Origin of the sequence: Priestia sp. TRN 1309, from assembly GCF_050846875.1 — a bacterium.
GTDB lineage: Bacteria > Bacillota > Bacilli > Bacillales > Bacillaceae_H > Priestia > Priestia zanthoxyli.
The window spans coordinates 749,727-807,397 of the sequence record NZ_JBOZGM010000003.1; the positions used below are offsets into that span (position 1 = coordinate 749,727).

The following is a 57,671-nucleotide window of genomic DNA, read 5'->3' on the forward strand; positions in this document are numbered from 1 at the left end:
CATTTCGTCTTTCAAACGACCGGGTAAAACCGCAAGCCCCATTACTTCAATTAAACCTATGTTCTCTTTTTTGATATGATGAACTTCTGCATGCGGATGATAAATGCCATCTGGATGCTTGCTGTTTGTTCGATTGTTTCGCAGTACTAAATCTAATTCGTACAAATCCCCTCTTTTCCTAGCAATAGGCGTGACCGTATTGTGAGGAGTTTGATCTGTAAAAGCTAAAATACCAGCACTTTGATCACTATATGATTTCCATTTCTTCAAAATGAAATCCGCTGCTTCCACTAATGGTGCAAGGTGCGAACTTTGAAGACGAACGACCGACATTGGCCAATGAACAATTCCAGCTTTCACGTTTGGATGCGCTTCAAGAGAGAACAATTTATTTATTCTTGCTTTAGCCATAGGAAACTCATGATAGCCTCCTTGAAAGTGATCATGCGTTAAAATAGATCCTCCTACGATGGGTAAATCTGCATTTGACCCTAAAAAATAATGTGGGAATTGTTCAACGAAGGCAAGCAGCCGCTTAAACGTTTGCTTTGAAATATGCATAGGTGTATGCTCACTCGCAAAAACAATGGCATGTTCATTATAATAAACGTAAGGTGAAAACTGCATGTACCACAGCTCTTCCTGCAATTCCACAGGGATAATCCGGTGATTTTGGCGAGCTGGGTGGTTAATGCGGCCTGCATAGCCAGCATTTTCTTTACAGAGCAGGCATAGCGGGTAGTTGCTTTCTTTCAGTGATTTGCTTGCTGCAATTGCTTTTGGATCTTTTTCCGGCTTAGATAAGTTGATAGTAATTTCAAGTTCTCCAAAGTCAGTGTTTGTTACCCATCTTTCGTTTTTAGCAATTCGATCTCTGCGAATATAGTGAATGTCTTTTGACAGCTTATAATAATAGCTTGTGGCTTTTTGAGGGTTTTGCTGATAGTGATCGTAAAAGGTTCGATTAACCTCTGAAGGCATGCTTGCAAAGCATCCCATTATTTTGGTATCGAATAAATCTCTATATGTGATAGAATTATCGGCGATTCGATTGTTTTCGGCAGCCCAATCAAGCATGTTATCTAAAATAGCAGCTGGATGTTCCAAACGTTCTTCTTTAACTTCTACCGTAATACATTCGTCGAGTTCTAACACTTCCAGCAGTTTATTTCTCACCACATCTATATCCCATTTTGTTACTAGATTCTTTTGTAAACCATATTGAATAAGTCGGGTGATTTCTTCATGAATGTTGACTGACATACACTCGTTCCTTTCTCTATCTGTTTTCTCTTATACTGCTTCTAATGTGAGTTCACGCGCTCCTTCTCCAACCGTAACCACATAAAATTCAGCTTCTAAACTCGTTTGCTTATAATAAGCGTCTTTTACTTCTTCAATAAATCTATCAACCTGTGCTTTTTTTACGATACTGATTGTACAGCCGCCAAAGCCTGCACCCGTCATGCGTGATCCAATCACACCTTCTTGCAACCAGGCTGCTTCTACAAGAGCATCTAATTCTTTTCCACTTACTTCATAGTCATCTCGCAGCGAACAGTGCGACTCATTCATCAATTGACCAAATCCTTTTAAATCGCCGTTTTGCAATTTAGCAACCGCTTCTTTTGTGCGTTCATTTTCATATACCGCATGTTTAGCGCGCTTACAATCTACTTCTTTTTGTATTAAAGATTTGTGCTTTTCAAATTGTTCTTTCGTTAAATCACCAAGCGAATCAATGGAAAGTGAAGTTTGCAAATCTGATAGTGCTCTTTCACACTCCATACGGCGCTCATTATATTTTGAATCTGCCAGCCCTCTTCGCTTATTTGTGTTAGAAATAACGAGCACAGCATCTGTTAACTGCAGCGGGCTATACTGGTATTCAAGAGTCTGGCAGTTTAACAATACGGCTTGATTTTCTTTTCCCATTCCAATTGCAAACTGATCCATAATCCCGCAGCTTACGCCGATAAATTCATTTTCAGCTTGCTGCGCCATTTTTACAAGGTCCATCATATCAATATTCAATTCAAGAATTTTATTTAAAAGTACGCATGTGACTAACTCAATTGATGCCGACGATGAAAGCCCTGCTCCGTTAGGAATGTTGCCGAAAAACAAGATATCAAAACCAAAAGGAAGATCATATCCGTGCTTTTTAAAGGTGTCCATTACTCCTTTTGGATAATTAGCCCAATCATCCTCGGTTTTGTACGTTAATTGCTCTAAAGAGGATTCAATAACGCCTGCTTCAGAGAAGTTTTTAGAGTACATACGTATTTTTCGATCATGACGTTTTTGTACTACCGCATACGTTCCTATACTCAATGAACAAGGAAAAACATGCCCTCCATTATAATCAGTATGTTCTCCAATTAAATTGACACGCCCTGGTGCAAAAAAGCAGCGAATAGCTTCTGACGAATGAAATATTTGTTTGAACTCTTCGATTAATTTTTCCAGCATTTATTATCACCTATTTTAAGTAGTTTTTTGGAAACGGATTCATATGTACATTGTAAAGTCCAATTTTCCTTGCCTCAATGGTAAAATTCCTATCGATAATCGGTACTTTTTTGCTTATCACTTTAAAAATGATTCTTTTAAATTGATGATGAACTGCTCTTGCGCCAAAAAGGTGTTATCTTCATGGGAGCCTTGACTTGCAAATTATAAGAAAATAATAGATTTAGAGACATTCACTAAAAATAATCATGATATTTTCAAAAAATTATAGAAAAATGAAAGCGATTACGTTAAAGTAAGAATTAAGTACTACTTTATTTCAAAAAGAAGGTGAAAATTTGCTCTCACATTTCCAAGCTCAAGAATATTCAACGTACGCATACAGGTTTTTAGAATCCCGCACAAACGAAGTTGCGCAGCTCTGGTCGGTTGGATGGGATGAAGTTTTCTCGCCCCTTTATAACTGGAGCGGAAATCAGCGAAAAGATGTAGGAAAATATATTTTTCAATACACGGTTTCTGGGTACGGGATGATTGAAATAGATGGACAAGAATATAAAGTGGATGCTGGAAAAGCATTCATCGTCAATATACCTGGAAATTATCGCTATTACTTACCAAAGGAAAGTGAAAACTGGGAGTTTATTTTTCTTACATTATACGGAGATGAAGTACAAAAATGCTGGGATTATATTCAGTCAACCCACTCCCCTGTAATTCGATTTCACCCTGAATCAGCACCTGTTCAGCTGCTTGCTCAGATATATAAGAGGGCAAGTGAAAAACATATAGCAGATCCATTTCATGCCTCAAGCTTATCTTACCGCTTTGTAATGGAGCTGTATCAATATATTAAAAGCATGGACAGTTTTACAGAGGATTGGCCTGAAAGTATCATTAGCTCTATTTTATTTGCCCGCAATCATTATCATGAAGAAATCGGTCCGGATGAAATGGCAGATGCAGCTCATTTATCTCGCTATCATTTTAGCCGGTTATTCAAACAAACAACAGGGATTACGCCGATTCAATATTTAACGAAGCTTCGCATTCAAAAAGCGGCCGAGCTATTGCATCAAACCAAGTATTCAATCGAAGAAATTGCTGAAAACGTTGGCTATGCAAATGCCAATTATTTAACAAAAGTATTTCGTAAAACAACCAATATGACACCCGGGCAGTATCGAAAAAGTGATGCATCCATTGATGAACACTTTGCATTACCAAAATAAAAACGACTTCCATAAAAGGAAGTCGTTTTTATTTTTTATCGGGAATTTCTACTACCACAGAACCTTTTTCGTAAATAAAAGTCAATTTTTTACCCGGGATAATCATATTTTCTAAAATATCTCGTGCAGCTTGAAGTGCAAACTCTGTCCGTTCTGCCTTTTCCTGCACTTCTTCATTTTCAGCTTGAAGATCATTTTTATCCAGCGCTCTTATTTTAGTTAATGCCTGATCTATAAAATCGTATGCTTCGTCATATATAAGCTCTATACGGTCCTTCATGTGCTCATTCATGCTCCTTTGCCCATTTTGTATTATCATAAATGAATTAGATATATTCTACAACCTAAAACTGAATAAGTTTTTACGCTTAGCTCTCACGTATTTTTTTTATTTATTTTAAAAGGGATGCTGCTCTTAATAGCAAAAAAAGACCATTCAAATTATCATGAATGGCCTTTTGAGAAAACTTATACGCTGACAACAAACTCATCATCTTTTACATCAACTGTCACTTGACTATAATCTTCAATTTGCCCTGCAATTAATTCTCTGGCAATTTTTGTTTCAATATATTTTTGAATAAACCTTTTTAAAGGGCGCGCTCCGTATACCGGATCAAACCCGGAGGCCGCAATATGATTTTTTGCTTCTTCTGTTAACATTAACGAAATATGACGATCGGATAAACGCTTTTCAAGCTGAAGCAATAGCTTATCAATAATTCCCTTTACTTCATGAACAGTTAGCGGTTTGAATAAAATCGTGTCGTCTACTCGATTTAAAAATTCTGGGCGAAAATGCTGTCTTAATTGAGCCATCACTTGCTCTCTGGCTTTTTCAGTAATCTCGCCTTCACTTGTTAAACCATCTAATAGAAATTGAGAACCAATATTTGACGTCATAATAATGACCGTATTTTTAAAATCAATGACTTTTCCTTTTGAATCTGTTGCTCTTCCATCATCTAGTATTTGAAGGAGCACGTTAAATACTTCAGGATGAGCTTTTTCAATTTCATCTAACAAAACGACTGAATAAGGCTTGCGTCTCACCGCTTCCGTTAGCTGTCCGCCTTCTTCATACCCTACATAGCCAGGAGGCGCTCCTATAAGCCTAGAGACCGCATGCTTTTCCATGTATTCAGACATATCAATACGAACCATTTGTTCTTCACTGTCAAATAACGAATGTGCCAACGTTTTGGCTAGCTCCGTTTTTCCTACTCCGGTAGGTCCTAGGAAAATAAATGATCCAATTGGGCGGTTCGGGTCTTTAATGCCTGCCCTTGCGCGAATCACAGCATCTGTAACTAAGGATACGGCTTCGTCCTGTCCAATCACACGCTGCTGTAAAATTGACTCAAGCTTCAACAGCTTTTCTCTTTCTCCTTCAACTAGTTTCGACACCGGAATTCCCGTCCATCTTCCTACAATTTCAGCAATTTCTTCTTCCGTTACTTCTTCTCTTAACAAACGGTTTTCTTGTGCTTTTTCAGCAGCTGTTTCTTCCAGCTGTTTTAGTTCTTTTTCAAGAGCTGGAATGCGTCCGTGGCGAAGTTCGGCTGCTTTATTTAAATCATATTTCCCTTCAGCTTCTTCTAGGTCTCGCTTCGCTTTTTCAAGCTGCTCCCGGACATCTTGCACCGTTTGAATCGACTGCTTTTCTTTTTCCCACTGCAGCTTCATTGTATCTGCACGTTCTTTTAAATCAGAGACTTCTTTTCGAATTGCCTCTAACCTTGTGATGCTTGCTTGATCTGTTTCTTTACTTAATGCCGCTTCTTCAATTTCAAGCTGCATGACACGTCGCGTTACTTCATCTAATTCTGATGGCATCGAATCAATTTCTGTTCGAATAGTTGCGCATGCTTCATCAATTAAATCAATTGCTTTATCAGGTAAAAAGCGATCTGAGATATAACGATCCGACATAACCGCTGCTGAAACAATCGCCCGGTCATGAATATTTACACCGTGATGAATTTCAAATCGTTCTTTTAAACCACGTAAGATAGAGATTGTATCTTCTACTGAAGGTTCTTCAACCAGCACCTGTTGAAAGCGTCTTTCAAGAGCTGGATCTTTTTCAATATACTGACGATACTCATCAAGAGTTGTAGCTCCTATACAGTGAAGTTCTCCTCTAGCAAGCATTGGTTTTAAAATATTCCCTGCATCCATCGCTCCGTCCGTACGACCTGCTCCAACGATTGTATGAAGTTCGTCAATAAATAAAAGAATTTGACCGTTGCTTTTCTTAACTTCTTGAAGAACAGCTTTTAAACGCTCTTCAAATTCGCCTCTGAACTTCGCTCCTGCTACTAAAGCTCCCATATCTAATGAGAAGATGGTTTTATCTTTTAATCCCTCAGGCACATCTCTACGAACAATACGCTGTGCTAGACCTTCAACAATCGCTGTTTTACCAACGCCAGGTTCTCCAATCAAAACTGGATTGTTTTTTGTTTTTCGCGATAAAATGCGGATAACGCGGCGAATTTCTCCGTCTCGTCCAATGACTGGATCAATGTTCCCTGCTCGTACTTCTGCCACTAAGTCTCTTCCATATTTAGCTAACGCTTCATATGTAACTTCCGGATTTTGACTTGTAATTCGCTGATTTCCTCGAAGGCTAGTAAGCACATCTTGCAAAGCTTTTTTTGTTATACCGTGACTTGAAAATAACTTGCCATATTCACTAGAAGACGGTTCCTGTGCTAAGGCTAAAAAGATGTGCTCAACTGAAACATAATCATCTTGCAGACGAGATGCTTCTTCTTGAGCTTTGACAAACAGCTGCTGGAGTTTATTTGTAATATAAACTTTCCCTGCTTCAGCTCCACTTCCTGTAACAGCAGGTTTTTTCGCAAGCAGTTGATTTACCTGCTGCTGAAAAGATTGATGATCTATATGTAAATGATCTAATATGCGAGGAGCAATACCATCTTGCTGATGAATAAGCGTATAAAGCAAATGAGCAATATCCACTTCCTGCTGATTTCGTTTAATAGCTTCGGACTGCGCTTCCATCACGCCTTCTTGCAATTTTTGGGTCATTTTATTTATGTCCATTGAACATCCTCCTTCGATACATTTGACCTTTATTGACCTTTATTTCATTATACCCAGCAATGGGAAAACAAGTAAAGCCATTCAATTTAGAATGGCTTCTTTATTTTTTTACTATTTAAGGCTTGCGCATGTATGTCCAGTGGCGGTCATCGTTTGCCGTCTCTGGAAAACGCTCTCCTGCTTTTAATTTAACCTTTTGAGGATTATTTACGTTGCTTCCTGTTTCACCAATTTCAATATACACTCCGTTATTAGGAGCTTTTTGACCCGGTGTGAAATGACGATTTTGTCCCATTGTCCTGCCTCCTCATTCCTGAAATGAAATGTTCTCCTATACTATTCCCTTAAGATTTCCGTTTCATAATGGAGATGTTTTCATATTAGGAACAGAACAGAAAAGAGCAGACCTTTAGATCTGCCCTTTTGTATCAATGAGTAAATTTAATAGCTTGTTCAATTTCAGTTTCTCCGGCTAACATTTCAAACGTTTTTCCTATCGTAGCTTCTTCGTTTAGGCATTCTACAAGCACGGTTGCTACATCTGCTCGAGGAATCGTCTGAGATTTATCTTCAATATCATTATTGATATCAATTTTTCCAGTAGCTGAATCATTCGATAAAGTTCCTGGTCGTACAATTGTATATTGCAGATTAGACTGCTTTAAGTATTCATCCGCTATCGCTTTAGCACGCAGGTAAAGTTGTAAGCCTTCTGGTCCTTGTTCAGGTGCATCTGTTCCCATTGAACTTAACATAACAAAGCGCTTCACACCTTGATTTTTTGCTTCATCAATGATATTTTTAGCACCGTTTTGATCCACAGCGATTGTTTTTTCGTCTCCCGTATGTCCTCCAGAACCTGCTGCAAATATGACAGCATCCATACCTCTTAAAGCATCTGAAACATCTTGCTCCAAGTCACCAAGTACAACGTTAGCGCCCAGCTTTTTTAAAGCGTCTGCTTGTTTTTCGTCGCGAATCATCGCATAAGCTTCATGCTGCTTGCTGTTTGCGACTTTTTCTACCACTTGTTTTCCCGTTGTTCCGTTTGCTCCAACAACTAATACTTTCATCATAAATCACCTTTCGTTCTGTTTAGTATACAACTGGTGTTCCCACAATTAATTCCCTTTAAACAAAAAAACCTTTCTGATATTCTCAGAAAGGTTTTTTTCTTAGCCTAAAATTGCTTGAAGCAAGGCCTTTTGTACATGCATACGATTTCCAGCCTGCTGGAAAACAACCGAATTTGGTCCGTCAATAATGCTTGCTGTCACTTCTTCTTCACGATGCGCAGGCAAGCAGTGGAGAAATAAATAGTCTGACTTCGCATGGGCAGCTAGCTCTTCATTTACTTGATAAGGAGCAAATATTTTCAAGCGCTGCTGTGCTTCTTCTTCCTGTCCCATACTTGTCCACACGTCTGCATAAATAGCATCGGCATTTTTTACAGCCTCTACAGGATCTTTTGTAATCGTAACCTTCGCACCCGTTTTAGCAGCTACTTCATTAACATAAGCTGTTACAAAGTCTTTTGGCTCATATCCGTCAGGGCATCCAATTGAAATATCTATTCCCATTTTTGCACATGCAATCATTAAGGAATGCGCTACATTATTTCCGTCTCCAACATAAGCTACTTTTAGCCCATCAAATGATTTCTTGTGCTCGTAAATCGTTAATAAATCAGCTAGAGCCTGACAAGGATGATAATCATCTGTCAAACCATTAATAACGGGAATGGATGCGTAATCTGCAAGCTCTTCGATCTTGCTATGTTCAAACGTACGAATCATGATAGCATCGATGAATTCAGATAGTACGCGTGCTGTATCAGCAATCGTTTCTCCGCGTCCAATTTGTAAATCCTGGCTGCTTAAAAAGAGGGCGTTTCCTCCAAGCTGCATCATTCCCGCTTCAAATGAGACTCTTGTTCTTGTTGAAGATTTTTCAAAAATGAGCCCCAGCGTTTTTCCTTTTAACGATGTGACGATTTCACCATTTTTATGCTTTTCTTTCAGCTCAATGGCGCTTTCTAAAAGTGACATAATATCGTCTGATGATAAATCTTTAAGCGTAAGCAAATCTTTTCCCTTTAAATTCGTATTTACCGATACTGTACTCATGATACTGTCACTTCCTTTTTAGTTTTTTGAAACCATTCTTGCAGTGATGAAACGTGATATTCATCGACTTGGAACGATTGGAAAAATAGCGAAGCCGTTTCTGCCTCCGTCATAACCACTAAACCGTGTTTTAATGCTGACATACGGCTTTCTTTATCTTCAGGCTGTAAACTTACATATAATAAAGCTTCTTTCGTTTTTACCCATTCACTAACTTCTTTATCTTTAACAAGAGTTAATCCCGCGCTTTGCGCAAGTTCTTCAAGGCCCTGTGCTTCTCCGTTAATATACACTTCTGCAGCACCTTTTTTACTTAACACATACTGATGGAATACTTTTTTTGCTGCTTCTTCAATCGTTGAAGAAATCGCAATTCCTTCACCAGTTGACTTCATTTCTGGTCCAACAAGCGGATCAACTCCTGATAATTTACTTGTCGAAAACACTGGAAACTTAATAGTTGTATAAGCCGGATCCGGCAATAAACCTAGCTTCTCGCTAATTTCCGACAATGATTTCCCAAGCAATATTTGAGTTGATAGCGAAACAAGCGGCGTGTTGCACACTTTGCTTACTACAGGCACTGTACGGCTGGCACGCGGATTAACTTCCAGCATGTAGACTTCATCGTTGTAAATAACATATTGGATATTCATAATCCCTTTATATTGAAGTTTGTTTACAATTTTTTGAGCGTAGCTCACCATTTTTTCTTTATGTGCTGCTTCTACTGTTTTTGCTGGTAAAAGCGCATAGCTGTCTCCTGAATGAACGCCGGCTTTTTCAATATGTTCAACGATTGTCGGAATCAACACATCTTTTCCGTCTGCTACAACATCAATTTCTGCTTCTTTTCCAGGGAAGTAAGCATCAATAAGCATTGGGAAATGAGACGCTTTAATAGCTGGTAAACAAGCCTGCAGCTCCGTTTCATTTTGAATTGTCAGCATTCCTTTTCCGCCAATGACGTAAGAAGGACGAATAAGTAATGGGAATCCCATAGCTTTTGCTTTTTGTACAAGTTCTTGCTCATCTTTCGCCATTTCACCTGGGATATGCGGAATATCACAGTCGTCTAAGAGCTTATAAAACAGGTCGCGATCTTCAAGTGCATCAATAACATCATTTGTAATCCCTAGTAAATTGACGCCAGCTTCTTCTAGCCCTTTAACAAGCGAAATAGCCGTTTGACCTCCGTATTGAACAATTACATCCGTCACATTTTCAGCATCAAGAACGTTTAGCACATCTTCTACTGTTACAGGTTCAAAATATAAGCGGTCTGCTACTTCAAAATCCGTACTTACCGTTTCTGGATTGTTGTTAATTAAAATTGTTTCGTATCCTTCTTTTTCAAGAGCTAACACACCGTGTACAGAGCTGTAGTCGAATTCTACTCCTTGGCCGATACGAATCGGTCCAGAACCGATAATCGCAACTTTTTTATTCGTTGATGGTTCAATCTCACTCTCGCCATAATAACTAGAGTAGAAATAAGCCGTAGAGGATTCGAACTCCGCTGCACATGTATCTACCATTTTGTAGCTTGGCGTAATATGTAGTGCTTTACGTTTCGCTCTTACGTCAAGCTCTGGCACGTTCCATACGCTTGCTAGATACGCATCTGTAAAACCATGCTCCTTCACTTGCTTGAAGTGTTCAGCTGTAATGGAATCAAAACGTACTTCCTTCAAAGAGGCTTCCATTTTAATCAGCTGCGTAAAGTGTGTTAAATAGAAATAATCAATTTGCGTTACTTCATGGATATACTCAGGCGTTGTACCGCGACGTAAAAGCTCAAGGATAACAAAAATACGCTCATCGCTTTGTTCGCCAAGCTTGCTTTTTAATTCATCCGTTGAAAGTTCTTGCAGTTCTTCTACTTCCAATCCTTGTAAATCAATTTCTAAAGAAGACAGTGCCTTTTGGAAGCTACGTGTAAAGTTACGGTCAATAGCCATTACTTCTCCAGTTGCTTTCATTTGCGTGCCAAGCGTTCTCTCCGCGTAGAAAAACTTGTCAAACGGCCATCTTGGAAATTTCACTACTACATAGTCAAGAGCTGGTTCGAAGCTTGCATATGTGTCTCCTGTTACAGGATTTAATAACTCATGAAGCGTGTAGCCTACTGATAGTTTTGCAGCAATTTTAGCAATCGGATAGCCCGTTGCTTTTGATGCAAGAGCAGACGAACGGCTCACACGCGGATTTACTTCAATTAAATAGTACTGCTTGCTTTTTGGATCAAGCGCAAACTGAATGTTGCAACCTCCAATAATGCCAAGCGATGAAATAATTTTAACTGAAGCTGAACGAAGCATTTGATATTCCACGTCGGTTAACGTTTGAGAAGGAGCAACGACTACCGAATCTCCAGTATGAACACCCACGGGATCAATATTTTCCATGTTACAAATTGTAATGCACGTATTGTTCACGTCACGCATAACCTCGTACTCAACCTCTTTAAATCCAGCGATGCTTTTTTCAATTAAGCATTGAGTAATAGCACTTTCACGTAAACCTGACGCTGAAAGTTTTTCAAGTTCTTCCATAGAATGAGCAATTCCTCCGCCCGTTCCGCCTAACGTATAAGCAGGACGTACAATAACAGGAAAACCAATTTTCTCGGCAAAAGCTAATGCTTCTTCTACTTTTGTGACAACTTCACTTTCCGGCACCGGTTCATTTAGTTCATTCATTAGTGCACGGAACTCTTCACGGCTTTCACCTTTTTTGATTGATTCAATCGGTGTTCCTAAAAGTTTCACATCGTATTTTGGCAAAATATTTTGTTCATGAAGCTCAAGGGCTAAGTTTAAACCCGTCTGTCCGCCTAATGTAGCTAACAAACCATCCGGCTTTTCTTTTGCAATAATTTTCTCTACGCAGTCTACTGTTAATGGTTCAAAATAGATTCGATCTGCTACGTGAGTGTCCGTCATAATCGTAGCTGGATTATTATTGATTAAGATAACTTCATAACCTTCTTCTTTTAATGACAAGCATGCCTGAGTTCCTGAATAATCAAATTCTGCTGCTTGCCCAATTACGATTGGTCCGGATCCGATTACTAAAATCTTTTTTAATGTTTGGTCTTTAGGCATATACTTTTCCGCTCCCTACTTGCTGTACTTTCGTCATAAATTCATCAAAGATATACGTGCTGTCACTTGGTCCAGGATGTGCTTCTGGATGATATTGAACCGAAATAACAGGAAGGTCTTTATGCATTAAACCTTCAACCGATCCGTCATTCACATTTTTAAATCGAACGCTTAATGGCGTAGACGTAATCGTCTGTTCATCTACGACATAGCTATGGTTTTGAGACGTCATACACACTTTGTTAGTCGTTAAATCAATTACAGGCTGATTAGCTCCTCGGTGACCGAACGCCAGCTTTTTGGTTTCTGCCCCAAAAGCAAGCCCAATTAACTGATGTCCAAAGCAAATTCCCAAAGTTGGATACGCTGAAATAATTTCTTTTAATTCATCCAGCTGACTGCTTACTTGAGTTGGATCTCCAGGTCCGTTTGATAAGACAATGCCATCCGGCTGCAGCTCTTTTACTTTTGAAGAGCTTGTAGAATAAGGAACAACCGTTACTTTGCACTCTCGATTTAGCAGCTCTTGTAAAATTGATTTTTTATAGCCAAAGTCCATTAATACAACGTGTTTTTCACCGTTTCCGTAAGTAACAGGCTCTTTTGTTGACACTTCTTTTACTACATATCCATCGCATTCAGCAGTAAATGCTGGCGGCTCAGCAGATGCCGAAAAGGCAGATTGCATCGTACCTTCTTTTCGAATTCGTTTTACGACCGCTCTCGTATCCACATGTGTAATAAGCGGAATGTTCCATTTCTTTAAATATTGTTTGAAGCTGTACATCGCTTCGTAATGGAACCCTTCATCTGAACATTCGTATACGACAACGCCTGCTACGTGAGGCTTTTTGCTTTCATAATCTTTCTCATTGATACCATAGTTCCCAATCAAAGGGTACGTAAAGACGATAATTTGATCTTTGTAAGATGGATCAGTCACAACTTCTTGATAACCAGTCATTCCAGTAAAGAAAACAATTTCTCCTTCTGCCTGGTGCGTTGCTGTATGTTCAATGTGTCCGGCGAACGAATCGCCGTTTGCTAAGTGTAAATATCCGTTCATTGTGCATCCCTCTTCGAATAATTATTTATAAAACAGAATTTTTATACAAACATATTCAAAAAAATTTGTATTATGAAGTAATTTTTGTTTGGCTAAATGCTTCTTCAATGATATGAATCGCTTGGTCTAACTCTTCTTTTGTTACAGTTAAAGGCGGCAGCAATCGTACTACATGCGGTCCTGCTCCCAGTGCTAGCAATCCTTTTTCACGCATTGCTGCAAGCAATGCCGACTGATGTTCTCCGCATTCAATTCCAATCATAAAACCTTTTCCGCGAACATCTTTTACAAATGAATAATCTGCTACGCTATTTTTCAAAGCGTTGGTAAAATAAAGGCTTTTTTCTGCAACCTCTGCTAAAAATGCTTCGTTAAAAATAATGTTTAAAGTTGCTTTAGCTGAAGCTAATGCAATTGGATTTCCTCCAAAGGTTGTTCCGTGAGTACCAGGTCCAAACGCTTCTTTGAGATAGCCTTTTCCAATCATCGCACCAACCGGCATTCCGCTTCCTAACCCTTTAGCTGCTGTAATAATATCTGGTGACACATTAAAATGCTGATAGGCAAATGGTTTTCCTGTTCTGCCGATTCCAGTTTGCACTTCATCGACTATAAACAGTGCTTCGTGCTTTTTACACAGCTCTTGAATAGTTAATAAAAATGCTTCGGTTCCTGGAACAACTCCGCCTTCTCCTTGAATGACTTCAACCATAATTGCTGCTACGCTGTCGTCCATTTCCTGTTTTAATGCTTCTTCATCATTGTATGGCACGTAAACAAACTCATTAACAAGAGGACCGAAGCCATCATGAATTTTTGCCTGCCCTGTAGCTGTCATGGTAGCAAATGTACGTCCATGAAATGATTTTGTAAAGGTAATGATTTTATGTTTTTGCGTGTACTTGCGCGCTAATTTAATCGCCGCTTCGTTGGCTTCTGCACCGCTGTTACAGAAGAATACTGCATCACCGTTTGAATGTTCCACAAGCTTACCTGCTACATCTTCTTGAATCGATTGATGAAATAAATTTGACACGTGCCACACTTTATTTAACTGCTCTTCGATCGCTTTTTGAACATCAGGATGACGATGGCCTACGTTACAGACAGCGATACCTGAAATAAAATCTAAATACTCATTTCCTTTGTTATCTATTAATTTTGTTCCTTGCGCCTCTTCCACATGGATATCAAACCGTTGATATGTTGGAAACAATGAACTCATCGCTATCTTCTCCACCTTTTCCACTATATTTAATTGCTGTACCAATCAGCTTTCCTTCCTTATCTAAAAATCCATCAGTTCCGCTAATAATATGAACTTCTTCAAGTAAAGGAGATAACGCATTTACCGCTGATGTCACTTTTGGAATCATTCCGCCGTAAATTACTTTTTCTTCAATAAGTGCATCAATCTCTGACTTTGTAAGTTCAGGAAGCAATGCTCCATCCTTTAATACACCTTTTACATCCGTCACAAACATCAGCTTTTCAGCATTTACTGCTTGTGCAACGGCTCCGGCTGCCACGTCAGCATTAATATTATAGCTATTACCTTCTTCATCGGCTCCAATGGAAGAAATAACCGGAATGTACTGACTGTCAGTTAGTTGTTTTAATAATGTATCGTTTACGCCTTTTACTTCTCCAACGTAACCTAGACGTTCAACATCGATAGCCTCTGCTTTAAGCAAAGATCCATCAATTCCTGATAGTCCTACTGCTTTTAAGTTCGCTTTTTGTAGTTCTTTTACAAGATGCTTATTAACTTTGCCTGCTAATACCATCGTCACAACTTCTAATGCTTCTTTGGACGTTTTTCGAAGCCCATCTACAAATTCCGTTTCAATGTGAAGCTTGGTAAGCGTATCTTGAATATCAGGCCCGCCTCCGTGCACAACAATGATCTGATATCCACTCGCTTTTAACTGCTGAATACTTTCAAAAAAAGCGCTTGTTAACTGATTGATAATGCTGCCTCCGCATTTTACAACGACGATTTTTTCACTGCTCATTTCACTCTCTCCTTACGTTCGATAACTGGCGTTGATTTTCACATAATCGTAAGTCAAATCGCAGCCCCACGCCTTGCCAATTCCATTTCCCTGCTGCAAGTCAACATAGACTTCAACCGTATCATTTTCTAAATAAGCTTTTGCTTCTTCTTCACTAAATGAAACAGGCTGGCTGTTTTTTAGCATTTGGATATCACCTAACGAAACGTTCACCGCTTCTGGATTAAGCGCTACGCCGCTGTAGCCAACTGAACAAATAATTCGTCCCCAATTGGCATCGGCTCCATACATGGCCGTTTTCACTAAGTTCGAGCCTACAATTTGTTTAGCAATCACATTTGCCTCTTCGTTTGTATGAGCACCAGATACGTTTACTTCAATTAGTTTTGTTGCTCCTTCACCGTCGCGTGCAATTTGTTTGGCTAAATCTTCACACGTCAAGCGCAGTGCTTCATAAAATGACGTCCATTCAGGATGATCTGGTGTAAGCGACTGGTGATCAGCTTTTCCATTTGCTAAAACAACAACCATATCATTCGTAGACGTATCACCATCTACTGTAATTTGATTAAAGCTTTTATTTGTAATAGAACCCAGCGCATCTTGTAGTACTGAAGCTTCAACCTTAGCATCCGTTGTGATAAAGCTAAGCATCGTAGCCATATTCGGGTGAATCATACCTGATCCTTTCGCTGTGCCGCCAATCGTAACCGTTTTGCCGTCAATGGCTGTTTGATAGCAAGTTGACTTCATTACGGTATCTGTTGTTAAAATAGCCGTTTGAAATTCTTCTGCTTTTTCTTTGTTCGACGAAGGACTTAATAACCCAATGCCCTTCACGATTTTTTCCATATCTAGAAGCTCTCCAATTACCCCTGTAGAAGCTACCGCTACATGATGAGGTAGAATATTAAGCTTTTCTGCACATGTATTTCGCATTTGGTATGCATCTTTTAATCCTTGTTCTCCAGTACATGCATTTGCACATGCGCTGTTCACAACGATCGCTTGCAGCTTCTGCTCTACTGCTACACTTTCTTTTGTAACAGCTAAAGGCGCTGCTTGGAAAGCATTAAGCGTGTAAACAGCTGCGCAATTAGCTGGCACATCACTTACAATAACTCCTAAATCTTTTTTAGCATAACGTAAACCAGCGTGAACGCCATCTGCTGAAAAACCTAGCGGCGTTACAATTGTACCGTTCTCTATTTTCTTTATCTTTTCTTTCGTTTGTTTAACCGTAATCACTATACGTTCCCTCCTGCTTTTATCGTGATTAGTGATGCTGTGCTTTTATGGGAAGACAGGCAGTAGTCCAATACCCGTTTGCTGTTCAAATCCCATCATGATATTGGCATTTTGAATGGCCTGACCGGCTGCCCCTTTAACTAAGTTATCAATGACAGAAACAATCGTGACACGCTTTGTTCGTTCGTCAAATGCAATACCAATATCGCAATAATTTGATGCACTTACTTCTTTAGTAGACGGAAATTCACCAGCTTTTCGAACGCGAACGAATGGGGAGTTTTGATATGTATCTACATATAGCTGATGAAGCTCTTGTACTGAGCTCTCTTCAGAAAGTTCAGCGTATATCGTACTCATAATCCCTCGCGTCATTGGAACTAAGTGCGTACTGAACGTAACATGGCCAATTTCCTCATCCCACTTTTCTAAAATAGATTCAATTTCTGGGATATGCTGATGCTGATTAACTTTGTATATTTTCATATTTTCATTGATTTCAGCATAATGAGCCATTTGCGAAAGACCACGTCCTGCTCCTGAAATTCCGGACTTTGCATCAATGATAATAGAGTTTGATCTCACCATTTGTTTACTAACGAGAGGAGCTAGCCCAAGCAGTGTAGCTGTTGGATAACAACCCGGGTTCGCAACGAACGTACTGCTTTCAACTTCTTCTGCAAACCATTCCGCTAACCCATACACGGACTGTTGTAAAAACGCTTCGGCTGCAGCAGGCTTTTTGTACCACTTTTCATAAAGAGCTTCTGTTTTTAATCTAAAATCTCCAGATAGATCTACCACTTTTATTCCTTCTTCTATTAATTGAGGTACAAGTTTGCTAGAAACACCGGACGGAGTTGCTGTAAACACTAAGTCTAATTCTTTGGCCATGTTCTTAGGGTTTATATCTTGCAGTGTATATACAGTATTAGAAAGGTGAGGATAAACTTCTGCTAGTTCCATCCCATCCTGAGAGGATGAATAAACTGCATAAACATGAAAATGCGGGTGATTCGCTAACAAACGAATCAGTTCTACTCCTCCATACCCTGTTGCTCCAACAATTCCTACCTTGTATTCTTTCATTTTAAAACTCCTTTTTCCACGTATCTATTTGAATTATTTATCATTATAATACCGTATAAAAATAAAATCAAATGAATATTTAAAAAAACCAACACTTTATTCTATATTTTTAAACATTTTTATTTATTCATAAGTTTTTATTTTTATAACTATCTTTCTATTTTTGTTTAGAAATTGTTCACAGATAGTTTTGGAAAACACTGGTTGTTTTTGTGTATAATAAGAGTATCGATAAAAATCATCCGTATGACATTTCTTCATACGGCTAGTGGACGTACAGGATATACAGACTGTTCTAACTTAATAGATTAATAAGTAACAGTCGCAAAAATTTTGAGTAAAAGGTGATAACATGATGAACATCACAACGGATTCTTTTTCAAATGAGCTGCAGCAATTTTTTATGGACTTTGATCATAAAATTTCGTTTAAAAAAGGTGACTTTCTCTTTCAAGAAGGTTCACCTTCAACTCATTTATTTTTTATTACTTCTGGAGCTGTACAAGTAAGTAAAGTGACGCCGGAAGGACGCGAACTGACGCTTCAGCTGGCAAGTTCAGGAGACTTAATCGGGGAAGTTATGCTGTTTTGCGGATCTACTCCCCATATGCTTCAAGCAAAAGCCATTGAACCTTGTACAGCGATCAGCATTCAAAAACGGGTGTTAGAAAACGAACTAGCACAATACCCTGCTCTTTCCATGGAGTACATGAAGTGGATGGGACTTCAAATTAAGCGAATGCAGACAAAGTTTAGAGACTTAATTCTAAATGGAAAAAAAGGAGCTCTCTATTCTACTCTGATTCGCATGTCCAATAGTTTTGGGGTAATGAAGCCAAATGGTATTTTATTAAACGTAACGTTGACAAATCAAGAGATCGCTAATCTATGCGGGACATCCCGAGAAGTGGTCAATCGTATGCTCGCTGAGTTGCGAAAAAATGAAGTAATCTCAATGACAGATGGAAAAATTATCATTCATAAGCTCTCTTTTTTAAAGAAAGAAATAGACTGTGAAGACTGCCCTGTGGAATTGTGCAGAATTGAATAAGAAAAAAAGCCATCGTTGATGGCTTTTTTTCTTATTGAACACCTAATGCAATTTTAGCGTAGCGCGTCATGCGATCTTTATCCCATGGCGGGTTAAATGTGATATTCACTTCTACATTTTCTACTTCTTCAAGCGAAATTAATTGTTTTTTCACTTGTTCGCCAATCACACCCGCTAGCGGGCACCCAATAGAAGTTAACGTCATCGTCACGATAACCGTGTTGTTTTCTTCCATTTCCACCCCGTAAACTAAGCCTAAATTTACGATATCAACGCCAAGCTCTGGATCAATTACTTCTTCTAGTGATTCCATGATTTTATCTTCTAACTGTTTATCCATATTCATTCTCCTTTCTTTTACTTCCGTAATTATCTTCACGTATTAAATATACCCTTAAACAATTTATCGTAAGCAATCAATAACTATGTCTTACACCGTAACAAGACAACTTTTGCATGTCAATCGTTCTGCTTTGCTCATAAGGAAAAGTTGTGTAAAATATGGGAATACAAGCATGAATACTAGTAGAATTCAATATAATCGTATAACTACTTCAATTTAAAAGGAGCCCTATATGAGAAACGATCAACACTTAATCGCCTTAGATCTGGATGGAACATTGTTAACGAATGAAAAAACCATTTCACCTAAAACAAAACGGGTGTTAGAAAAAGCCAAACAAGACGGACATATTGTAATGATTGCAACTGGAAGACCTTATCGTTCCAGTGCTATGTATTACAGCGAATTAGATTTATCCACGCCTATCGTAAACTTTAACGGAGCGCTTGTCCATCATCCCCTTCAGCCTGATTTTGGCACGCATCACGAACCTTTAAATCGCCGAACTGTTCATGACATTGTGACAGCTATGCAAGACTATCGCATCAACAATATCATGGCAGAAGTACAAGATGATGTGTATCTTCATTTTGAAGATCGAAAATTAATGGATGTACTCAGCCTAGGGGATCCTAAATTACAAACGGGTGATTTGCGTCATACGCTGCAGCACGATCCAACGTCTATTTTAATTCACGCAGATGAAGAACATGTACAAGATATACGCTCTCACCTTTCAGATGTTCATGCAGAAGTACTAGAACATAGACGCTGGGGAGCACCTTGGCATGTCGTTGAAATTGTAAAAAAAGGACTTAATAAAGCTGTAGGTCTTGAGCGCGTAGCTAATCATTATCAAATTCCTCGCGAACGAATTATTGCATTTGGAGATGAAGACAATGATTTTGAAATGATTAAATTTGCAGGACACGGTATCGCCATGGAAAATGGTATTAGCGAATTAAAGCAGCTAGCGCGTGAAGTAACAAAATCGAATGAAAATGATGGTATTGCTTATTATTTGGAAAAAACGTTAAATTTATAACTTAGCTTTTTTTGAAAAGCAAGGTAAATTTTTATCGCTATCATTTTTTTTATTTAGCACACACTATAACCGACACTTCTTAAGGTGTCGGTTTTATTTATATTACGAGGAGGAATTTATGATGGGCAGAGGCAATCGATCAAAACGTTTTGTGAAACAAGGTGCAGACGCAGTTCAAAAACATGATGAACGAATTCCTTATCATATGACTATGGCGGAGGCAGAAGCATTTCAAGCTCACCAGCGCCAAACTCCTCATGGAGGACAGTAACTTATGAAAAATTCACTTTTTGGTCAAGTAAAAGATGCGATTCGAAACGCAGTATCCGGCCATTCAGAAGATCAGCTTCATCGTCAAAAGCACGGCAACGGTGAACTTGATATTTCAGAAGGCGTATTAAATAGTATTGCTTCTAACGCTTCTCCTGAGGAGCAAGAGCAGCTGAAGCAATTCCAAAACTCATTGCATCAAGCGTATGATACAGATGGAGAATCACATGGGCGCGAGAAAAGTGCAGACATTACGTCCGATACGCTGTCTCATATCGTTCAGAATGCTTCTTCCGAAGAGAAGGCACAGCTTGAACAGCTTCAAAGCACTTTAGAAGGCGGTCAGTCTCACGCTCACGGTGAAGCTCACACGTCCAGTGAAAGCGTGGCAGCTGATATATTATCTCATGCACAGCAAAATGCTTCTCCTGAAGAAAAAAGCCAGCTTAAACAGCTTCAAAGCACTTTAGAGGGCGGTCAGTCTCACGCTCACGGTGAAGCTCACACGTCTAGTGAAAACGTAGCAGCTGATATGCTGTCTCATGCACAGCAAAGCGCTTCTCCTGAAGAACAAGCTCAGCTTCAACAGCTTCAGAATACATTGGGAGCTGCTGGTCAAAATCATCAAACGTCTCAGGCTCATACGTCTGCAGCTTCTGATGAAAACATTGCAGCTGATATGCTGTCTCATGCACAGCAAAATGCTTCTCCTGAAGAACAAGCTCAGCTTCAAGAACTTTCTAATGACTTAAAAGGCACACATTAATAAAAAAGAGTCCAGGTAATGAATACCTGGACTCTTTTTAATCTTTGCGAAACAAACCAAAGATTCCCGTTGTTTGAACGATATTAGTAAATGCCTTAGGATCCACCTCTTTAATTACTCGTTCCAAGTCAAATAATTCATACCTAGTTAAAACAATCATTAGCATTTCTTTATCTTCGTTTGTGAAGCCTCCTTTAGCCGGTACCGCCGTAATCCCTCGCACGAGTTTGGCATGAATCGCCTTTCTTAGCTCCACTCCTTTTTTTGTTACGATCATTGCTGTAAGTTTGACATGACGCGTATGAATAACATCAATGACGCGAGTGGTCGTATAAAGCGTCACAAGCGTATAGAGTGACTTCTCAGCACCATATAAAAGACCTGCTAGCACGATAATAATTGCATTTAATATGAACATATAAGTGCCAATTGGTCGGTCTTTTACTCGAGACAAAATCAGGGCAATAATATCGAGCCCACCAGTTGAAGCTCCAAATTTCAATGTAATTCCTACCCCTACCGCTAAAATAACCCCTCCAAAAACTGCGTTAAGGATGATGTCTTTAGAAAGTGCTTGAATAGGAATAATTCCAAGAAACAAAGTTGTTGCAGCAACGCTGATAAAACTGTAAACAGTAAATGACTTCCCCACTTTTTTCCACCCTAAAATAGTTACAGGAATATTTAACAACAACAGCAGCACTCCAGTGGAAATAGTAAAAGGAGTGTAATCTGTCACGATACTCGAAACAAGCTGTGCTACTCCCGTAAAGCCGCTCGAATATACATTAGCAGGTATCAAAAACAAGTTGAGCGCAAGCGCATTCAATAATGCTCCTACTAAGACGACTATCGCTTTTTTTGTTTCAAGCCACATATTCAAATGACCGACCTCCGCTTTTTAACACTTCTTACTTCCTTATACCCATTTATAAAATGAATAAAGTCAGCATCTTTAAAATAGTTAGTACATATAGTATGTACGATTTGGCAGAATTAAAAAAACTTATTCAAAAATTGTATTTTCCTCAAAGTGCTTATACACTAATACTATGTCGTATATAACGCTTTTCAATGTTTATACATCAAACTCATTTCATATTTTATAAATGCAATTAGGAAGGTGACATTTATGTCAATTAAACTTTTAACCGATAGTGCAAGCGATTTGCCTTTATCCTTTTTTCAAGAAAATAACGTTGGCTTTTTACCGCTTCGCGTAAGCTTGGATAATCAAGAATTTTTAGATCTACAAACGATTGAACCAGCTTCTGTCTACGAAGCCATCCGTAAAGGCAAAATGCCAAAAACATCTCAAGCGGCTCCAACTACTATGTATGAAGTCTTTGACAACATAGCTAAATCAGGTGATTCGTGTATTTATTTAGCTTTTTCTTCAGAATTATCCGGTACATATCAAACAGCAATGATGATTCGAGAAGAACTCCTAGAAAAGTATCCCGATTTCCAATTAGAAATAATCGATACGAAATGTGCATCTCTTGGCCAGGGAGTAGTTACTTATTATGCAGCACAATTATTACACCAAAACCTCTCGCTAGTAGAAATGACAGAAAAAATAAAGCAATACGCTCTGCATATGGAGCATATTTTTACGGTTGATGACTTGGATTTTCTTGCTCAAGGAGGCCGCGTGAGCAAAGCTTCTGCTTTTGTAGGAGGTCTGCTTAATATTAAGCCGCTGCTTCATGTGGAAGATGGAAAATTGATTCCAATCGAAAAAATCCGCGGCCGTAAAAAAGTATTTAAACGCATGCTTGACGTGATGGAAGAGCGAGGAAAAAATCTCTCTTCTCAAACCATTGGAATTAGCCATGGAGATGATTTAGAAACAGCTCTTCAGCTGAAAGAGATGATTCAAGAACGTTTTGGCACCAAACATTTTATTATTAATATTATTGGTGCAGCCATAGGTTCTCATTCTGGCCCAGGGACAATTGCAGTCTTCTTTTTGAACGAAACCATCGAATAATTTAAAGAGGTCAGGGCATTCTAAAGGTACGATCAAAAAGGGGTGTATCACAATGCCAAAAACGAGCGATAACGATAAAAAAGCAAAAGATAATAACGCAAAGCTTCACGAAAAGAATCTGCAAGCTAAGCATAACCGTGAGCTTGGAAAACATTCATTTTCTAAAAAAACTGATCACTTATAAAAAGAAGCCGCTGAGTTTTCAGCGGCTTCTCCTTTTAGTTTTCTTCTTTTTTAAAATATGTCCATCCTTCTTCTTGATAAACTTTTCCTTCTTTCATCAGTTTACCAAGCGCACGTTTGAACGCAGCTTTACTCATATTAAAGCGCTCACGAATATCTTCTGGATAGCTTTTATCCCAAAATGGCATAACGCCACCGCGGCTTTCCATGTAATCGTATAGTACTTGTGCATCTTCATCCATGCTTTCTTGTTTGCGCGGAAGAAGCGATACGTTTAGCGTTCCGTCTTCTTTTACATTAATGACGCGGCCAGTTACATGCGTACCAAGCTTCGGTTCTTTACGTCTTTCGCTTTCGTGAATAAATCCAACATATCCTTCATCTGTCATAATAAATGAACCTACGCGCAGGACACGGTAGATATATCCGCTCACTTCACGATTAAAAAGTTCAGGTGGAGCATCTAATGCCATTGCTTTCATCACATCGTCTGTAGCAATTTTCCCGTACATTTTACCGCGCTTTGAAATCTTCATCGTACAATAAACTTTGTTTCCAACTTCTGGCCACAGCTCTTCTAACGCAGGTAAGTCTGTTGAACCAATTAACATATCTTTGTTCATGCCGATATTTACAAACACGCCTAAACCCGGATTAACATCTACGACTTCAACCCACTCATAGACACCTTCTTCAACAAGAGGTAAGTGCATCGTTGCCGTTAAGCGGTCGTGCTGATCAAGGTATAAAAAAACTTCTACTTCTTCCCCTTCAGCAAGTTCTCTTGTTGTTTCATTTTTATGTAGCAAAATTTCTCCTTCACCTTCTGCTAACATATAACCAATCGGCGTTTCCCGGTTTACTGTTAAATACGCTTTCATCCCAGCTTCTACATTCATCGTTCTATCCATCCTTTATATAAATTAGTAGTGATTGTTCCTTCACCACATACCTTCTCACTTTGCATCAAACAGCATTTCAAATTTCAAATCAACTAAAATGCATGCATTGTTTAAAAAAGCTGCTTCTATAGCTTACAACAAAAAGCATAACTTGTATTGTATCAATTACCGGCTCTCTATTCAATATCAGTTGTATACAGTTTGTGTTTTATTTATAATAAAAGAACAAACTCTTTACATATGGAGGTTATTATGGCTAAAGATAGTTCATTTGACGTCGTGTCACAAGTTGATTTATCAGAGGTAACAAACGGCATTACCATGGCAACAAAGGAAATTAAAACCCGCTATGATTTTAAAGGCAGTAAAAGCGAAATCTCGCTCGAAAACGAAGAGCTTGTTCTTATTTCTGATGATGAATTTAAGCTTGAACAGTTAAAAGACGTACTGATTTCTAAGCTCATCAAACGCGGCGTACCTACACGCAATATCTCCTACGGTAAAATTGAAAATGCTTCTGGAGGAACGGTTAGACAGCGCGCTAAGTTAATTCAAGGTATCGACAAAGACAACGCTAAAAAGCTAAATACAATTATTAAAAATACCGGTTTAAAAGTAAAAAGCCAAATTCAAGATGATCAGCTTCGCGTAAGCGGTAAAAATCGTGATGACCTGCAGCAAATTATTTCAGCTATTCGCAGCGCTGATTTACCTATTGACGTACAATTTATTAATTACCGCTAAAAATGGATGCCCCCGGCATTCATTTTTTCTTTTAAAGCCTTTTTTATCCGTTTAGGCTTATCCCTATGCATAGATACACTCTCTTAACAAATACTAGTATACGCTTACATACTCATATTAATTAAGGAGTGTATACTAATGAATCAAAATCAAAAACAAAACTTCCCTCCTCAGCATCAGCAAACTCAGCCAGGTATTGAGAAAGATATGCATCCAGTCCCTACCTCTATCGCTCCAGACTATAAGGCAAGCGGAAAATTACAGAATAAAGTAGCCGTTATCACCGGAGGAGACAGCGGAATTGGACGTTCTGTCGCTTATCATTACGCGAAAGAAGGCGCAAATGTTGCCGTAACCTATCTGAATGAACATGATGATGCAAATGAAACTAAAAAACAAGTTGAACGAATGGGGGCTTCTTGTTTGTTGCTTGCTGGTGACATAGGAGATGAACATTTTTGTCAAGAAGTCATCTCAAAGGCCATTCAGACTTTCGGAAAAATAGACATCTTAGTCAATAATGCAGCTGAACAGCACCCTCAAAAAAGTATTACGGATATCACGACTGAACAGCTTACCCGTACGTTTCAAACGAATATTTTTTCAATTTTCCATTTGACCAAAGCTGCATTGCCTCATTTAAAACAAGGAAGCGCTATTATTAATACAACGTCTGTGACAGCCTATCATGGGCATGACCAGCTGATTGACTACTCTTCAACCAAGGGTGCTATCGTGGCTTTCACACGTTCTTTGTCAGCTTCGCTCGCAACAAAAGGCATTCGTGTAAACGGCGTAGCTCCAGGACCCATCTGGACACCTCTTATTCCGTCTACGTTCGACGAACAGCAAGTTGCAACATTTGGGTCTAACACACCTATGAAACGAGCAGGACAGCCTTCTGAGCTCGGAGCGGCCTATGTATATTTGGCAAGCTCTGATTCTTCTTATATGTCCGGGCAAGTCCTTCACATTAATGGAGGATCCATTGTAAACGGATAACATTTCTCTTCGGTCATTCATTTATTTTTCTATGGAAACACTATCAGAATTCAGCTATTTTTGTTTAAATAGAGATATGAACACCGCTAAAGGAGAGTATTTGAATGACCGATACATTAAGCACTCTTAAACATATATATGAAACCATTTTAAATAAAGTCGATGCCGGTATCCATGCGGTCGATGAAACAGGAAAAACCATTATTTACAATGAAAAGATGACAAAGATGGAGCTGATGGATGAACAAGACGTTTTACATAAAAACTTGTTAGATGTGTTTATGTTCAAAGAAAATCAGCAAAGCACGCTTGTACAGGCGCTGCAAAAAGGAAAAGAAACGGTTAACGTCAAACAAACGTATTTCAACAATCAAGGACAAGAAATCACGACGATTAATAATACCTTCCCTATTTTAAAAAACGGTGTCATTCAAGGAGCGGTTGAAATTGCTCAAGACGTGACGAAACTAGAGCGTCTAATCCGGCAAAACATTAGGCAAAAAGGAAACACACGCTTTACGTTTGATAGCATCATCGGAAGCAGTCAAGCCGTTCACGATGTTATTGAAGACGCTAAGCGCGCCACTAGAACTCCTTCTTATGTCTTAATTATTGGAGAAACAGGCACGGGGAAAGAACTGTTTGCCCAAAGCATACATAATGGCAGCAGCCGCTCTTCCGCTCCTTTTATTTCACAAAACTGCGCTGCGCTACCGGATAATTTAATTGAAAGCCTTTTGTTCGGTACGAAACGCGGAGCTTTTACAGGTGCAATGGATAATCCTGGTCTTTTCGAACAAGCGCAAGGAGGCACATTACTGCTAGATGAAATCAACTCGTTGAATCCAAATCTGCAGGCTAAGCTTCTTCGAGTACTGCAAGAAAAAACCGTACGAAGAATTGGGGATACAGTAGACAAACCGGTGAACGTTCGAGTCATCGCGAACATGAATGAAGACCCAATCGATGCGATTGCAGAAAATCGATTACGTAAAGACTTATATTATCGACTTGGCGTCGTGACGCTTTTTATTCCTCCTCTTCGTGAACGAAAAGAAGATATTATTGAATTAACAAAGTTTTTCATCAAAAAATACAATGATTTGTTTCAGATGAATGTAAAAACCGTAGATCACCAAGTCATGTCTTCTTTTCTCTCTTATGACTGGCCAGGAAACGTACGGGAATTAGAACACATTATTGAAGGTGCAATGAACTTGGTGATGGATGAAGATGTTATTCACTATTCTCACCTTCCTTTTCAATACAGAACAAAGTTCCAGCTAAAGCAGCATGAACATTTTGAAGATAAAACAAGCGGTGAAGCACCCTCTTATCCAAGCGCTTTTCACCCTTCTCTTCCTTTAAAGGAACAGCTGTTAGCGTTTGAAGCAGAATGTATTAAACAAACGCTTGAACAACACAACCACAACATCTCAAAAAGTGCTAAGATACTAGGGCTGACTAGACAAAGCTTGCAGTATCGTATGAAACGATTAGACATCCGCTCTAAATAAAAAAGAAGTGCACGGTGCACTTCTTTTTTATTTTGCTTTATAAACCGGTGAATCCGATTGTTTTTGATTAATATTTTTCTTGATTCCTACGTGATAATACACGTAGAGTACAATAATTAAAGGGACCCCGCAGTAAAGACCAATTCGTTGATCCGGAATAAAAATTAAGCTGATTAATACAAGTCCATACAAACAAAAACCTAGAATAGGAACGAACGGATAAAGGGGCGTTTTAAATTTCAATTCCTTTACATCTCCCCCTTCCGCTAAAAAACGACGGCGGAACATAAATTGAGAGGCACAAATGGACATCCAAACAATAATGGTCACCATTCCTGAAATCGAAATAAACCAAAGATATACGGTTTCAGCAGCCACGACGCTTGTAATCAACGAGCATCCCGAAATAATCATCGTCACAATTAACGCGTTAATTGGAACACCTTTTGAAGATAATTTCTTTAAAGGTTTTGGCCCCATATTGCTGTTTGACAATGACCAAAGCATACGGGAAGCAGCGTAGACCCCAGAGTTCGCCACGGATAACACAGCTGTTAAAATGACAAAGTTCATGATATCCGCTGCATAGGGAATTCCAATTTGATCTAATACGGCAACAAACGGACTTTCAATAACTCCCGCTGTTTTGTATGGCAGAATAGAGACTAAAACAAACATAGCTAACACAAAGAAAAACAGCGTTCTCCAAATGACGTTTCGAATAGATCTCGGCAACGTTTTCTCAGGACTTTCACTTTCTCCTGCTGCAATGCCGACAAGCTCCGTTCCTTGAAACGAAAAGTTAACCGTTACTAAAGTCAATAAAACTGCCAGTATTCCATTTGGAAAAAGACCTGCGCCTTGGGTAAAATGTGAAAGAAACGGTGCGGGTTCTCCTCCTTTAAAATCAATAAAACCAAAAACAGCAGCTCCTCCAATTAAAATAAATAGAATAATAGCCGTAACTTTAATACTCGAAAACCAAAACTCAGTTTCAGCATAGCTTCGAGCAGAAAGAGCGTTAATTAAAAACGTAATGACGCCAAAAATCAAGCACCATGACCATATAGGTACATCAGGAAACCACCTCTGCATTAAAATTCCTGCTGACGTAAATTCAAGCCCTGTCGTATTTGCCCAGCTGAACCAGTACAGCCATCCAATCATAAAGCCTGTAGAAGGTCCTAAAAACCTTGTAGCGTATTCTTGAAAGGAACCTGAAACCGGCATTGCTACCGCTAGCTCTCCTAAACAAAGCATAACTAAGTACATGAGGAAGCCGCCTATTATATAAGCAAGAATGGCTCCTCCCGGCCCTGCCTGGCTAATAGTAAAACCCGAACCTAAAAATAGGCCTGTTCCAATCACGCCTCCTAACGCAATCATAAATAAATGTCTGCTTTTCATTGTTCTCTGTAATTGGTTTTGTTCTGTATGTCTATTCATCGGTACCTCCGTTCTTCATTTTCTTATATGTGGTTTGTACAAGCATGCCTACTTTTTAGCATCTGAACAGTTGTTTCTTGAATCAGCTTAGGAAGGACGCCGAACGAATAAGGCTTATACACTCGCTCTGTCCACTTATGTCCGTCTTTCCCATATACTCCTATATTGATGGACGGAATATTTAACTCTCGAATTTCACGGAAAGGAATCGCCCCTGCAATCCCCCACCCCGGAAAGTTACGTGTAAAAGCATCGATTTCCTCATCTGTCTCATGAAGAGATAAAAAGCTGCCATCCGCTAGGTAGGGAAAAAATTTTTTAAACTGAAACGTCTCTCCCGTCTGTTTTCCAACCTTCTCCACAGCCGCTTGTAAAGGATAAAGAAGCTGCTGATCTCTACTTTCGTCTTTCTTCAAGTGATTATGAGGCAAGTAAGGCGGTGCAAAAAAGACAATTACGCGCGGACTTTGATGCGGATCTAACTTTTGAAGTTCTTCAATTACTTTAAAGCACCTTGTTCTAAGTTCTAAATGCGCATACTGTTCGAAAGCTCGTTCAATACAAGCCTGAGCGTTTATCCCTTTTTGATCCAATTCTTCCAGATAATCTTCCAAACTCATAACATCCACTTTCCAAAACAAGTTTCGCTTTGGTAAATTCGTTCTTCGCGCAAAAAGTTCGTAATAATCAGAAAGTTTTTTCTCTACTTTTTCACATGCTTCGATTGATAATCCAATTAATTGACTCATCACTTCTTTTGCCGTTCGTTCATAGATGAAATAGTTAAAATACAAATGACTGCTTACGGCGGTTTGCACATTATAAGCCTCTTTATTATCTCGTTGATACAGACAGGAAGGTGGCAGTACCAGCTCTCCTTCAATATTTTCAGCTAGATTAATATTGTTATGGATGCTTCCCGTAATCTCAGATGCAATCAAATTAGGATCTATACCAGCAAGCGTATCTCCTACGTGTACCTCCCTTCCGTAAATATAAAAACATGGAAGCAGTTTCCCAGCAGCTCCTGTATAAATATAGCGCGTGGAATCTCCATCGTAAAGAGGTGTAATAAAGTCGGTATTAATCGCTGCTACATATGAAAGATTTTTCTCTTTTTTCAAACGGTTCAGTTCAGAAACAGCAGAAATAATTCCAGCATGCTGACTTTCCTCATCTGGGTTGACCATAAAAAGGACGTTTCCTTCTAATTGATTTGGATGCTTAGTAAAATGCAGCACATTGGCTAAATGTACAGCAATTCCACTTTGCATATCAACGGCTCCTCTTCCAAACATCCATTCACCTGAACGAGCATCTCGCTGTACATCTTCATTAATGTTATGCATAGAGAAATAGTGCTGAAGTTCTTCTGGATCTAACGCTATGTCTTTTAATGGACCAAAATCTTCAATGCCAACCGTATCTAAGTGAGCGTGATAAATCATTGTTTGAGCATTTTTTTTGCTGCCTTGAATAAAAGCAAATACATTTTTTCTACCTAGCGTATCGCCATTAATTTTCTGTTCCCAAACGTGAAGGGGATTTTCTTTGAAATAAGGAAAACTTTGAAGCGTGTTTTTAATGAAATCAGCAATCTTTACTTCGCCGCTTGTCCCATTGATACTTTTGATTTTCACTAACGCTTTTGTTAAACATTCAACTTGCTCTTCTATGCTTAGCTGTGAGAGTTGGGTATACACTTCTATTCCTCCTGCCTATCAAATAAAAACGTTATTTAGCTGCATATGAACAAAAATAGTACGATATATACATATCGTACTATTTTTATTTATTTTAAACCGATTACTCAGCAAATACTTTTTCAATTCGTTCAATTGCCCAGTCCAACTCTTCTTTTGAAATCGTTAGGGGCGGAGCAAAACGAATAACCGTACTATGCGTTTCTTTACAAAGCAAACCTTGGTCTTTTAATTTTTCACAATAAGGACGAGCCTCTTCGTGTAATTCTACCCCGATGAACAGGCCTCGGCCGCGCACTTCTTTAATAACTGGATTGCTTAAGCTTTGGAGCTTCTGCTTGAAATAAGAACCTAATTCTAATGAACGCGCTGGAAGTTCTTCATCTTCAATTACTTCCAAAGCAGCTAATGATACGGCACAAGCAAGCGGGTTTCCGCCAAACGTTGAACCATGAGAACCAGGGTTAAAAACACTTAAAATGTCTTCGTTAGCAACTACGCAAGAGATAGGGAAAACTCCTCCTCCAAGCGCTTTACCTAAAATCAGCATATCTGGTTCTACGCCTTCCCAATCACAAGCAAACATTTTGCCTGTACGCGCTAAGCCGACTTGGATTTCGTCCGCAATAAATAACACATTATGTTCTTTACATAAGTCAGCTGCAGCTTTTAAGAAGCCTTCTGGAGGTAAAACGATACCTGCTTCGCCTTGAATTGGCTCAATTAAAAATGCGGCCGTATTTGGTGTAATAGCGGCTTTTAACGCTTCTAAATCACCGTAAGGAATCGTTTGAAGCCCTGGAAGCATCGGTCCAAAACCACGTTGATATTCTGCTTCGGATGATAATGAAACAGCTGTCATTGTACGACCGTGGAAGTTGCCCACACATGCGATGATTTGTGCTTGATTTTCAGCAACACCTTTCACATCGTAAGCCCAGCGGCGTGCAGCTTTAATGGCTGTTTCAACCGCTTCTGCTCCCGTATTCATTGGAAGAGCCATATTTTTATTTGTTAATTTACAAATCTTTTCATACCATGGACCAAGCTGATCATTATGAAACGCTCGTGACGTTAACGTTACTTTATCAGCTTGACGTTTTAATGCTTCAATAATTTTCGGATGACGATGTCCTTGGTTAACAGCGGAATACGCGCTTAGCATATCCATATATTTATTATTTTCTGGATCGTGTACCCATACGCCTTCTGCTTTTTCAATTACAATCGGCAGCGGATGATAGTTATGTGCCCCAAACTTTTCTGTTTGCTCAATAATTTTCACCGTTTTTTGTGTTTCAGTTGTCATATTTATTCCTCCTTATTTTCCAATTAAAATGTTTCAGATGTTGTTTTTGCTTGCATGTGAAGAACTAGATAATCCGGTCCCCCTGCTTTTGAATCCGTTCCTGACATATTAAATCCGCCAAAAGGCTGGTATCCTACAATCGCTCCTGTACATCCTCTGTTAAAATACAGGTTTCCAACATGGAACTCTTCACGGGCGCGTTCAATATGCTCGCGGTTATTTGATAATAAAGCGCCTGTTAATGCATATTCTGTATTGTTTGCAATCTCCATCATATGATCAAAATCTCGCGCTTTAGAGAATGCTACTACCGGACCAAAAATTTCTTCTTGCATGAGACGAGCTTTTTCATCTACATCCGCAAAAATAGTTGGCTGAATAAAGTATCCAGTTGAATTGTCTGCTTCTCCTCCCGCAACGAGACGCCCTTCTTCTTTTCCAATTTCAATATACGATAATACTTTATTGTACGAAGCCTCGTGAATAACAGGTCCCATATAAGTCGAAACTTCTTCCGGGTTGCCAACAGTTAATGTTTTTGTTAGCGCAACTGCTTTTTCAAGCACTTCATCATATACATCTTGATGCACAACAGCACGAGAACCTGCGGAGCACTTTTGCCCTGCAAAACCAAATGCAGAATATACGATTGAAGAAGCTGCTAAATCAAGATCAGCATCTTTGTCTACAACCACCGTGTCTTTTCCGCCCATTTCAGCTATAACACGTTTTAGCCATTTTTGCCCCGGCTGTACTTTTGCTGCTCTTTCGTAAATGCGGCAACCCACTGCACGCGAGCCGGTAAATGAAACAAAGCGTGTTTTTGGATGTTCCACTAAGTAGTCACCAATTTCAGGTGTAGCACCAGGAATAAAGTTTAATACGCCTTTTGGTAATCCTGCTTCTTCCATTACTTCTACAAATTTCGCTGCTACTACAGGAGTGGCATCAGCTGGTTTTAATAAAATCGTATTTCCGGTTACAATAGCTGCTACTGCGGTTCCAGCCATAATAGCTAACGGGAAGTTAAATGGTGAAATAATAATACCTACGCCAAGCGAAATATAATTGTACTGATTATACTCACCGTCTCGGCTCTGTACTGGGGAACCGTCTTTTAATGTCAGGACTTGACGTGCATAGTACTCTAAAAAATCAATTGCTTCTGCTGTATCAGCATCTGCTTCGTTCCAAGGCTTTCCTGCTTCTTTTACAAGATAACTAGAAAATTCATGCTTTCTTCGACGAATGATGGCCGCTGCGCGGAAAAGAATATCTGCTCGGTGTTCTACTTTCCACTTTTTCCACGTTTCAAAAGCTTTTAGAGCTGACTGTATTGCTTGCTCTGCTAGATCTTTATTTACTGTAGATACATATCCAATTACTTCTTTTATGTTTGCTGGGTTAACAGACGTAATTTTCTCTTCGCTCTCCACTTTTTCACCGTTGATTACAAGTGGATACGTCTTGCCAAGCTGTGTATTCACATATGTTAATGCTTCTTGAAATACCTGTTTATTGTTTTCGTCCTTAAAATTTGTAAATGGTTCATGAGAATAAGAAACTACCATGATATATGCCTCCTAGTATGCAAATCTTTGTTTACTTTATAGTTATGCAAATAGCGTGCCAACTTTTAATAAAACTTTACAGCCTCTTTATCATCAAGGCTTTCACTACTAATATCATTCTTTCTTTTTGATAAAAGAAAAAATAATTGGCATATGTATATTTTTTTGGCGCTTAAAATGCCAATTTTTTTTGCGTAAAGAGGATGTTGAGACATACCTAAATCAATTCAATCTAAAAACGAAAAAATCCGAACGAGTTTGATTCTCCATCAAGAATCAAACTCGTTCGGATCTTCCTTCAACTACACTACTTTTGTCTCAGCCTCTTTCTATTTGTGTATTACGTTATCTTTTCGTCATTTGAATGGTTTTGCAGGACTGTCTTTTAATCATTTTGTGAGGAACGCGCACTTGTTCTGCAACAGCATATGGCGTTTCAATCTGCTTAATCAAGCAGCTTACAGCCTGATAACCAAGTTCAAAAATATTAATATCAATTGATGTAAGAGCTGGTCTAGCCATTTCAGCGATTAAGACATTATTAAAACTGACAATAGAGATGTCTTCAGGAACCGAAATTCCCATTTCATCCAATGTATTTAAAACGCCTAATGCCATTAGGTCATCTGCTACTACTAGAGCCGTTGGACGTTCTTTTAGAGATAAAAGTTCGCAAACAGCTTCTTTTCCTCCCTTCTGTAGAAATTCTTCATGAATCACATACTCATCCCGGTAAGGAATGTTTGCTTTTTGAATCGCTTTATCATAGCCTGTTAAACGGTCAATGGTAACGACTAATTCAAGACTTCCACCAATAAAAGCAATACGCTCATGACCAGATTCAATTAAATATTCCGTCGCTTCTTTTCCAGCTTTAAAATTGTCGTTATCAACAAACGTGATGCTTTCACTATGCTTAAACGGCTTTCCAATAACTACAAACGGAACGCTCTGTTCTTGCAAATAAGAAAGTACTTGATCATCAACTTTGGAGTACAGCAAAATTAATCCATCCACTCGTCTTCCCTGTACCATTTGAACAACTTCTGCAAAAATCTCTTCTTCCGTTTCTCCAGTGGACATATAAATCGCTCTTTTGTTTTCGTGAGCTCCGGTGCTGATTCCTCTTAGCACTTCTGGGAAGAATGGATTTTGAAACACCTTGTCTGCTGAGCTCGGCATCACTAGGCCGACTGCCTCTGTCGTTTGATTTGCTAGACTTCGCGCAATAATATTTGGGTGATAACCAAGTTCTTTCATAGCCGATCGCACGCGCTGTTTTGTTTTTTCACTAATTCTTGAGCTGTCTGCAATGACGCGAGATACCGTCGAAGGGGCTACATTTGCTAAATTTGCCACATCTTTTATTGTTACACCCATAATTCCACCTCTTAATTATGTTTTCTTCATTACTACTTATCCAATATAGTTTGACAACTACGACGCGCTGTCCTTTTTATGAGATTGAGAAATTTTCTTTTCTTTTCTTCTTTTTGACGATGCTTTGTACAAAAAGATGCCGAATCCCGTATAAACAGCGGCAACCGCTGCGATATATCCAATATTAACCCCTGAATTTTTCACTACTTTATATACATTTGTCGTCTCAGGCTCCAATGAAATGTTGTATACATCGTCAACTGGTCGTATAATTCCTTCCGTTATTAACCCTCTTAATTCATTTTCTTTTCCAACTTTTTTAAGCGGTACATTAATGGCCGACGTTTCCTTTGTATTATTAATCACAACAAACGTCGTTTCGTCCTTATACCTTCTCTTGTATACGGCCACACCTTTTTGCTCAGACACAATGGTAAAGCTTCCTTTTCGAAGAGAAGGCGATTTTGCTCTAAGTTCAGCCAGTTTTTTTAAATGATCTATAATATCGGGATTAGCTAAAAAATTCATCATGCCATAATTTTCTGCTCCCTTTCCCCCATTCAGCGCAATTTCTGTTCCATAAAAAACGATCGGTACACTCGGCGCAGTATAAAGGTAGGAAAGCCCTTGCTTTGTTCGGGCTCCAGGATGGTTTTCACTCTTTAATGCTTTTGCTGTAAAACGTGTGCTATGAACATCATCTAAAAAATTGGCTAAAGGCAAATTACTTCCTTTTTCCCACTTGTCATACAACATTTTCTGCGGACGATTAGTACCGCTAAACGTAGCAGCAGTGGCTTCGGCTAGCGTTCTATCTACAAGCAAATCCATTCCTAATGAATCAGCCTGCTCACTTTTTTTTAATGAATGCCCGTTTATTTCTCCTATTAATAGAAAGGAAGGATCCATGCTTTTTAACGTCTGAGAAAAAGATGAAATAAATGCAGAAGGAGCTTGATCGATATCTTTAACGTAATATCCGTCAATATCTGCTTGTTTGCTCCACCAGGCAGCATTTTTAATAAGGTATTTCTGCACGGCGCTTTCTTTTAAGTTAAGGTGAGGCAATGCTTTAATTACTTCGTTATCCGTACCGGATTCATTACTTATCCATGTTCGTTTTCCTTTATCTGCTATCCAGGTATGATTGTTACTGATTGTCAAAGGAAATTCGACCATAATTTTTATATTGCGCTCATGTGCTTTCTTCACAAGATTTTGTAAGTCTTTTAACGTTCCAAAATGATCGTCTATTTTATAATGGTCGGTCACCGCATATCCATGATAGCCTGTCTCATCATTTTCCATAAAAGGAGTCAATAAAACAGCGGTAAATCCCATCTCTTGAATATAGTCTAACTTTTGTGCTACTCCCTGTAAATCGCCTCCATAATAGGCATCTGAGCGTTCATAGTTAACATTTCGATCATTCTGTTCACTTCCGTTATAAAAACGGTTAATCATCAATGAGTATATCACCTCATCACGTATATCTTTATGATCTTGCGCTGAGGCGCTGCTTCCAAAAAGCAATAATAGTATAAGTAGCATACTTGTCCTTTTCCATTTCATCTATTCCCCTCCTATAGACGAACTGTTTCAAACTCACTTTTGTTTCCATTATAACGTTAACGCTTACATTATTGTTAAATAAGTTGATAAAAACAAAAAAAGTGATTAAAAGTTTTTACTTTTAATCACTTTTTTCTATCTATATACTGCTATATCGTCTCATTTACGTTCGATATATGAGGTTTATCCGATACTTTACCCACTTTATTTAATCGATCAATCAATCCAACACCAAATTCAGGATGAAGATTGCCGTCTCCTGTCGCTACAAAACTTTCACGAAATTCGTATGCGGATGAACCGTGTTCAGCAAAATCTAAACCAGCAATTTCTTCTTCGCTTGATACTCGAATGGAAGAAAAACGCGTGAGAACAAATAAGAATAACCCAACCGTTCCAATTGTCCAGCCCATCACAGCTATAATTCCAAGAGCTTGAATACCTAATAGCTGTACGCCGCCACCATAAAATAAACCGTTAGCTGTATCAAACAGCCCCACTGCTAACGTCCCCCAAATACCGCAAATTCCATGAACAGTAATAGCGCCAACTGGATCGTCTAACTTCATTTTGCTATCGATAAAATGCACAGCTTCTACTAGAATAATTCCTGCAATCAGCCCAATGACGATCGCGCCCGGGATCGATACGTTTGCTGTTCCAGCTGTAATCCCTACAAGTCCAGCTAAGGCACCGTTTAATGTTAAGCTAGCATCAATACGTTTGTAGCGAAACTTTGTGTATAAAGCAGAAGACAGGACTCCGCATGACCCAGACATTAATGTTGTTGCAATGATTCCCGGGACAAGAGCAGGATCGGCTGCTAATGTACTTCCTCCATTAAATCCAAACCAGCCAAACCAGAGGATAAATACACCTAATGCGCCAAGCGGAATGTTATGCCCTTGAATAGCATTGACTTTTCCATCGCTTCCATACTTTTCAAGACGTGCTCCTAGAAAAGTAACTGCTACAGCCGCACCAAGAGCCCCGGTCAAATGAACAACTGTCGATCCTGCAAAATCTACGAAGCCTAGTTTGGACAACCACCCTCCTCCCCATACCCAGTGACCTACAACTGGATAAATCACAGCTACCATAGCAATCGTGAGCATCATATAGCTGGATAGTTTCATACGTTCCGCTACCGCTCCTGAAATAATCGTAGCGCACGTTGCTGCGAAAACAATTTGGAAGACGAAAAAGCTCATTTGATCGCTTTCTCCATTTAAAAAGAAACCGCTTGAACCGATAAATCCTCCTTTTGAATTTCCAAACATAAGGGCAAAACCAATCACAAAATACAATACGGAAGATACAGCTACCGTTAGCATATTTTTCATTAAGATATTAAGCGAATTTTTCGAACGAGTGAAGCCTGTTTCAACCATCGCAAACCCTGCGTGCATTAAAAACACAAGCACTGCCCCAAACATTACCCACATCATGTCAATTGATGCACTGACTGATTCGACAGTTGGATCAGCTGCATTAACGCGTGTTGCCGCCAACAAACTAATAAACAAAACCGCACTAATTTTCTTTTTCAACGCTTAACTCCCCCTCTATTAAAATAACACTCTCTTTTTATAAAATAGCCTCTACACCTGCTTCTCCTGTTCTAATTCGTACAGCATCCTCTACCGGATAGACAAAAACCTTTCCGTCGCCTATTTGGTTCGTAGAACAAATTGATTGAATGATCTTAATGACTTCATGAACTTGTTCTGCTTCTAAAATCATTTCTACCTTGACTTTAGGTACTAGTTTGATTTCAAAACTTTGTCCCCTGAACAGTCCCTGCTCTCCTTTTTGCTGACCGCAGCCTGCCACTTCTGAGACTGTTAATCCGTTTATTCCTACTTCCTCTAATTTTACGCGCAGTGCTTGAAATTTTTCTGGACGAATGATAGCTTCCACTTTTTTCATTGTAACCCCTCTTTCATGTTAGTTTTATTAACATTTAATGTTATGTATATTATCATATAGGTAATTTTCTGAATATTCAAGTTAATATGTGATAAAAATGAGACTTTTTTCTTATTTACATAATAGTTAACGCTTTCATATCTTTTCAAAAAAAAGTAACGCAAAGGAAAAGTAGCTCCTTTGCGTTACCCCGTAGAAATAGATGTCATAATTTGCTTTTTCACTTGACTTGTGACAAAATGCTTTTCTGTAAATACTTCATAATGTTCTTTTCGAATTTTATCAAGAATTGCTCGGTATAAATGCGCCGCTCCTGTAAGAGGTAAACGAGAAGCCACGGGATATTTATGAATCGACTGAAGCCCTTTTATATAATACATTTCTGCTTCTTTGGCCAGGTGCTCCCACATTTCTATAAATTCAGAAGTGACCCACCGGTTCTCTAATAGCGTGCGCGTATATCCGTAAGAATTCATAAGGTCTTTCGGTAAATAAATGCGCCCTCGCTCTAAGTCTTCCCCCACGTCTCTTAAAATGTTGGTCAGCTGCATCGCAATGCCTAACGCAACTGCTTCTTCTTCTAATTCTTTATGAGTAGTTGGAGCTAAAATCGGTAAAAGCATTAACCCTACCGTACTCGCTACATGATAGGAGTATGTTTTCACTTCATCAAGCGTATCGTATTCTTTTTTTACTAAATCCATTCGCTGACCGGTAATCATATCGTCAAATGCTTGAACATTCATTTCATATTGTTCAAATACATTGCGCAGAGCTACCCACATGGCGCTTTCGTTTAATAGTTCTCCATTTTTAAACCGAGCAAATTCTCCTTCGAATTGCTGCAGCTCTATTTCAGGATTACTTCCTTCATCTACAATATCATCGACTTGACGGCAAAATGCATATACCGCCCATACTGCCTTTCTTTGTTTTGACGGCAGCATGGAAAAAGCTTTGTAAAACGTTTTTGAGTTTTCTTTAATAATTTCTTCACACTGAGTGTACGCTTTGTCTAACGAAATGTTCATCATATAGGACCCCTTTCTCTATTAAAGGATAAACCATCATTTCCTTATGGCTTCACAAGATCTTAAGAGAGCTTTGCAACCGTTTGAATAGACGATTGTTCAATAAGATGATCAGCCAACATTTTTGCTCCTTGCATAACAATTGGCACGCCTCCGCCTGGATGTATAGATGCTCCCACCGCAAAAACATTTTTATATTCGTACGGCTGGTACTGAGGTCTGAATACGCCTGACTGAAACAGCTCAGGAGCAATACCAAAGCTTCCGCCTTCGTAAAGTCCAAATGCTTGAGCATCATTTGGCGTGCGTACTTTTACCCATTCTATTTCTTTACGCAGCTCCCCAAACCCTTTTTCTTCCAAAGTTCGAATGATTCCATCAACAAAATCTTGCTGATTGCTCCAATCAATGTGGCCACCTGATGGAACCGGTACAAGTGCATATAGCACACTTTTTCCTTCGGGAGCTAGGGATGGATCAATAACAGAGGGATTAAATGTATAAATAGCGGGATCTTCAGGAATCGTTTTATGCTTAAACACTGCTTCCATATGTTTAGCCAAATCATTGCCCATAAAGTATTGATGCACATTGTGATGATCATATTTTCTCTTCAAACCAAGATAAAGCAGCAGACAGCTGGACGAAGGCACATACTTCTTTTCTTTTTTTTGAGCAATTTTCGCCATATTAGGAAAGTCGCCATTTAAAATCACTTGATCAAATGGGTGAAGTTTTTCGTCAACAATAACCCCTTCTGTCTTGTCTCCTGATATAGAAAGCTCTTGAACCACCTTATTCAAATGAATGCTTACACCTTGCTCTATCAGCGCCTTTTCAAGAAGTGGCACAAGACTTGCGTATCCCCCTTTTACGTAATAGATGCCATGAGCATGCTCACTGTAAGGAACAAGGGAATAAATAGCTGGTGCCGAATAAGGATTCCCTCCAATATAGAGAGATTGCAGCGAGTAGGCATCTACTAGACGTTCATCATGGAAATACGTTGAAACAAATTTTCTCATTGATTTATTTGCATTCATTTTTTTTAATGCCTTAATGTTTTGCCATGTCCAAAAATCTCGTTTATTTACAAATGTTTTTTCCAAAAATGCATTACTTCCTAGTTCAAATCGCTTTTTTAATTCAGTCATAAAACGCCGGTAGTTTTGCTCTTCGCCTGGAAACAAACGGCTAATCTCCTCTAACTGATCTTTTTCAGTCGCTTTTTTTGTATAGGTCGTACCGTCTGGAAAATGAATATCATAAAGTGGATCACAGCGTATTAGTTCATATTGAGAAGCAGAAATGCCCGCTTCATCTAAAATACGTTCAAGCATTAAAGGCAGCAAGACAATCGTGGGACCTTCATCAATTTTATAACCGTCTTTTTCTACAAACGCCAGCCGGCCGCCCAGCTTGTTTTCTTTTTCGAAAATATCAACAGAAAAACCTCGTTTGCTTAATAACAAAGCGGTAATTAAACCGCCTATTCCGCCTCCAACAATTGCTGTTCTCATAATGCACTCTCCATTTCCTTCATGGTTTTAAACGGCTCATTCAGTAATTGTCCGTCTCTTTTTAAGATGAGCTTTGTCGTAATGCGGGATGATTCCAGAATAGTTGGTAGACCGCTCCCTGGATGAGTTCCTCCTCCAACTAGCCAGCAATTTTCTAATTCTTCAAATTTATTATGCGGACGCAGTACCATCATTTGAGTGAGCTGATGTCCAAGGTTAAATGTCGCTCCTTTATAGACCAGCACGTCTTCTTCCCACTGCTTTGGTGAAATGATTTTTTCAACTTCAATATGACTCTCTAAATCTTTGAAACCCGTTTTCTTTTCTACAATTTTTAATACTGCATCTCGAAAAGCTTTTTGTTTTTCATCCCAGTTTACACCGCTGAAATTATTTGGAACCGGCGCTAAAATATAAAGAGCAGACTTTCCTTCTGGTGCTAAAGTTGGGTCTGTTACACTTGGGTTTTGAATGTAGATGGAAGGGTCTTCTGAAAGAGCTAACGTTTTTGTGATCTCTTCTACATTTTTTTTATAATCTTCAGCGAACACAATCGTGTGATGAGGCAGATCTTTGTACTGTTTGTCTATGCCTAGATAAATCATAAAAGTGGAACAAGAGTATTTTTTCTTTTCAAGTTTTTTAACTGCATATTTTTTAAGCGTACCTTCATCTATTAAATTCGTCATGGCATGAGCAAAATCTCCATTGATAATGACGTCGTCTGCCCCTATTCGCTCTCCATTTTCTAGAATAATTCCTTTTACTCTCTTATTTTCAATCCATAGTTTTTGAACACCTTGGTTTAAGTGGATGTGCCCTTGATGTTCTTCCACTACTTTTGCCATTGCTTGAGATAGCTGATTTACTCCTCCTATCGGATGGAAGATACCGTAGGCATGTTCCATAAACGATAAAATAGAAAAGGCTCCTGGACATTCCCAAGGGGACATTCCCAAGTACTTCGATTGAAAAGTAAAAGCTAATTTCAATTTCTCATCAGTGAAATACTTGCCAAGTACATCATAGAGCGTTTTACCTAAGGATAAATGCGGCAGTGCTCGAATTGCTTCAGGCTTTAAATAGTGATGAAAACGATCCATCTGCCCTTGCAATAAAGGCAGCAAAGCCGCCATCTTTGCTTCGGTGTCTTTCATAAAGCGCTCATAGCCTTCCCCGTTTCCTGGGTATAAACGTTCGATTTCTTCTTTCATCTTTTTATGGTTATCCGTCATCTGAATCTGTGCATCATCAAAGATAAGCTCATACATGAGATTTAGACGTTTTAAGTCCATATAGTCATGCGCATTGCGATTAGCAGCTTGAAATAATTCTTCAAAAATCTGTGGCATGCTCAAAAATGTAGGACCCATATCAAACGTATAACCTGACATTTTAATCGCTGAATTTCGCCCGCCCACGTATCCTTGCTTTTCATATACATCTACTTTATAGCCATGACTTGCTAACAGCATTGCTGCCGCTAGTCCTCCTGGACCTGCTCCAATCACGATTACGTTTTTTTGCATACATACACTCCTAATCTTATACAATAGTTATACAAACATTATACAAAGCTTTGTTATTAAACACAACGATAAACTGCTTGTCTTTATTCGAATCATAAAATTACCAATAACTAAACCATGAAAATATGACGTTTGTACCATTTTTCCAGGGTTTCAGTACACTTTCCCTTTATTCGGTGCTTTCAAGCTTTTATTTTATATCTATGTAAAGTTATACAAAAATAGACTGCGGTCTTCTTCTCTACTTAAACGTATAAAAAAGAGAAATGGATGACTGATTTCATAAAAAAACCCTCTGTACTGAGAGGGTCCTGTCATTCAACAATTTGAATATTATTGTGAGTAAACCAGACGTGAATTTGAGCTAGATGAGCTAGCAGCTGAGGCCCTGTCATTAATTGACCAAACCACGGCGCTTTAAATCCTTCTCCGCCTGTATCAATAATATGCTTTAACTGCTGCTTATCAAAAAATTCATAAAGAGGTGACTGTTTATCTTGTAAAAGAGATTGAAGCCATACAGTTACAGCTTTTGTATAAGCTGGGTTATGCGTTTTAGGGTAAGGGCTTTTCTTGCGATAAAGAACGTCATGAGGCAAAATTCCTTCAAGCGCTTTGCGTAAAATCCCCTTCTCTTTATTGCCCGTCATTTTCATCTCCCATGGAATATTCCATGCATATTCCACAAGGCGATGATCTGCAAAAGGTACGCGTACTTCTAAGCTCGCTCCCATGCTCATACGATCTTTACGATCTAATAAAGTTGTCATAAACCAAACCTGATTTAAATAAAACAGCTTTCTCCGCTGCGCATCTTCTAACGATTCACCTTCTAATTCAGGCACTTCCTTTAACGTTTCTTCATATCTTGCACGTACATAATCTTCTAACTGTAATTTCTTTCTCCATGAACTTTGCAGCAAATCAATTCGAGCATCTAATGAGCGCATCCACGGGAAAGTATCCGAAGACAAATCGTGTTTTCGGTGAAACCACGGATATCCTCCAAAAATTTCATCTGCACATTCTCCTGATAAGCTCACGACAAAATCTTGTTTGATTTCACGGCAAAACCAAAGCAACGATGAATCTACATCAGCCATTCCAGGAAGATCTCTCACCTCTACAGCCTCTGTTAAATGCTGCACAAGGTCCTCCGTTGAAATAATGCAGCGATGATGATTTGTTTGAAACGTATCGGACATGAGCTTGATATAAGTTCCATCAGAATTTGGCTGAAACTCATTTGCTTTAAAAAATTTATCATTGTCTTCATAGTCGATAGAATACGTATGAAGGGAGCCCTTGCCGCTTTCTTTGAACGCATTTGCAGCAATTGCTGTAATGGCGCTTGAGTCCACTCCACCTGATAAAAATGTACAAACCGGGACATCCGACACTAACTGTCTTACAATCGCGTCTTGCACTAAAAATTTAACTTTTTCTGTTGTTTCAGCTAAATTATCTGTATGCTGCTCACTTTTTACGTTCCAGTATCGCCAAATCTTCAATCCGTTACGCGTAAGCGTGAGCGCGTGAGCCGGGCGTAATTCATTTATGTTTTTAAATACGCCGTGGCCGGGAGAACGAGAAGGTCCTAAGCCAAACACTTCTGCTAATCCATCTAATCCTACTTCTGCTTTTACCTCAGGATGAGCTAATATCGCCTTTAATTCTGATGCAAATTGAATTCCACCTTCATAAGATCGATAGAATAAGGGCTTCACTCCCATTCTGTCGCGTGCTATAAATAACTTTTCATTGGCTTCATCCCAGATCGAAAAAGCAAAGATACCGTTAAAATGATCTACGCATGATTCTTTCCATTCTATATAAGATGTTAGAAGTACTTCCGTATCTGAATGTCCCTGAAATTGATAACCTCTTTTTAGTAATTCTTTCCGAATATCTTCCGTGTTGTAAAGCTCTCCATTATAGCAAAGCGTGTAGAGCTGTTCATTTTTTTCTCGCGTCATCGGCTGTCTTCCGCCTTGAGGATCTACTACAACTAAGCGTTTGTGCCCAAAAGCAACATGCTGCTGTGTCCATACGTTGGTGTCATCAGGACCTCTTTTCGATAAAGTGTCAGCCATTTTTGTTATTGTTGCTGTTTCATTTAAAAGCGATCGCTTTAAATCGACCCAACCCGTTATACCACACATCGTTTATCATCCTTTCTTTCACGCTCTTGTTTATGAATGAAATAATGCCATTGTATGCACGCAGTAGTTACAGTTGAATTGTCCTTATATTTTATTTTTACTTTTCAGTTATAAAGAGAGCTTTTTTAGGCAATAAAAAAATATGGATAAATTTCACACGGAGGTTTGATTATGAATCATTATTCTAAACAACAAGCTATGAACAATCAGCCGCGTTCCTTCGTGATTGGTACGGTTGAATGTGTTGATTCACAGTGGATTTTCTTTGAAGATGAAAGTGACGAAGCTTCCATGCTTCATGAAGTAATGGATGAGACATTAGAACTTCTTATTGATACACGCTGGGAAAAAGCCATTATGGTTGATGACCGTCAAATAAAGCTTCACGATGGAACGTATTTATTGCGAAATGGGGATAAGCTAAGACTGACTAAAAAGCTACCTTATGCATACGAACAGCTTCTTCAATCACTACCGAAAGAGACCTTTTTATCATTCACTCAGCACTTAAATTCATTAAAATTCTCTCTTTATGATTGTATTTACTGTCACAACACATTATGTTTTTTACCGACAGACGGTGATACAAAAGGTGCTAATTTTATCATTTATGACAATGAAGAAAATATTTGTGCCGTTCAGCATTTATTCGAACGAGGCACGCAATACCTAGACCGATTTGAATATACCGTTAACGATGGAGAACGTTCAATGAATCTTTTTTTAGATTAAAGCAAAAGAAAAGAGTTTGAGACATAACTTCATCAACCTAATCTAAAAAGAAAAAATTGGATATATGAGTTCGTATTGATTGCTTTTAAACCGCTATTGGTTTCCGTGCAAGGCTTCGCTTTCCGCGGGCGGCCGATGAGCCTCCTCGTCGCTTACGCTCCTGCGGGGTCTCACCTGTGCCACTTTTCCCGCAGGAGTCTTCGCCTTGCCCTCCAATCAACAGCTAGAAGCACCTACACGCATTAAATTTACTTTCACCATGACAACGAAAAAAAAAACCGAAGTATTAATCAGAATTCTGATTAATACTTCGGTTTTTCTTTGAACTAAAATACTCTTGCCCTATCCTCTTTTCTTATCCTAGCACGACATATCCGTAATAGAATACTAAGATAAGCGCAATTACAAGAACTGCCCAAGCAACGCCTGTACGTTTTCTTTTTTCAGTACGAACAAGGACCATTTCCATTCCCACAAGCACTAACACTCCGGCAATTCCTTTAATGAGCGCTGCGCCTTGAAAATGGTACCAAGCTGCTAACATATGCAGACCTGATACTAATACTAATAAGTATAGAAGTCTCGCCACCATATGTAGGATTTTTTGACCTTTAGCTTTACCTGCTCGATGTAAAATCAACGAAACCACAAACGAGATAATCAATAATGTCCAAAGCGTTACATGAATATGTAGTGGAGCCATTCATCTCACGTCCTTTCTGAAAATATCATATCATGAAAACCTTTCCTTCACCAATAATATAAGGAAGGAAAAGGATTTTTAGCGGCTGCGTCCATATGTAGCATACCGAATGAGTTTTTCAAGCGGTCCATCTGAAAATAGGCTCATCCATATCCAGCTTCCCAGCAGTTGAATAAAAATGATAATCCCCGCAATAGCCAATCCTTCTACAATTGAAATATGTCCGTAGTATCCTAACCCATATGAGTAAAAAAGGAATGTACATACAATGGACTGGACAATATAGTTAGTTAAAATCATTCTCCCCAAAAAGGCAAATGGCTGCATGATTTTTCGAATAGATACACTTCGCATAGCCAATGTGACCAACGTTACAACAAAAATTGCTCCTGCCGTTCCTCCAATTGTATCGTGAATATAAGATGTAGCTACATTGTGATCTAAAGCATAAGGCAATACAGATGATGCTCCATATACGATGAATGAAATAAGACAAATCCACTTTGTCTCAACTATATATTCTTCTATTTCTTTAAACCATTCGCTTTTTGCTATAAAGCCGCCTAATAAAAACAGTGGAAATAGCGATAAAAACAGAAAAGGAACCGTATTTAAATTATACGCGTAGTACCAATCCAGCAAGCGCTGATGAAATATTGACGCAAAACTTCCGTGTCCATATACTTGAAGCGCTTGGTCAATAATAGGCTGGTGAATTCCCGCTGCTGTCTCTCCTTCATTAGCAAAAGCCGCTACCGTTAAAATAACAATCATAATCACAGCGTAAATACTAAATATTCCGGTTCCCCATGCTAATAACACTTCTTTCTTTGCTTCTTGGAAAAACAGCATAATCAAAGCAAAGAAGCTGTATATCACAATCATATCACCGTGCCAAATAAATACAGCATGAATAGCTCCCACGAGAAGCAAAGCTGTCATTCTTCGTACATAAAAAGGAGTAAAGCTTACTTGCCTTTCGTATGTACGCTGGAACATTTTCATAAAACCAAATCCAAACAAAATAGCAAGCAGCGCGTACCCTGTCTGCCCTACTACTATATCAACTAATCCATTAGCAACATAACTCATTCTTGAACCATTCATCAAATTATTGTCGTAATAGGCAGCAGGCGAATAAAAATCGGGCATGTTCATCAGCAAAATACCAATAAGCGCGATTCCTTTTAATACATCCGCTGCTTCAATACGCTGTTCTTTATCAGTCGCGTTCATTTTGAAACGTTTCATTCTTTCACACCTTACATGCTTTCATTATTGCTTTCACATTATATCGAACATAAAAGTTTTTCTTCAATGTTTACTATTTCCATTCCTCTTTTTAATGTTTTACTTCTCCTCTGCATATAGATAAGGAAAAAGCATTAATCACCTTTTTGTCTAGGCTTCATATGCTGTTACTAGACTAAATTAAAAGGGTGTTTGCCTATGCCTGCCATTGTTGGTGTTGTTAATCTTAACAGTGTTGGTTCAGCCAGCGTCTTTCATATTGGAGATGTTTATACAATAGCCCCTATTTCTACTGCTAAAACATTTGCTGGCGCAGGTTCGTTTAATACAGGCGACGGATTATATGTTGTGAATCAGCAGAGCTCAACGAATACGTCGGACAATGACGTAAATGATCAAAATGTCGCTGGAAATCTCTAATAGAAATGAAGCTCATACAGGAGGATGCTTATGAACTTTTATGTAAATCAAAGTATCTGTATTCAAAGTATGAAAATCAGTGCCGTAAGTAACTCTTCGGTACTTCAAATTGGAAGCGTAGGTGTTATTAAACCGAACTCAAATCTCTTTAATACAGGAGGGTTTACAGGCGCTGCACCTACTGAAACAAAAAAAGGCATTCTTGGATCTGTTTCTCCCTCTACCTTTACTCCCGGAACCGGTGCTGGCACTGCACCCGCTCCTTTTTCACAGTCGTTAACTCCCCCAGCTCGAGACAACGACTGACATGTTACAACCTTCATCGCCATATGTATATATATAACTATTTTCTTTATCGGGAGATAAGGGAATCGAGGTGATTGAAGGTGGATAACATGAACTATATTCAGCAGGTTCATCAGTATGTTCAGCAAATGTCTTCGTATATTCAGCAGCAAGAAGAACGCATTGCTCAGCTTGAAAAAAACGTACAAGAACTTCAGCAAAAAATAAAAGAGTTAGGTGAACAGCCACCTATTAAAATTGATAAAATTGAATATAAATTTGAACAGTTAAAAATTGATTCTTTAGATGGAACATTAAATATTGGATTGAACCCTCTTACACCCGATAATTTAGAAGATATCATTATTAATGAGAAACCAGAAGTAACATTTCCGCAAGGAGCTCAGCCTCAAGGTGAGCAGCCGGGACAACCCGGAGGTCCTGGACCGCAAAATCCCAGCTTAAAACCATTGAATCGCCAGCTAGAAAAGCAGTGGGTCTCTGATATTCATGAAACGATTTTAAATGAGCTCAATCAATATGGATTTTCTATGGTTCAACATGTGCTTGATGAGCGCTCGATGATGATTGATGAATCGTACTACGAGTTTATTTTAGAAGATATTAAAAAGCAGCTGCAGCAGCGGATTACTTTTTATATACAGCAAGTTCAGCCGGAAGAAATGGAACGGAATTTTGAACAAATTAAACCGCAAATTATCGGTAAACTTTATGAAGATATGAAAAAAGGAATTGACGCATTTTTAACGTATTTACCTGAATCCTTAAAGAAAGGTGGACCCCCTTCATGAACTTTAACGTTGTAAACCGTGAATTGCTTGTTGGAGACGTTAGTATTACAGGCGTATCTTCTTCTTCTCTTTTTTTAATTGGTGATGCAAATTACATCTCTCTCTCTTCAACATTTGATACACCAGCGGAATCTTTGATTATCGGTCCTTATGTTCCACTATCGTTATCATAAAGGAGCTTATGTATGCTTTCACGCACATCTTCTGTTAATTATATAGAAATTAATTCCTTGTCAGCGAGCTCTTTTTGCCAAATTGGAGATTCAACAGAAATTCACCTACTTAATAAAGCGTTAGCTGATCGGAGACAGTATCCGTTTTTCTACGGCAGAGAAGGAAATTTTGATGATTATGCTATCTTTAGTGAGCCTATTCCCCATGGTGACTACGAACCTATTCCCGTTCAAACGTGGAATGAAATACCTTTAATCCGCGTTAACAGAATTGATATAAAAGGGTGCTCATTCTCGTCAGTTATTCATGTTGGCTCGACCTGCAATGTGTATGCAGAAGCCCGCATTAAGCATATTCGTGAACTGATCAACGATGAACCTTCAAAGGAAGCTGAAACAGGAGCTTCAAAGAAAGCTGCTTCAGAAGCTAGCGGCAGTGAGTGAACCTTTTAAGAAACTGCTCATATACTAAACTAATATCACGAAAAAAAGGGTGTGAACCTCATGCCAGCAATAATCGGACCCGTTAGTATCACGAGCGTCGGGGGCGGTGTCGTAACGTTTGGAGATACGTTTTATGTTTCTCCAAAAAGCGCTGCTAAAACAGCCTCAGGCTCAGGCTCTTTAAATACAGGTAACTTTGTTAATACAAATAACGGCATTTCAGGAACAAATACGTTAGATCCAGATTTATTCGATCAAAATATAGCGGCAAATGCTTAAAAAAACCCCTTATCTTTGCTACTAAAGCAGATAAGGGGTTTTTCATTCACTTAGATTTTCGGCTGTTTGATTTTTTGGTTTTAGGTAATTTAGAAGAAGGCTGTTTACGAATCCATTTAATAAAAGAGCTAATTTTAGAATCAGCTTGTAATAAAGAAATCGTATTAAGACGAATGGCTAATTCATCATTTGTGTATAACGCATGAATTTGTTTATGACACGGAATACATAAGTTTGCCGTCGGTTCAAACACTCCGCCCATTTCCTTTGGCGTTAAATGATGTACGGTCGTCAAGACATCCTGCCTTCCGCATAATTCGCATGTTCCTATTCGCCTGTCTTTTTTCTTCATATAGATTTCCTTCCCTATAAAGTTTCTACTCTTACACTAGTTCCTTTGCCAGAAGGCTCGGACGGCTCAACAATCAAACGTTTTGGCAGCCGAGCTCGAAGTTCTTGTACGTGACTGATGACTCCAATTGATAAATTATTGGACTGAAGTTTTTCAAGCGCCGTAACCACGGTATCAAGAAGCTCTCCATCAAGCGTTCCAAATCCTTCATCTAAAAAGAAAAACTGCAGTGGATATTCTCCTCTTAGCTGTATTTGTGCAGATAATGAAAGGGCCAGAGCGAGGGAAGTTAAAAATGTTTCCCCTCCCGATAAAGTTGAAACCGGACGTTTTACGCCTCCATTTGCATCATCTCTCATGATAAAGCCGCCTTGTGAATCAACTTCAATCGCATAGCGCTGACGTGTTAATATACCCAGACGCTCTGAAGCATCTCGGCTAACGGACATCAGCTGTTCTTCAGCAATATATTCGACGAAAGCATTTCCTTTAAATACTGTTTGAAGCTTTTGATACTGTTCAAATAACGCTTGTTTTTCTTCACGGTCCTGTTCAAGCACTAAAAATCGCTCATGCCGTTCTTTGACGCTTTTTAACGTTTGCTCAGCTGCTCCCTTGAGCTGAACGGCTTCTTTTACAGCGGCTTTTATATCATGAAGCAGCTGCTGAGTTTCTTCAAATTGCTGCTCTTCTATGGACTGCTGATTCAGCTGGATATTTAACTGTTCAATTGATGACTTCATCTGTTTTATGTTGTCCCAATAAGCCTGAACAGTTTCATCCAACAATTTCATCTCATCATGTGATAACAAAGCTTGCTGAACTTCTTTTTCTTCGCTGAATAAAGAACTCCCTATCGCTTCTTCCCATTTTCCAGCTGCTTTTTTATACTGGATATGAGCTGTTTCTAGAGATTCGCTCGCTGCTTTTTCATCCATTTGCAGCGTTTGATACGCTTTTTGAACAGTCTGCCAATGTTGATACGCCTGCTGTTCATTCGTCTCTAACTCCGCAAGTAAGTGAACTGTTTTTTGCAGCGCTTGTTCAATATCTTCTTGATCTGTAAGCGTACGCAAGCGTTCAATTTGCGAGTGAACAAGAGATTGTTTATGAGACAGCATTGCTTTTAATTCTGTAAATTCTTTTTCGCCCGCATATTTTTCTTCTTTTAGACGTTCGATTTTCTTTTGCTGATTTTCAAAAAATACGCTGCTTTTTTCAATTCGAGCCTTTATTGTCTGCTCTTCTTTTTCTCGCTCGTTTAGCTGTTCATTAATTTTTTCCATCTCTTCAAATACAAAGGAAGGATAATCTTGTTGAAAAGCTTCTTTTCCTGCTTGTAACGCTTGTTTTTGCTGAGTTACTTTTCTTTCCAATTCAGCTTGTTCTTTTTGATAATGAGCAAGCTCTAATTCAATCTTTTCAAGACTTTGCTGGACCTTCTGTACCTGCCCGAGAATTGCCTGCTGTTTTTCACTTATCTGCAAATAATCCTGCTCAAGAGATTTAATTTCAACTTCTATTTTCTTAGCATACCGACCAAAGGCATCTGTACTCATTTCTCCTAAAGCAGGGACTTGGCCAGCTTCATTCATAAACCCAGCTAAATCAGGTATTTTTTCAACAAGAGGTTTAGCTAGCTGTTCAAGCTGCATTTTAAGCGACGAATAGCTAAATCGCTGTTCACGCAACTGATTGACTTGATCTTCGAACTGATCCGCTGATTCTACTGTACTATTTTCTTCTTTTTGGTTTAACACGGGGTTAGGATGATGCTCAGAGCCACAAACTGGGCAAGGCTCTCCTTTAGTCAGCTGCTCAGCTAATTGATGAGCCAGACGATGTGACCATTCTTTTTCCTTGCGTCTTTTTAGATCACTCATTAAATGATCCGCCTGTTTAAAAAGCTGCTGAAACTCTTTTTCCCGCTCACATACAGTGTGATACAAGCCTTGAATATCTGAAAATAACTCTTTGCTTCGTTCTATTGTTTGCTGATATCTCTCTTGGTGTGTTTGTTTTTGTGTATGCAAATGCTGAAGCTGTTCCGCTTTTTCTTTATACGTTTTTTGGCCTTCATCTAGATTTTTTTTATCATTATTCCATACTTGATAACGGTAGAATGCTTGCTGAACAGCCTGCCGATAATCAGGTTGAATCTCCACTTTTGTTAATGCTTCTTTTAACTCTTTTTGAAGATTCAGACCTTGCTGATACCGCTTATCCGCTTCTATTAATTCATCATTTTTCGTTTGAAGTGCCTGCTGCTTTTGCTGAAGAGAAACTTCCGCTTCTTTTACTTCTTGCTGCCCATCTTTAATTTGTTTTTGAAGATCAGAAGCTTGTTGGAGCTGTTCTTTTTGAACAACCAATTTGGGCTGCTGTTCATTTTTTTGTAAGCGAGCCTGCTCATATAAGCTATTGGATCGCTTATATTCCTCACTTTGCTGAACAATTTGCACTTTTAATTTTTCTACTTTATCTTTATAAAGCTTCTGCTGTTTTTCAGCTTGTTCAAATGTTTCTAAATAAGGAAAAAGACGCTCTGCCTGCTGCGCTTTCGTCAGCAAATCTTGCTTTTGTTTAATCTCCTCTTCCTGCTTAGAAGCATGCACTAGTTTTTCTTCTAACAGTGTTTTTTCCTGCTGCGCTTTCCAAAGAGACGCCTGCTGATCGTATCGTTCCTGCAAATCAGCCGCTTCTTTTTCTCGTTTTTCCAAAAGTACAATGCTATCACTTACAAGCTGCTCGGCTTCTGTTACTTTCTCTGTTGAAGCTTCACCTAATCCCGTTTGTTCTGCCGTGATTTTATCTAGGTCTGTTTTTAGCTGCTGAACTTGATAGCGTATTTTCTTACTAAGCTGATCTCCGTACTGCTCGAGATTAAAAAGACGCTGAAGCATTTGACGGCGCTCCGTCCCTTTTAACGATAAAAACTCTGCAAATTTTCCTTGTGGTAATACAACAGCTCTTGTAAAATCATCAATTGTTAAACCAAGAAGTTCCTGTACCTGCTGGTTTACATCATTTGTTTTATCCGCTAATACGTACGTTTCATCTTCAATTTCAATCAATCGACTGGAAGCTGATTTCACACGCAGCTCATCTGTCCGTTTAAAGCTTCGTTCAACAGTATAGCGTTTTTTATGACTAGCGTTTTCCAGCTCGAACGTAAACGATACTTTCAGTTCATTTTCCCCGTGATTTAAAATTCCTTGTGTATTATTGGCTGCACGCTCTACTTTTCCGTATAAAGCTAGTGTAATGGCATCCAAAATGGAGGATTTCCCGCTTCCAGTAGGACCAAATATTCCAAACACACCGCCTGAACACAGCGCTTCAAAGTCGACAGTTTGTTTTTCTCTAAAACTGTGAAGCCCCGAAACGGTCAAGTTAATAGGTTTCATTTTTCATCCTCCTTTCCCGATACTTCTTCATCGTTAATCAAGGTTAAAAACAGTTTGACTAACTCATCATCAGGTGCCCCTCCGCCGGTTTGCCTGCTGTAGAACTTTGTAAACAGTTCTTCGATTGGCACTTCGCGCTGTGAACGTGTTTCATTTGCTAGTTCTTCTGCTTTGAATACCGGACGAATATGAATAAAGCCTGGATGAAGCTTGCGAAGTCGATGGATTTCTTCTAGTGAAAGTGCATCTTCTACGTGAACTTCTAAATCAACCCATGCCTGCGCATCTTTCTGTTCATCAAGCCACGTATATACTTCTGCCAATCCGTTTTTCGCTTTCCAACGCGTCAAGGGCTTTCCGCTAGATAATGGAATTTCAGTCATCTCAACCTCTTTTCCTGGCTGAGCATCTAAAATGGTAACCGACTTTGCGTATCCTGACTCCGAAAAGCTGTAAGCAAGAGGTGAACCGGAATACCTTGCCAGAGTGTGGGCGCGATTGATCATTTGCGGGCGATGCAAATGTCCTAGAGCTACATATTGAGCATTAGCAGGTAAACTAGTCGCCGCCACCGTATAAGCTCCTCCTACTTCAATTGGACGTTCTGAGTCCGTTGAACTTCCGCCAGCTACGTAAATATGACTCATGGCAATATTAACGGTATCTGCTGTGAACTGCTCACTCATTTTATCGAAAATACCTTTTACTCTGGCATCGTATGAATTTCGAAGAGCCAGCTCATCATTTTCTTCTGCTAACAGTTCCTTTAACCTTGATTCAGATGGGTAAGGAAGAGCCGCAACCTTTAATATTTCATCTGATGTAGGAATGTGAATGCTTTCTACATCGGTAGTAGGCAAACCAAGAAGTGTAATATTTTGATGAACGGCTAATGGAGAAGCCGCCGACAGCCGATCTGGGTTATCATGATTACCTGCAATAACAATAATTGGACGTTTTCCATTGTTGCTCAATCTAGACATACTTTCGTAAAAGAGCTGCTCTGCCGCTGCTGGAGGGTTCACCGTATCAAAGGCATCTCCCGCCATGAGAATAGCATCTATCTTTTCTTCTTCCACAATGTCTGCCAGTTCATCTAAAAACTGTGCTTGCTCAGCTAGACGACTTCGACCTTCTAACGTTCGCCCCAAATGCCAATCCGCTGTATGTAATAAACGCATGTTACTCTCTCCTTATTGGTGAAAAAGAAGAAGACCATCGCCTTCTTCTTTTCTTATATTTCAACAGCATGTCCACCATCTAAAAAGTAAAGATAGCGATGCTGAACAGGTTGTTTCACAATCCGCTCAATGGCCTTTGCGTAAAGCTCTAACTGAATGCGGTATCTTTCAATTAGAAATGGTTTTGCTCGTTCAAAATCCCCTTGAAAACGATCCGAAATATTATCTGTTTTAAAATCAAGTAAAACGAGGCCTTCTTCCGTTTCATATAAACAATCAATAATACCTTGTACTAAAATCGTTTCGTCTTCCTGCTCCCAATGATCATAGATTTCTTTAGCGGAGACACCTAAACTAAAAGGCATCTCTCTATAAACCGTGCGAGCCGTTCGAATATCTTGTGCAATGTCACTGTCTAAAAAGTCTGCTACATCATTTGCATCAACGGCATCCGCTTGCTGTTGCGTCAACAATTCTTTGGTAACCATTGATTGAATAAAGTCTTGAACCATTTCGAGGGTATAAGCTTTATTTAATGGAAGCTGCTGCATAACGGCATGTGTAGCTGTTCCTCTTTCAGCTCCTGTGAGAGATTTCTCTTGAAGAAACAGCGGACGGTTTTCAAGAGGTGCTTTAGCTCCCCAAACAAGATCACTGCTTGCACCTGCATCCGTCAGCTGCTGCTGCCTTTTTAGTTCAGAAACAGATTGCTTTGAACGATGAACGGAAGCTACACGATAATCATAAGACCAATTTAAGCGTCTATACACTTCCTCTTTATAATCGCTGGATTCTGTAACTGGCTCATGCTTTTGAAGAGCGTTCAAAAGCTCTTCATGATGCTGCTGCTCTTCAAGAGGCTGTTCGGCTAAATCACCTGCTAATAACGTTGAAAGCTTCCAGCTTGAAGCATGCTGATAAATCATCTCGGCCGGCTGGACCTCTCCTTCAACCATATGACTAACATTTTTGTGACGAATTAAAGAAGGTCCAATCCAGTCTAAATAACATTTTGCATCTCTTCTCACGTGAGCTGGAAGCGTCCAATCTTCGTGTCCCATAACGGAGCTCCATTGTCTGAGCTTTTCTGATGCGTCTTTTACTGTTCCAACTAAAATAAGTTTTTCTTTCGCACGCGTCAAAGCTACGTATAATACCCGCATTTCCTCTGCCATGCTTTCTTTTTTCATTTTTTTCTTCATGGTCTGCTGAAGAAGAGTCGGGTACGTAATACGCAGTTTCGGATCAATATATTTAGATCCAAAACCTAGTTCTTTATCGAGTAAATAAGCTTTATTCAAGTCCATTAAGTTAAACTGACGAGCAAGACCAGCTACGAAAACAACAGGAAATTCAAGACCTTTACTGCTGTGGATCGTCATCAAACGCACCACATCTTCTTGTTCTCCCAGCGCTCGAGCAGCTCCTAAATCGTTCCCTCGATCCTGCATCCGTTCAATAAAGCGTAAAAAGCGGAACAGACCTCTAAATGAAGTCGCCTCATACTGGCGAGCGCGATCGTAAAGAGCACGTAAATTGGCTTGACGCTGTTTCCCGCCAGGAAGTCCGCCAACAAATTCAAAGAAACCCGTGTCGCGGTAAATTTGCCATACTAGTTCTGACAAAGAGCTTTGTCTAGCTTGTGTTCTCCATGCTTTTAACTGCTCATAGAAATATTTCACTTTATCGCGAAGTTCTTCATCATCTGAAACCGCTAAGTACGTTTTTAACGCATCATAATACGTTCCTTTCTTTTGCTCTGCTCTCAGTGTAGCCAACTCTTCATCTGAAAGCCCTACTACCGGTGAGCGAAGAACAGAAGCTAACGGAATGTCTTGATGCGGGTTATCTACTACTTTTAATAAAGACATCATAATCATCACTTCAGTAGCATCAAAATAGCCTGTTGATAAATCGGCATAAATCGGCACGCCTTCTTGTTTAAATTCATCCATAATCTGCGCAGCCCAAGGCATGGAACGAAGCAAAATAACAAAGTCACGATACGTTACGTTTCTCATGATATCGAGCTTGCGATCATATATTTGAAAACGGTTTTGAACGAGTTCTTTGATTTTGCGCGCCATTGCTCTTGCCTCTAACTGAGCCGTTTCAAGCTCTGCTTCTGAAAACGCGACGAGAGAAGAATCCGATTCTTCTTCCGCTCCTTCTTCTGCATTTTCTTTTGCAATCAGCAGAAGCTCCGTTTCCATTCCTTCCACTTTTGGATACGATGCTCCTAATTTTAAAGAAGCATCATCGTCATATGCAATTTCTCCTACTTCTTCATCCATCAGCTGGTTAAAAATAAAGTTTGTGGCGTCAAGCACTTGAGAACGACTTCGGAAGTTTTTATTTAAGTCAATACGTTTTCCAAATTGTCGTCCATCTTGCGTAAATCGCTTGTACTTCGTCAAAAACAAAAATGGCTCCGCTAAACGAAAGCGGTAAATGGATTGTTTTACATCTCCAACCATAAATAAATTCCCTTGTTCTTCACTATCTCTCGTCACTAATTTAATCAGTGTTTCTTGAACCATATTTGTATCTTGATATTCGTCAACAAGCACCTCTTCAAACTGAGTGCGATATTTTTGAGCAATGGACGAAGGCTTAAGCACCCCGTCTTCTTTTACACTCAAGATTTGCAGGCAATAATGCTCTAAATCAGAAAAGTCCACTAACCCTTTCTCTTTTTTGATGTGTTCATATCGTTCACCGAAGCGCTGAACTAAAAAGATTAGCGTTTCAATAACGGGCTTCATTTTTTCAAAATCAGCCATGTAGCCGTGCAAAGGCCTAGAAAACAAATCAGCATGAAGCTTTTCAAGGCTTGTTTTCGCTTTTTTGCGAAGCTCTCCAAAATCATCTAAAAGCTGCGAGTCGTACGCATCTCCTTTACATGGCTTTAAACGAGTAAAATTCAAATTCTGCATTTCCTCATGCAAATCAGCAAAAGAATGCTTAGAAGCGCTGAGCAGCCGATGAATTTGAGCCAGGTCTTCCTCTGCATTAACGGCGCGAGGAGCAGGCCCTCCCGGCAGCTTTGTTAGCTCTAAGCCCTGTTTTAAAATCGACTCAATGCCCACGAGCTGCGTTGTTACTTCTTGTAAAAGAAAAGACAGAAACGGAAGTGAATCAATAGAAGAGTCCTCTGTGACATCATATTGACTCACAATCATCTTAAGCCAGCCGTTTGGGTCGGGATTAGATCGTGCAAAGTCATATAGCTTTCTT

General features: G+C 39.1%; 52 protein-coding genes (2 of these 52 cut by a window edge). 17 read left to right on the forward strand and 35 right to left on the reverse strand.

The features are described 5' to 3' along the window. A protein-coding gene (galT, locus tag ACRPLQ_RS15940) for a UDP-glucose--hexose-1-phosphate uridylyltransferase (RefSeq protein WP_033578040.1) crosses the window boundary here: on the reverse strand, positions 1-1,263 show its 5' portion. The gene continues 261 nt to the left of window position 1, outside the view; only the first 1,263 of its 1,524 coding nucleotides appear in the window; its start codon is at positions 1,261-1,263; its stop codon lies off the left edge, out of view. A gap of 30 nt (positions 1,264-1,293) precedes the next feature. Continuing rightward, positions 1,294-2,472: a galactokinase gene (locus ACRPLQ_RS15945; protein ID WP_098113541.1), complete on the reverse strand. Its 1,179-nt coding sequence runs from the start codon at positions 2,470-2,472 to the stop codon at positions 1,294-1,296. Between the two features lie 338 nt (positions 2,473-2,810). Between ACRPLQ_RS15945 and ACRPLQ_RS15950 the strand changes: the two genes are divergently transcribed. Continuing rightward, on the forward strand, positions 2,811-3,704 hold the full coding sequence (locus tag ACRPLQ_RS15950; RefSeq protein ID WP_013081740.1) for a helix-turn-helix domain-containing protein: 894 nt from the start codon (positions 2,811-2,813) through the stop codon (positions 3,702-3,704). A 28-nt stretch (positions 3,705-3,732) separates the two neighbouring features. Here ACRPLQ_RS15950 and ACRPLQ_RS15955 read toward each other — a convergent pair whose 3' ends face one another. The 11 genes from ACRPLQ_RS15955 to argC form a co-directional block, all read right to left on the reverse strand. After that, positions 3,733-3,984 (reverse strand): hypothetical protein, encoded by a 252-nt coding sequence (locus ACRPLQ_RS15955; RefSeq protein WP_014461601.1) that lies wholly within the window; start codon positions 3,982-3,984, stop codon positions 3,733-3,735. A gap of 188 nt (positions 3,985-4,172) precedes the next feature. Continuing rightward, the gene (gene clpB / locus ACRPLQ_RS15960; RefSeq protein WP_098113542.1) at positions 4,173-6,776 is read right to left on the reverse strand and encodes an ATP-dependent chaperone ClpB; all 2,604 of its coding nucleotides are present in this window, start codon (positions 6,774-6,776) and stop codon (positions 4,173-4,175) included. A gap of 115 nt (positions 6,777-6,891) precedes the next feature. After that, positions 6,892-7,071 (reverse strand): YjzC family protein, encoded by a 180-nt coding sequence (locus ACRPLQ_RS15965; RefSeq protein ID WP_013055394.1) that lies wholly within the window; start codon positions 7,069-7,071, stop codon positions 6,892-6,894. A 133-nt stretch (positions 7,072-7,204) separates the two neighbouring features. Beyond that, the gene (locus ACRPLQ_RS15970; RefSeq protein ID WP_028412382.1) at positions 7,205-7,849 is read right to left on the reverse strand and encodes an SDR family oxidoreductase; all 645 of its coding nucleotides are present in this window, start codon (positions 7,847-7,849) and stop codon (positions 7,205-7,207) included. 102 nt (positions 7,850-7,951) lie between these two features. Further along, entirely contained in the window at positions 7,952-8,902 is a 951-nt protein-coding gene (gene argF, locus ACRPLQ_RS15975; RefSeq protein WP_028412383.1) for an ornithine carbamoyltransferase, read from the reverse strand. Next, the gene (locus tag ACRPLQ_RS15980) at positions 8,899-12,009 is read right to left on the reverse strand and encodes a carbamoyl phosphate synthase large subunit (RefSeq protein WP_367077535.1); all 3,111 of its coding nucleotides are present in this window, start codon (positions 12,007-12,009) and stop codon (positions 8,899-8,901) included. The genes argF and ACRPLQ_RS15980 overlap by 4 nt, the downstream gene beginning before the upstream one ends. Then, complete coding sequence (locus tag ACRPLQ_RS15985; RefSeq protein ID WP_028412385.1) at positions 12,002-13,075, reverse strand: carbamoyl phosphate synthase small subunit; 1,074 nt, start codon at positions 13,073-13,075, stop codon at positions 12,002-12,004. The genes ACRPLQ_RS15980 and ACRPLQ_RS15985 overlap by 8 nt, the downstream gene beginning before the upstream one ends. 70 nt (positions 13,076-13,145) lie before the next feature. Then, positions 13,146-14,300 carry an acetylornithine transaminase gene (locus ACRPLQ_RS15990; RefSeq protein ID WP_028412386.1) on the reverse strand — a complete coding sequence of 385 codons (1,155 nt, stop codon included), beginning with the start codon at positions 14,298-14,300 and terminating at the stop codon, positions 13,146-13,148. After that, positions 14,266-15,090 (reverse strand): acetylglutamate kinase, encoded by an 825-nt coding sequence (gene argB, locus ACRPLQ_RS15995; protein WP_033578035.1) that lies wholly within the window; start codon positions 15,088-15,090, stop codon positions 14,266-14,268. The genes ACRPLQ_RS15990 and argB overlap by 35 nt, the downstream gene beginning before the upstream one ends. A gap of 12 nt (positions 15,091-15,102) precedes the next feature. Beyond that, positions 15,103-16,338 (reverse strand): bifunctional ornithine acetyltransferase/N-acetylglutamate synthase, encoded by a 1,236-nt coding sequence (gene argJ / locus ACRPLQ_RS16000; RefSeq protein ID WP_028412388.1) that lies wholly within the window; start codon positions 16,336-16,338, stop codon positions 15,103-15,105. Between the two features lie 45 nt (positions 16,339-16,383). Then, positions 16,384-17,427, reverse strand: coding sequence for an N-acetyl-gamma-glutamyl-phosphate reductase (argC, locus tag ACRPLQ_RS16005; RefSeq protein ID WP_165635458.1), 1,044 nt, complete (start codon positions 17,425-17,427; stop codon positions 16,384-16,386). Between the two features lie 352 nt (positions 17,428-17,779). On the opposite strand from argC, the gene ACRPLQ_RS16010 reads away from it, so the two are divergent. Next, on the forward strand, positions 17,780-18,478 hold the full coding sequence (locus tag ACRPLQ_RS16010; RefSeq protein ID WP_033578032.1) for a Crp/Fnr family transcriptional regulator: 699 nt from the start codon (positions 17,780-17,782) through the stop codon (positions 18,476-18,478). A 31-nt stretch (positions 18,479-18,509) separates the two neighbouring features. On the opposite strand, the gene ACRPLQ_RS16015 is transcribed toward ACRPLQ_RS16010, so the two are convergent. Beyond that, entirely contained in the window at positions 18,510-18,818 is a 309-nt protein-coding gene (locus tag ACRPLQ_RS16015; RefSeq protein WP_013055384.1) for a metal-sulfur cluster assembly factor, read from the reverse strand. A gap of 235 nt (positions 18,819-19,053) precedes the next feature. Between ACRPLQ_RS16015 and ACRPLQ_RS16020 the strand changes: the two genes are divergently transcribed. The 3 genes from ACRPLQ_RS16020 (at position 19,054) to ACRPLQ_RS16030 (ending at position 20,902) form a co-directional block, all read left to right on the forward strand. Then, entirely contained in the window at positions 19,054-19,866 is an 813-nt protein-coding gene (locus ACRPLQ_RS16020; RefSeq protein WP_028412391.1) for a Cof-type HAD-IIB family hydrolase, read from the forward strand. 121 nt (positions 19,867-19,987) lie between these two features. Then, on the forward strand, positions 19,988-20,137 hold the full coding sequence (locus ACRPLQ_RS16025; protein WP_162200718.1) for a hypothetical protein: 150 nt from the start codon (positions 19,988-19,990) through the stop codon (positions 20,135-20,137). Between the two features lie 3 nt (positions 20,138-20,140). Further along, a complete protein-coding gene (locus ACRPLQ_RS16030) occupies positions 20,141-20,902 on the forward strand; it encodes a DUF3813 family protein (RefSeq protein WP_367077537.1) in 762 nt (253 codons plus the stop codon). Positions 20,903-20,939: 37 nt separating this feature from the next. Here the strand turns inward: ACRPLQ_RS16030 and ACRPLQ_RS16035 are convergent, their stop codons facing one another. Then, positions 20,940-21,779: a YitT family protein gene (locus ACRPLQ_RS16035; protein WP_025749916.1), complete on the reverse strand. Its 840-nt coding sequence runs from the start codon at positions 21,777-21,779 to the stop codon at positions 20,940-20,942. 255 nt (positions 21,780-22,034) lie between these two features. Between ACRPLQ_RS16035 and ACRPLQ_RS16040 the strand changes: the two genes are divergently transcribed. Together ACRPLQ_RS16040 and ACRPLQ_RS16045 are read left to right on the forward strand one after the other, a co-directional pair. Beyond that, complete coding sequence (locus tag ACRPLQ_RS16040; protein WP_154973607.1) at positions 22,035-22,895, forward strand: DegV family protein; 861 nt, start codon at positions 22,035-22,037, stop codon at positions 22,893-22,895. Between the two features lie 52 nt (positions 22,896-22,947). Then, a complete protein-coding gene (locus ACRPLQ_RS16045; protein WP_013055378.1) occupies positions 22,948-23,079 on the forward strand; it encodes a DUF3941 domain-containing protein in 132 nt (43 codons plus the stop codon). Between the two features lie 34 nt (positions 23,080-23,113). Here ACRPLQ_RS16045 and ACRPLQ_RS16050 read toward each other — a convergent pair whose 3' ends face one another. Next, positions 23,114-23,977, reverse strand: a complete 864-nt coding sequence (locus ACRPLQ_RS16050) for a CvfB family protein (protein ID WP_432232125.1) — start codon at positions 23,975-23,977, stop codon at positions 23,114-23,116. A gap of 255 nt (positions 23,978-24,232) precedes the next feature. On the opposite strand from ACRPLQ_RS16050, the gene ACRPLQ_RS16055 reads away from it, so the two are divergent. The 3 genes from ACRPLQ_RS16055 to ACRPLQ_RS16065 all read left to right on the forward strand — a co-directional run bounded on the left by ACRPLQ_RS16055 (position 24,233) and on the right by ACRPLQ_RS16065 (position 27,243). Then, positions 24,233-24,724, forward strand: a complete 492-nt coding sequence (locus ACRPLQ_RS16055; RefSeq protein WP_014461618.1) for a YajQ family cyclic di-GMP-binding protein — start codon at positions 24,233-24,235, stop codon at positions 24,722-24,724. Positions 24,725-24,862: 138 nt separating this feature from the next. After that, positions 24,863-25,726, forward strand: coding sequence for an SDR family oxidoreductase (locus ACRPLQ_RS16060; RefSeq protein WP_367077539.1), 864 nt, complete (start codon positions 24,863-24,865; stop codon positions 25,724-25,726). A 104-nt stretch (positions 25,727-25,830) separates the two neighbouring features. Then, the gene (locus ACRPLQ_RS16065) at positions 25,831-27,243 is read left to right on the forward strand and encodes a sigma-54 interaction domain-containing protein (protein ID WP_432236163.1); all 1,413 of its coding nucleotides are present in this window, start codon (positions 25,831-25,833) and stop codon (positions 27,241-27,243) included. Between the two features lie 27 nt (positions 27,244-27,270). On the opposite strand, the gene ACRPLQ_RS16070 is transcribed toward ACRPLQ_RS16065, so the two are convergent. The 12 genes from ACRPLQ_RS16070 to asnB all read right to left on the reverse strand — a co-directional run bounded on the left by ACRPLQ_RS16070 (position 27,271) and on the right by asnB (position 44,395). Continuing rightward, positions 27,271-28,689 (reverse strand): amino acid permease, encoded by a 1,419-nt coding sequence (locus tag ACRPLQ_RS16070; protein ID WP_098113546.1) that lies wholly within the window; start codon positions 28,687-28,689, stop codon positions 27,271-27,273. A 23-nt stretch (positions 28,690-28,712) separates the two neighbouring features. Then, positions 28,713-30,392 carry a M20/M25/M40 family metallo-hydrolase gene (locus tag ACRPLQ_RS16075; RefSeq protein WP_432232127.1) on the reverse strand — a complete coding sequence of 560 codons (1,680 nt, stop codon included), beginning with the start codon at positions 30,390-30,392 and terminating at the stop codon, positions 28,713-28,715. A 103-nt stretch (positions 30,393-30,495) separates the two neighbouring features. Continuing rightward, a complete protein-coding gene (locus ACRPLQ_RS16080; protein ID WP_013055371.1) occupies positions 30,496-31,701 on the reverse strand; it encodes an ornithine--oxo-acid transaminase in 1,206 nt (401 codons plus the stop codon). A 23-nt stretch (positions 31,702-31,724) separates the two neighbouring features. Then, complete coding sequence (pruA, locus tag ACRPLQ_RS16085; RefSeq protein ID WP_432236164.1) at positions 31,725-33,272, reverse strand: L-glutamate gamma-semialdehyde dehydrogenase; 1,548 nt, start codon at positions 33,270-33,272, stop codon at positions 31,725-31,727. A 345-nt stretch (positions 33,273-33,617) separates the two neighbouring features. After that, a complete protein-coding gene (locus ACRPLQ_RS16090; RefSeq protein ID WP_028412401.1) occupies positions 33,618-34,652 on the reverse strand; it encodes a LacI family DNA-binding transcriptional regulator in 1,035 nt (344 codons plus the stop codon). Positions 34,653-34,709: 57 nt separating this feature from the next. After that, entirely contained in the window at positions 34,710-36,224 is a 1,515-nt protein-coding gene (locus tag ACRPLQ_RS16095; protein ID WP_154973611.1) for an alpha-amylase family glycosyl hydrolase, read from the reverse strand. 149 nt (positions 36,225-36,373) lie between these two features. Further along, the gene (locus tag ACRPLQ_RS16100) at positions 36,374-37,774 is read right to left on the reverse strand and encodes an ammonium transporter (RefSeq protein WP_432236165.1); all 1,401 of its coding nucleotides are present in this window, start codon (positions 37,772-37,774) and stop codon (positions 36,374-36,376) included. A gap of 37 nt (positions 37,775-37,811) precedes the next feature. Next, complete coding sequence (locus tag ACRPLQ_RS16105) at positions 37,812-38,153, reverse strand: P-II family nitrogen regulator (protein ID WP_098113552.1); 342 nt, start codon at positions 38,151-38,153, stop codon at positions 37,812-37,814. A 185-nt stretch (positions 38,154-38,338) separates the two neighbouring features. Next, entirely contained in the window at positions 38,339-39,187 is an 849-nt protein-coding gene (locus ACRPLQ_RS16110; protein ID WP_034267741.1) for a phytoene/squalene synthase family protein, read from the reverse strand. 59 nt (positions 39,188-39,246) lie between these two features. Further along, positions 39,247-40,704, reverse strand: coding sequence for a phytoene desaturase family protein (locus ACRPLQ_RS16115; RefSeq protein ID WP_028412406.1), 1,458 nt, complete (start codon positions 40,702-40,704; stop codon positions 39,247-39,249). Continuing rightward, positions 40,701-42,233: a phytoene desaturase family protein gene (locus ACRPLQ_RS16120; RefSeq protein ID WP_034267744.1), complete on the reverse strand. Its 1,533-nt coding sequence runs from the start codon at positions 42,231-42,233 to the stop codon at positions 40,701-40,703. Before ACRPLQ_RS16120 ends, ACRPLQ_RS16115 begins: the two co-directional genes overlap by 4 nt. 314 nt (positions 42,234-42,547) lie before the next feature. Beyond that, positions 42,548-44,395: an asparagine synthase (glutamine-hydrolyzing) gene (gene asnB / locus ACRPLQ_RS16125; RefSeq protein WP_028412408.1), complete on the reverse strand. Its 1,848-nt coding sequence runs from the start codon at positions 44,393-44,395 to the stop codon at positions 42,548-42,550. Positions 44,396-44,566: 171 nt separating this feature from the next. Between asnB and ACRPLQ_RS16130 the strand changes: the two genes are divergently transcribed. Continuing rightward, positions 44,567-45,127, forward strand: coding sequence for a DUF2777 domain-containing protein (locus tag ACRPLQ_RS16130; RefSeq protein WP_247807347.1), 561 nt, complete (start codon positions 44,567-44,569; stop codon positions 45,125-45,127). Positions 45,128-45,212: 85 nt separating this feature from the next. Here the strand turns inward: ACRPLQ_RS16130 and ACRPLQ_RS16135 are convergent, their stop codons facing one another. From ACRPLQ_RS16135 to ACRPLQ_RS16145, 3 genes are all read right to left on the reverse strand, one after another. Next, on the reverse strand, positions 45,213-45,347 hold the full coding sequence (locus ACRPLQ_RS16135; protein WP_255293414.1) for a hypothetical protein: 135 nt from the start codon (positions 45,345-45,347) through the stop codon (positions 45,213-45,215). A 135-nt stretch (positions 45,348-45,482) separates the two neighbouring features. Continuing rightward, on the reverse strand, positions 45,483-45,830 hold the full coding sequence (locus ACRPLQ_RS16140; RefSeq protein ID WP_013055360.1) for a DUF1516 family protein: 348 nt from the start codon (positions 45,828-45,830) through the stop codon (positions 45,483-45,485). Positions 45,831-45,908: 78 nt separating this feature from the next. Next, on the reverse strand, positions 45,909-47,081 hold the full coding sequence (locus ACRPLQ_RS16145; protein WP_154973616.1) for a DUF418 domain-containing protein: 1,173 nt from the start codon (positions 47,079-47,081) through the stop codon (positions 45,909-45,911). 198 nt (positions 47,082-47,279) lie between these two features. Between ACRPLQ_RS16145 and ACRPLQ_RS16150 the strand changes: the two genes are divergently transcribed. The 6 genes from ACRPLQ_RS16150 (at position 47,280) to ACRPLQ_RS16175 (ending at position 49,494) form a co-directional block, all read left to right on the forward strand. Next, positions 47,280-47,501 (forward strand): spore germination protein, encoded by a 222-nt coding sequence (locus ACRPLQ_RS16150; protein ID WP_013055358.1) that lies wholly within the window; start codon positions 47,280-47,282, stop codon positions 47,499-47,501. A 30-nt stretch (positions 47,502-47,531) separates the two neighbouring features. Continuing rightward, entirely contained in the window at positions 47,532-47,807 is a 276-nt protein-coding gene (locus ACRPLQ_RS16155; RefSeq protein WP_029324687.1) for a spore germination protein GerPB, read from the forward strand. Between the two features lie 89 nt (positions 47,808-47,896). Next, positions 47,897-48,598: a spore germination protein GerPC gene (gene gerPC, locus ACRPLQ_RS16160; protein WP_098999232.1), complete on the forward strand. Its 702-nt coding sequence runs from the start codon at positions 47,897-47,899 to the stop codon at positions 48,596-48,598. Next, positions 48,595-48,771, forward strand: coding sequence for a hypothetical protein (locus tag ACRPLQ_RS16165; RefSeq protein WP_013055355.1), 177 nt, complete (start codon positions 48,595-48,597; stop codon positions 48,769-48,771). The genes gerPC and ACRPLQ_RS16165 overlap by 4 nt, the downstream gene beginning before the upstream one ends. Before the next feature lie 12 nt (positions 48,772-48,783). Beyond that, positions 48,784-49,215 carry a spore germination protein GerPE gene (locus tag ACRPLQ_RS16170; RefSeq protein WP_028412413.1) on the forward strand — a complete coding sequence of 144 codons (432 nt, stop codon included), beginning with the start codon at positions 48,784-48,786 and terminating at the stop codon, positions 49,213-49,215. A 60-nt stretch (positions 49,216-49,275) separates the two neighbouring features. Next, the gene (locus ACRPLQ_RS16175) at positions 49,276-49,494 is read left to right on the forward strand and encodes a spore germination protein (RefSeq protein WP_013055353.1); all 219 of its coding nucleotides are present in this window, start codon (positions 49,276-49,278) and stop codon (positions 49,492-49,494) included. A gap of 46 nt (positions 49,495-49,540) precedes the next feature. On the opposite strand, the gene ACRPLQ_RS16180 is transcribed toward ACRPLQ_RS16175, so the two are convergent. The 4 genes in view from ACRPLQ_RS16180 to addA are tightly spaced (at most 53 nt apart) and all read right to left on the reverse strand, a layout consistent with a single transcriptional unit that may run on beyond the window. Beyond that, positions 49,541-49,846, reverse strand: coding sequence for an HNH endonuclease (locus ACRPLQ_RS16180; RefSeq protein WP_028412414.1), 306 nt, complete (start codon positions 49,844-49,846; stop codon positions 49,541-49,543). 14 nt (positions 49,847-49,860) lie between these two features. Further along, a complete protein-coding gene (locus ACRPLQ_RS16185) occupies positions 49,861-53,253 on the reverse strand; it encodes an SbcC/MukB-like Walker B domain-containing protein (protein ID WP_028412415.1) in 3,393 nt (1,130 codons plus the stop codon). Next, positions 53,250-54,434: an exonuclease SbcCD subunit D gene (locus ACRPLQ_RS16190; RefSeq protein ID WP_028412416.1), complete on the reverse strand. Its 1,185-nt coding sequence runs from the start codon at positions 54,432-54,434 to the stop codon at positions 53,250-53,252. Before ACRPLQ_RS16190 ends, ACRPLQ_RS16185 begins: the two co-directional genes overlap by 4 nt. A 53-nt stretch (positions 54,435-54,487) precedes the next feature. Beyond that, positions 54,488-57,671, reverse strand: the 3' portion of a protein-coding gene (gene addA, locus ACRPLQ_RS16195; protein ID WP_432236166.1) for a helicase-exonuclease AddAB subunit AddA. It continues 554 nt past the right edge of the window; the window shows 3,184 of its 3,738 coding nt (coding positions 555-3,738); the start codon falls outside the window, past its right edge; its stop codon occupies positions 54,488-54,490.

Excerpts from the sequence above, each read along its gene's own strand:
- ACRPLQ_RS15945 (WP_098113541.1), bottom strand. The coding sequence starts at position 2,472 with ATGCTGGAAAAATTAATCGAAGAGTTCAAACAAATATTTCATTCGTCA.
- ACRPLQ_RS15955 (WP_014461601.1), bottom strand. The coding sequence starts at position 3,984 with ATGAAGGACCGTATAGAGCTTATATATGACGAAGCATACGATTTTATA.
- clpB (WP_098113542.1), bottom strand. The coding sequence starts at position 6,776 with ATGGACATAAATAAAATGACCCAAAAATTGCAAGAAGGCGTGATGGAA.
- ACRPLQ_RS15965 (WP_013055394.1), bottom strand. The coding sequence starts at position 7,071 with ATGGGACAAAATCGTCATTTCACACCGGGTCAAAAAGCTCCTAATAAC.
- ACRPLQ_RS15970 (WP_028412382.1), bottom strand. The coding sequence starts at position 7,849 with ATGAAAGTATTAGTTGTTGGAGCAAACGGAACAACGGGAAAACAAGTG.
- argF (WP_028412383.1), bottom strand. The coding sequence starts at position 8,902 with ATGAGTACAGTATCGGTAAATACGAATTTAAAGGGAAAAGATTTGCTT.
- ACRPLQ_RS15980 (WP_367077535.1), bottom strand. The coding sequence starts at position 12,009 with ATGCCTAAAGACCAAACATTAAAAAAGATTTTAGTAATCGGATCCGGA.
- ACRPLQ_RS15985 (WP_028412385.1), bottom strand. The coding sequence starts at position 13,075 with ATGAACGGATATTTACACTTAGCAAACGGCGATTCGTTCGCCGGACAC.
- ACRPLQ_RS15990 (WP_028412386.1), bottom strand. The coding sequence starts at position 14,300 with ATGAGTTCATTGTTTCCAACATATCAACGGTTTGATATCCATGTGGAA.
- argB (WP_033578035.1), bottom strand. The coding sequence starts at position 15,090 with ATGAGCAGTGAAAAAATCGTCGTTGTAAAATGCGGAGGCAGCATTATC.
- argC (WP_165635458.1), bottom strand. The coding sequence starts at position 17,427 with ATGAAAGAATACAAGGTAGGAATTGTTGGAGCAACAGGGTATGGAGGA.
- ACRPLQ_RS16010 (WP_033578032.1), top strand. The coding sequence starts at position 17,780 with ATGATGAACATCACAACGGATTCTTTTTCAAATGAGCTGCAGCAATTT.
- ACRPLQ_RS16015 (WP_013055384.1), bottom strand. The coding sequence starts at position 18,818 with ATGGATAAACAGTTAGAAGATAAAATCATGGAATCACTAGAAGAAGTA.
- ACRPLQ_RS16020 (WP_028412391.1), top strand. The coding sequence starts at position 19,054 with ATGAGAAACGATCAACACTTAATCGCCTTAGATCTGGATGGAACATTG.
- ACRPLQ_RS16025 (WP_162200718.1), top strand. The coding sequence starts at position 19,988 with ATGGGCAGAGGCAATCGATCAAAACGTTTTGTGAAACAAGGTGCAGAC.
- ACRPLQ_RS16030 (WP_367077537.1), top strand. The coding sequence starts at position 20,141 with ATGAAAAATTCACTTTTTGGTCAAGTAAAAGATGCGATTCGAAACGCA.
- ACRPLQ_RS16035 (WP_025749916.1), bottom strand. The coding sequence starts at position 21,779 with ATGTGGCTTGAAACAAAAAAAGCGATAGTCGTCTTAGTAGGAGCATTA.
- ACRPLQ_RS16040 (WP_154973607.1), top strand. The coding sequence starts at position 22,035 with ATGTCAATTAAACTTTTAACCGATAGTGCAAGCGATTTGCCTTTATCC.
- ACRPLQ_RS16045 (WP_013055378.1), top strand. The coding sequence starts at position 22,948 with ATGCCAAAAACGAGCGATAACGATAAAAAAGCAAAAGATAATAACGCA.
- ACRPLQ_RS16050 (WP_432232125.1), bottom strand. The coding sequence starts at position 23,977 with ATGAATGTAGAAGCTGGGATGAAAGCGTATTTAACAGTAAACCGGGAA.
- ACRPLQ_RS16055 (WP_014461618.1), top strand. The coding sequence starts at position 24,233 with ATGGCTAAAGATAGTTCATTTGACGTCGTGTCACAAGTTGATTTATCA.
- ACRPLQ_RS16060 (WP_367077539.1), top strand. The coding sequence starts at position 24,863 with ATGAATCAAAATCAAAAACAAAACTTCCCTCCTCAGCATCAGCAAACT.
- ACRPLQ_RS16065 (WP_432236163.1), top strand. The coding sequence starts at position 25,831 with ATGACCGATACATTAAGCACTCTTAAACATATATATGAAACCATTTTA.
- ACRPLQ_RS16070 (WP_098113546.1), bottom strand. The coding sequence starts at position 28,689 with ATGAATAGACATACAGAACAAAACCAATTACAGAGAACAATGAAAAGC.
- ACRPLQ_RS16080 (WP_013055371.1), bottom strand. The coding sequence starts at position 31,701 with ATGACAACTGAAACACAAAAAACGGTGAAAATTATTGAGCAAACAGAA.
- pruA (WP_432236164.1), bottom strand. The coding sequence starts at position 33,272 with ATGGTAGTTTCTTATTCTCATGAACCATTTACAAATTTTAAGGACGAA.
- ACRPLQ_RS16090 (WP_028412401.1), bottom strand. The coding sequence starts at position 34,652 with ATGGGTGTAACAATAAAAGATGTGGCAAATTTAGCAAATGTAGCCCCT.
- ACRPLQ_RS16095 (WP_154973611.1), bottom strand. The coding sequence starts at position 36,224 with ATGAAATGGAAAAGGACAAGTATGCTACTTATACTATTATTGCTTTTT.
- ACRPLQ_RS16105 (WP_098113552.1), bottom strand. The coding sequence starts at position 38,153 with ATGAAAAAAGTGGAAGCTATCATTCGTCCAGAAAAATTTCAAGCACTG.
- ACRPLQ_RS16110 (WP_034267741.1), bottom strand. The coding sequence starts at position 39,187 with ATGATGAACATTTCGTTAGACAAAGCGTACACTCAGTGTGAAGAAATT.
- ACRPLQ_RS16115 (WP_028412406.1), bottom strand. The coding sequence starts at position 40,704 with ATGAGAACAGCAATTGTTGGAGGCGGAATAGGCGGTTTAATTACCGCT.
- ACRPLQ_RS16120 (WP_034267744.1), bottom strand. The coding sequence starts at position 42,233 with ATGCAAAAAAACGTAATCGTGATTGGAGCAGGTCCAGGAGGACTAGCG.
- asnB (WP_028412408.1), bottom strand. The coding sequence starts at position 44,395 with ATGTGTGGTATAACGGGTTGGGTCGATTTAAAGCGATCGCTTTTAAAT.
- ACRPLQ_RS16130 (WP_247807347.1), top strand. The coding sequence starts at position 44,567 with ATGAATCATTATTCTAAACAACAAGCTATGAACAATCAGCCGCGTTCC.
- ACRPLQ_RS16140 (WP_013055360.1), bottom strand. The coding sequence starts at position 45,830 with ATGGCTCCACTACATATTCATGTAACGCTTTGGACATTATTGATTATC.
- ACRPLQ_RS16145 (WP_154973616.1), bottom strand. The coding sequence starts at position 47,081 with ATGAAACGTTTCAAAATGAACGCGACTGATAAAGAACAGCGTATTGAA.
- ACRPLQ_RS16150 (WP_013055358.1), top strand. The coding sequence starts at position 47,280 with ATGCCTGCCATTGTTGGTGTTGTTAATCTTAACAGTGTTGGTTCAGCC.
- ACRPLQ_RS16155 (WP_029324687.1), top strand. The coding sequence starts at position 47,532 with ATGAACTTTTATGTAAATCAAAGTATCTGTATTCAAAGTATGAAAATC.
- gerPC (WP_098999232.1), top strand. The coding sequence starts at position 47,897 with ATGAACTATATTCAGCAGGTTCATCAGTATGTTCAGCAAATGTCTTCG.
- ACRPLQ_RS16165 (WP_013055355.1), top strand. The coding sequence starts at position 48,595 with ATGAACTTTAACGTTGTAAACCGTGAATTGCTTGTTGGAGACGTTAGT.
- ACRPLQ_RS16170 (WP_028412413.1), top strand. The coding sequence starts at position 48,784 with ATGCTTTCACGCACATCTTCTGTTAATTATATAGAAATTAATTCCTTG.
- ACRPLQ_RS16175 (WP_013055353.1), top strand. The coding sequence starts at position 49,276 with ATGCCAGCAATAATCGGACCCGTTAGTATCACGAGCGTCGGGGGCGGT.
- ACRPLQ_RS16180 (WP_028412414.1), bottom strand. The coding sequence starts at position 49,846 with ATGAAGAAAAAAGACAGGCGAATAGGAACATGCGAATTATGCGGAAGG.
- ACRPLQ_RS16185 (WP_028412415.1), bottom strand. The coding sequence starts at position 53,253 with ATGAAACCTATTAACTTGACCGTTTCGGGGCTTCACAGTTTTAGAGAA.
- ACRPLQ_RS16190 (WP_028412416.1), bottom strand. The coding sequence starts at position 54,434 with ATGCGTTTATTACATACAGCGGATTGGCATTTGGGGCGAACGTTAGAA.